The 55,774-nt window shown below is 62.5% G+C and carries 53 protein-coding genes (1 of these 53 cut by a window edge); 30 read left to right on the top strand and 23 right to left on the bottom strand.

What is annotated here, in order from left to right; all coding sequences use genetic code 11:
• Both mreC and ACNAZA_RS09900 read right to left on the bottom strand, forming a co-directional pair.
• Positions 1 to 678, bottom strand: the 5' portion of a protein-coding gene (gene mreC, locus ACNAZA_RS09905) for a rod shape-determining protein MreC (protein WP_415796451.1). It extends 333 nt beyond the left edge of the window; only the first 678 of its 1,011 coding nucleotides appear in the window; the start codon lies at positions 676 to 678; its stop codon lies beyond the left edge, outside the window.
• A gap of 201 nt (positions 679 to 879) precedes the next feature.
• Entirely contained in the window at positions 880 to 1,926 is a 1,047-nt protein-coding gene (locus tag ACNAZA_RS09900; RefSeq protein WP_099739859.1) for a rod shape-determining protein, read from the bottom strand.
• Between the two features lie 209 nt (positions 1,927 to 2,135).
• Between ACNAZA_RS09900 and gatC the strand changes: the two genes are divergently transcribed.
• From gatC to ACNAZA_RS09875, 5 genes are all read left to right on the top strand, one after another.
• Positions 2,136 to 2,435 (top strand): Asp-tRNA(Asn)/Glu-tRNA(Gln) amidotransferase subunit GatC, encoded by a 300-nt coding sequence (gene gatC / locus ACNAZA_RS09895; protein WP_120965825.1) that lies wholly within the window; start codon positions 2,136 to 2,138, stop codon positions 2,433 to 2,435.
• A 20-nt stretch (positions 2,436 to 2,455) separates the two neighbouring features.
• Positions 2,456 to 3,946 (top strand): Asp-tRNA(Asn)/Glu-tRNA(Gln) amidotransferase subunit GatA, encoded by a 1,491-nt coding sequence (gene gatA, locus ACNAZA_RS09890; RefSeq protein WP_415796450.1) that lies wholly within the window; start codon positions 2,456 to 2,458, stop codon positions 3,944 to 3,946.
• Between the two features lie 114 nt (positions 3,947 to 4,060).
• A complete protein-coding gene (gene gatB, locus ACNAZA_RS09885; RefSeq protein WP_415796449.1) occupies positions 4,061 to 5,545 on the top strand; it encodes an Asp-tRNA(Asn)/Glu-tRNA(Gln) amidotransferase subunit GatB in 1,485 nt (494 codons plus the stop codon).
• Positions 5,546 to 5,672: 127 nt separating this feature from the next.
• Positions 5,673 to 6,365 (top strand): excinuclease ABC subunit A, encoded by a 693-nt coding sequence (locus ACNAZA_RS09880; RefSeq protein ID WP_415796448.1) that lies wholly within the window; start codon positions 5,673 to 5,675, stop codon positions 6,363 to 6,365.
• Positions 6,366 to 7,287: 922 nt separating this feature from the next.
• Positions 7,288 to 8,100, top strand: a complete 813-nt coding sequence (locus ACNAZA_RS09875) for an alpha/beta hydrolase (RefSeq protein ID WP_415796447.1) — start codon at positions 7,288 to 7,290, stop codon at positions 8,098 to 8,100.
• A 44-nt stretch (positions 8,101 to 8,144) separates the two neighbouring features.
• On the opposite strand, the gene ACNAZA_RS09870 is transcribed toward ACNAZA_RS09875, so the two are convergent.
• The 3 genes from ACNAZA_RS09870 to ACNAZA_RS09860 all read right to left on the bottom strand — a co-directional run bounded on the left by ACNAZA_RS09870 (position 8,145) and on the right by ACNAZA_RS09860 (position 11,470).
• A complete protein-coding gene (locus ACNAZA_RS09870; protein ID WP_415796446.1) occupies positions 8,145 to 8,483 on the bottom strand; it encodes a YegP family protein in 339 nt (112 codons plus the stop codon).
• A 177-nt stretch (positions 8,484 to 8,660) separates the two neighbouring features.
• Positions 8,661 to 9,482: a hypothetical protein gene (locus ACNAZA_RS09865; RefSeq protein WP_415796445.1), complete on the bottom strand. Its 822-nt coding sequence runs from the start codon at positions 9,480 to 9,482 to the stop codon at positions 8,661 to 8,663.
• Positions 9,479 to 11,470: an OPT family oligopeptide transporter gene (locus ACNAZA_RS09860; protein WP_415796444.1), complete on the bottom strand. Its 1,992-nt coding sequence runs from the start codon at positions 11,468 to 11,470 to the stop codon at positions 9,479 to 9,481. Before ACNAZA_RS09860 ends, ACNAZA_RS09865 begins: the two co-directional genes overlap by 4 nt.
• 16 nt (positions 11,471 to 11,486) lie before the next feature.
• Between ACNAZA_RS09860 and ACNAZA_RS09855 the strand changes: the two genes are divergently transcribed.
• A complete protein-coding gene (locus ACNAZA_RS09855; RefSeq protein ID WP_415796443.1) occupies positions 11,487 to 11,693 on the top strand; it encodes a hypothetical protein in 207 nt (68 codons plus the stop codon).
• A gap of 16 nt (positions 11,694 to 11,709) precedes the next feature.
• Here ACNAZA_RS09855 and serA read toward each other — a convergent pair whose 3' ends face one another.
• Positions 11,710 to 12,939 carry a phosphoglycerate dehydrogenase gene (gene serA / locus ACNAZA_RS09850; protein ID WP_415796442.1) on the bottom strand — a complete coding sequence of 410 codons (1,230 nt, stop codon included), beginning with the start codon at positions 12,937 to 12,939 and terminating at the stop codon, positions 11,710 to 11,712.
• 299 nt (positions 12,940 to 13,238) lie between these two features.
• Here serA and ACNAZA_RS09845 point away from each other — a divergent pair, with 299 nt between their 5' ends.
• The 5 genes from ACNAZA_RS09845 to ACNAZA_RS09825 all read left to right on the top strand — a co-directional run bounded on the left by ACNAZA_RS09845 (position 13,239) and on the right by ACNAZA_RS09825 (position 16,940).
• Complete coding sequence (locus ACNAZA_RS09845) at positions 13,239 to 14,276, top strand: hypothetical protein (RefSeq protein WP_415796441.1); 1,038 nt, start codon at positions 13,239 to 13,241, stop codon at positions 14,274 to 14,276.
• Between the two features lie 147 nt (positions 14,277 to 14,423).
• A complete protein-coding gene (locus ACNAZA_RS09840) occupies positions 14,424 to 14,939 on the top strand; it encodes a nitroreductase family protein (RefSeq protein WP_415796552.1) in 516 nt (171 codons plus the stop codon).
• 119 nt (positions 14,940 to 15,058) lie between these two features.
• Positions 15,059 to 16,192 (top strand): HPP family protein, encoded by a 1,134-nt coding sequence (locus ACNAZA_RS09835; protein ID WP_415796440.1) that lies wholly within the window; start codon positions 15,059 to 15,061, stop codon positions 16,190 to 16,192.
• Between the two features lie 88 nt (positions 16,193 to 16,280).
• Positions 16,281 to 16,508 carry a hypothetical protein gene (locus ACNAZA_RS09830; RefSeq protein ID WP_415796439.1) on the top strand — a complete coding sequence of 76 codons (228 nt, stop codon included), beginning with the start codon at positions 16,281 to 16,283 and terminating at the stop codon, positions 16,506 to 16,508.
• Positions 16,509 to 16,592: 84 nt separating this feature from the next.
• Complete coding sequence (locus ACNAZA_RS09825; RefSeq protein WP_415796438.1) at positions 16,593 to 16,940, top strand: hypothetical protein; 348 nt, start codon at positions 16,593 to 16,595, stop codon at positions 16,938 to 16,940.
• Positions 16,941 to 16,959: 19 nt separating this feature from the next.
• Here the strand turns inward: ACNAZA_RS09825 and ACNAZA_RS09820 are convergent, their stop codons facing one another.
• Positions 16,960 to 17,604, bottom strand: coding sequence for a DUF4124 domain-containing protein (locus ACNAZA_RS09820; protein WP_415796437.1), 645 nt, complete (start codon positions 17,602 to 17,604; stop codon positions 16,960 to 16,962).
• 7 nt (positions 17,605 to 17,611) lie between these two features.
• Complete coding sequence (gene pyrE / locus ACNAZA_RS09815; protein WP_415796551.1) at positions 17,612 to 18,313, bottom strand: orotate phosphoribosyltransferase; 702 nt, start codon at positions 18,311 to 18,313, stop codon at positions 17,612 to 17,614.
• A 10-nt stretch (positions 18,314 to 18,323) separates the two neighbouring features.
• On the opposite strand from pyrE, the gene ACNAZA_RS09810 reads away from it, so the two are divergent.
• Positions 18,324 to 19,127 carry an exodeoxyribonuclease III gene (locus ACNAZA_RS09810; protein WP_415796436.1) on the top strand — a complete coding sequence of 268 codons (804 nt, stop codon included), beginning with the start codon at positions 18,324 to 18,326 and terminating at the stop codon, positions 19,125 to 19,127.
• Positions 19,128 to 19,184: 57 nt separating this feature from the next.
• On the opposite strand, the gene ACNAZA_RS09805 is transcribed toward ACNAZA_RS09810, so the two are convergent.
• The 3 genes from ACNAZA_RS09805 to ACNAZA_RS09795 all read right to left on the bottom strand — a co-directional run bounded on the left by ACNAZA_RS09805 (position 19,185) and on the right by ACNAZA_RS09795 (position 23,306).
• A complete protein-coding gene (locus tag ACNAZA_RS09805; RefSeq protein ID WP_415796435.1) occupies positions 19,185 to 21,686 on the bottom strand; it encodes a TonB-dependent siderophore receptor in 2,502 nt (833 codons plus the stop codon).
• Between the two features lie 97 nt (positions 21,687 to 21,783).
• Positions 21,784 to 22,788 (bottom strand): FecR domain-containing protein, encoded by a 1,005-nt coding sequence (locus ACNAZA_RS09800; RefSeq protein ID WP_415796434.1) that lies wholly within the window; start codon positions 22,786 to 22,788, stop codon positions 21,784 to 21,786.
• 14 nt (positions 22,789 to 22,802) lie between these two features.
• Positions 22,803 to 23,306, bottom strand: coding sequence for a sigma-70 family RNA polymerase sigma factor (locus ACNAZA_RS09795; protein WP_415796433.1), 504 nt, complete (start codon positions 23,304 to 23,306; stop codon positions 22,803 to 22,805).
• 167 nt (positions 23,307 to 23,473) lie between these two features.
• On the opposite strand from ACNAZA_RS09795, the gene ACNAZA_RS09790 reads away from it, so the two are divergent.
• On the top strand, positions 23,474 to 24,067 hold the full coding sequence (locus ACNAZA_RS09790; protein ID WP_415796432.1) for a hypothetical protein: 594 nt from the start codon (positions 23,474 to 23,476) through the stop codon (positions 24,065 to 24,067).
• Between the two features lie 151 nt (positions 24,068 to 24,218).
• Here the strand turns inward: ACNAZA_RS09790 and pntB are convergent, their stop codons facing one another.
• Both pntB and ACNAZA_RS09780 read right to left on the bottom strand, forming a co-directional pair.
• On the bottom strand, positions 24,219 to 25,634 hold the full coding sequence (gene pntB / locus ACNAZA_RS09785) for a Re/Si-specific NAD(P)(+) transhydrogenase subunit beta (protein WP_415796431.1): 1,416 nt from the start codon (positions 25,632 to 25,634) through the stop codon (positions 24,219 to 24,221).
• Positions 25,635 to 25,655: 21 nt separating this feature from the next.
• Complete coding sequence (locus tag ACNAZA_RS09780) at positions 25,656 to 27,278, bottom strand: Re/Si-specific NAD(P)(+) transhydrogenase subunit alpha (RefSeq protein WP_415796430.1); 1,623 nt, start codon at positions 27,276 to 27,278, stop codon at positions 25,656 to 25,658.
• A gap of 331 nt (positions 27,279 to 27,609) precedes the next feature.
• On the opposite strand from ACNAZA_RS09780, the gene ACNAZA_RS09775 reads away from it, so the two are divergent.
• A complete protein-coding gene (locus tag ACNAZA_RS09775) occupies positions 27,610 to 28,248 on the top strand; it encodes an MBL fold metallo-hydrolase (protein WP_415796429.1) in 639 nt (212 codons plus the stop codon).
• Between the two features lie 87 nt (positions 28,249 to 28,335).
• Here ACNAZA_RS09775 and ACNAZA_RS09770 read toward each other — a convergent pair whose 3' ends face one another.
• A complete protein-coding gene (locus ACNAZA_RS09770; protein WP_415796428.1) occupies positions 28,336 to 29,511 on the bottom strand; it encodes a sensor histidine kinase in 1,176 nt (391 codons plus the stop codon).
• Positions 29,496 to 30,218 carry a response regulator gene (locus ACNAZA_RS09765; protein WP_415796427.1) on the bottom strand — a complete coding sequence of 241 codons (723 nt, stop codon included), beginning with the start codon at positions 30,216 to 30,218 and terminating at the stop codon, positions 29,496 to 29,498. Before ACNAZA_RS09765 ends, ACNAZA_RS09770 begins: the two co-directional genes overlap by 16 nt.
• 343 nt (positions 30,219 to 30,561) lie before the next feature.
• Here ACNAZA_RS09765 and ACNAZA_RS09760 point away from each other — a divergent pair, with 343 nt between their 5' ends.
• From ACNAZA_RS09760 to ACNAZA_RS09720, 9 genes are read left to right on the top strand one after another with little or no spacing between them, the layout of a single operon-like run.
• Complete coding sequence (locus ACNAZA_RS09760) at positions 30,562 to 31,893, top strand: efflux transporter outer membrane subunit (RefSeq protein WP_415796426.1); 1,332 nt, start codon at positions 30,562 to 30,564, stop codon at positions 31,891 to 31,893.
• The gene (locus ACNAZA_RS09755) at positions 31,890 to 33,038 is read left to right on the top strand and encodes an ABC transporter permease (protein WP_415796425.1); all 1,149 of its coding nucleotides are present in this window, start codon (positions 31,890 to 31,892) and stop codon (positions 33,036 to 33,038) included. Before ACNAZA_RS09760 ends, ACNAZA_RS09755 begins: the two co-directional genes overlap by 4 nt.
• Before the next feature lie 5 nt (positions 33,039 to 33,043).
• Entirely contained in the window at positions 33,044 to 33,796 is a 753-nt protein-coding gene (locus tag ACNAZA_RS09750) for an ABC transporter ATP-binding protein (RefSeq protein WP_415796424.1), read from the top strand.
• 4 nt (positions 33,797 to 33,800) lie between these two features.
• Positions 33,801 to 34,721, top strand: coding sequence for an HlyD family secretion protein (locus tag ACNAZA_RS09745; RefSeq protein ID WP_415796423.1), 921 nt, complete (start codon positions 33,801 to 33,803; stop codon positions 34,719 to 34,721).
• A complete protein-coding gene (locus tag ACNAZA_RS09740; RefSeq protein WP_415796422.1) occupies positions 34,714 to 35,418 on the top strand; it encodes an MtnX-like HAD-IB family phosphatase in 705 nt (234 codons plus the stop codon). The genes ACNAZA_RS09745 and ACNAZA_RS09740 overlap by 8 nt, the downstream gene beginning before the upstream one ends.
• Entirely contained in the window at positions 35,415 to 36,344 is a 930-nt protein-coding gene (locus ACNAZA_RS09735) for an alpha/beta hydrolase (RefSeq protein WP_415796421.1), read from the top strand. The genes ACNAZA_RS09740 and ACNAZA_RS09735 overlap by 4 nt, the downstream gene beginning before the upstream one ends.
• Positions 36,334 to 36,702, top strand: a complete 369-nt coding sequence (locus tag ACNAZA_RS09730) for an EamA family transporter (RefSeq protein WP_415796420.1) — start codon at positions 36,334 to 36,336, stop codon at positions 36,700 to 36,702. Before ACNAZA_RS09735 ends, ACNAZA_RS09730 begins: the two co-directional genes overlap by 11 nt.
• A gap of 10 nt (positions 36,703 to 36,712) precedes the next feature.
• Complete coding sequence (locus tag ACNAZA_RS09725) at positions 36,713 to 37,126, top strand: DMT family transporter (RefSeq protein WP_415796419.1); 414 nt, start codon at positions 36,713 to 36,715, stop codon at positions 37,124 to 37,126.
• Between the two features lies 1 nt (position 37,127).
• Complete coding sequence (locus ACNAZA_RS09720) at positions 37,128 to 38,360, top strand: DegT/DnrJ/EryC1/StrS family aminotransferase (protein WP_415796418.1); 1,233 nt, start codon at positions 37,128 to 37,130, stop codon at positions 38,358 to 38,360.
• A gap of 97 nt (positions 38,361 to 38,457) precedes the next feature.
• On the opposite strand, the gene ACNAZA_RS09715 is transcribed toward ACNAZA_RS09720, so the two are convergent.
• Genes ACNAZA_RS09715 through ACNAZA_RS09700 form a run of 4 tightly spaced genes read right to left on the bottom strand, consistent with a single transcriptional unit; the run spans position 38,458 to position 42,346 of the window.
• Positions 38,458 to 38,985 (bottom strand): hypothetical protein, encoded by a 528-nt coding sequence (locus tag ACNAZA_RS09715; RefSeq protein WP_415796417.1) that lies wholly within the window; start codon positions 38,983 to 38,985, stop codon positions 38,458 to 38,460.
• Between the two features lie 12 nt (positions 38,986 to 38,997).
• Positions 38,998 to 39,894: a hypothetical protein gene (locus tag ACNAZA_RS09710; RefSeq protein WP_415796416.1), complete on the bottom strand. Its 897-nt coding sequence runs from the start codon at positions 39,892 to 39,894 to the stop codon at positions 38,998 to 39,000.
• Positions 39,891 to 40,952 (bottom strand): peptidogalycan biosysnthesis protein, encoded by a 1,062-nt coding sequence (locus tag ACNAZA_RS09705; RefSeq protein ID WP_415796415.1) that lies wholly within the window; start codon positions 40,950 to 40,952, stop codon positions 39,891 to 39,893. Before ACNAZA_RS09705 ends, ACNAZA_RS09710 begins: the two co-directional genes overlap by 4 nt.
• A gap of 20 nt (positions 40,953 to 40,972) precedes the next feature.
• Positions 40,973 to 42,346: an aspartate aminotransferase family protein gene (locus ACNAZA_RS09700; protein ID WP_415796414.1), complete on the bottom strand. Its 1,374-nt coding sequence runs from the start codon at positions 42,344 to 42,346 to the stop codon at positions 40,973 to 40,975.
• 352 nt (positions 42,347 to 42,698) lie between these two features.
• Between ACNAZA_RS09700 and ACNAZA_RS09695 the strand changes: the two genes are divergently transcribed.
• From ACNAZA_RS09695 to ACNAZA_RS09685, 3 genes are all read left to right on the top strand, one after another.
• Positions 42,699 to 45,101, top strand: coding sequence for a TonB-dependent hemoglobin/transferrin/lactoferrin family receptor (locus tag ACNAZA_RS09695; RefSeq protein WP_415796413.1), 2,403 nt, complete (start codon positions 42,699 to 42,701; stop codon positions 45,099 to 45,101).
• Positions 45,102 to 45,233: 132 nt separating this feature from the next.
• Positions 45,234 to 45,728, top strand: a complete 495-nt coding sequence (locus ACNAZA_RS09690) for an EF-hand domain-containing protein (protein ID WP_415796412.1) — start codon at positions 45,234 to 45,236, stop codon at positions 45,726 to 45,728.
• A gap of 12 nt (positions 45,729 to 45,740) precedes the next feature.
• The gene (locus tag ACNAZA_RS09685; protein WP_415796411.1) at positions 45,741 to 46,538 is read left to right on the top strand and encodes a DUF4198 domain-containing protein; all 798 of its coding nucleotides are present in this window, start codon (positions 45,741 to 45,743) and stop codon (positions 46,536 to 46,538) included.
• A 57-nt stretch (positions 46,539 to 46,595) separates the two neighbouring features.
• Here the strand turns inward: ACNAZA_RS09685 and recQ are convergent, their stop codons facing one another.
• The 4 genes from recQ to ACNAZA_RS09665 form a co-directional block, all read right to left on the bottom strand.
• On the bottom strand, positions 46,596 to 48,506 hold the full coding sequence (gene recQ, locus ACNAZA_RS09680; RefSeq protein WP_415796410.1) for a DNA helicase RecQ: 1,911 nt from the start codon (positions 48,504 to 48,506) through the stop codon (positions 46,596 to 46,598).
• 147 nt (positions 48,507 to 48,653) lie between these two features.
• Positions 48,654 to 49,388 carry a histidine utilization repressor gene (gene hutC, locus ACNAZA_RS09675; RefSeq protein ID WP_415796409.1) on the bottom strand — a complete coding sequence of 245 codons (735 nt, stop codon included), beginning with the start codon at positions 49,386 to 49,388 and terminating at the stop codon, positions 48,654 to 48,656.
• A gap of 57 nt (positions 49,389 to 49,445) precedes the next feature.
• Complete coding sequence (locus tag ACNAZA_RS09670) at positions 49,446 to 50,594, bottom strand: acyl-CoA dehydrogenase family protein (RefSeq protein WP_415796408.1); 1,149 nt, start codon at positions 50,592 to 50,594, stop codon at positions 49,446 to 49,448.
• Positions 50,595 to 50,638: 44 nt separating this feature from the next.
• Positions 50,639 to 51,871, bottom strand: coding sequence for a CaiB/BaiF CoA transferase family protein (locus ACNAZA_RS09665; protein WP_415796407.1), 1,233 nt, complete (start codon positions 51,869 to 51,871; stop codon positions 50,639 to 50,641).
• 95 nt (positions 51,872 to 51,966) lie between these two features.
• On the opposite strand from ACNAZA_RS09665, the gene ACNAZA_RS09660 reads away from it, so the two are divergent.
• From ACNAZA_RS09660 to ACNAZA_RS09645, 4 genes are all read left to right on the top strand, one after another.
• Positions 51,967 to 52,860, top strand: a complete 894-nt coding sequence (locus ACNAZA_RS09660; RefSeq protein ID WP_415796406.1) for a LysR substrate-binding domain-containing protein — start codon at positions 51,967 to 51,969, stop codon at positions 52,858 to 52,860.
• Positions 52,861 to 53,064: 204 nt separating this feature from the next.
• The gene (locus ACNAZA_RS09655; RefSeq protein ID WP_120965753.1) at positions 53,065 to 54,042 is read left to right on the top strand and encodes an ABC transporter substrate-binding protein; all 978 of its coding nucleotides are present in this window, start codon (positions 53,065 to 53,067) and stop codon (positions 54,040 to 54,042) included.
• Between the two features lie 18 nt (positions 54,043 to 54,060).
• The gene (locus tag ACNAZA_RS09650) at positions 54,061 to 54,945 is read left to right on the top strand and encodes an ABC transporter permease (protein ID WP_415796405.1); all 885 of its coding nucleotides are present in this window, start codon (positions 54,061 to 54,063) and stop codon (positions 54,943 to 54,945) included.
• Positions 54,942 to 55,724, top strand: coding sequence for an ABC transporter ATP-binding protein (locus tag ACNAZA_RS09645; RefSeq protein WP_415796404.1), 783 nt, complete (start codon positions 54,942 to 54,944; stop codon positions 55,722 to 55,724). The genes ACNAZA_RS09650 and ACNAZA_RS09645 overlap by 4 nt, the downstream gene beginning before the upstream one ends.
• Positions 55,725 to 55,774 lie beyond the last annotated feature (50 nt).

Here is a 55,774-nt window from a genome sequence, read left to right as displayed (position 1 = left end):
CACATCGGCGTTGCTGGGCATGAAACGCAGCTCCATGCCGCCATTGCGGGCCGGCGACGGATCGCCATAGGCCACGCTGCGTGCGCCGGTACGAGGATTGAAGACGGGAATCGCCTGGTCGCGGTCTATCAGCAAGGTGACTTCGGAACGCGTGGCGTACAGGCGCGTGACCTGACCGATGACACCGTTTTCATCCAGCACGGGCGAGCCGGCGGCAATGCCGTCCACCTGGCCTTTGTCTATCACCACCCGGCGGGTATAGGGATCGGGGCTGTCGTACACCACCTCGGCGGCCTGGCCTTGCGTGGTCTGGCGCTCGCGCAGATCCAGCAGGGCCCGCAGATGCGCGTTTTCCTGCAACAACTCCTCGGCCAGCTCGGCTCTCAGGGCCATGGCCACCAGTTCCTTGCGAGCCGCGTCTTCCTTGGCTACGGCGTGCTGCTGCACTTCCGCATAGCGGCTGGCATTTTGGTAGGCCAGCACCGGCTGAGACACCAGCCATTGCACCGGCGACAAAGCCATGGCGACGGCCGTTCGCACCGGGGCGGTGATCTTGAAGCGCGCATCGGCCACCATTAAAAACAGCGCCAAGGCGCTGTAGAGGGCGAGCCGGGAGGTACGTGAAGCCTGCTGCTTGAACAGCGAAGGGGCTCGGCGATCCAGTGTTTCCAGCGTCATGCGCAGCCTCGAATCGGCCGTGCGGCAGAGCGCTCACAGGCAGCAGCCGTGCGCAAGCCTCTCTGCACCTGCAGAGGACTGAAAAAAGAGAGCGCGGTATGCAGTCGTATCACGGACTCAAGCCCTGTTTGTTCACATGGTGGCATCTTGCAGCAGTCGCCGGATGGCCGCTGGCTGCAAAACACCGCAGTCAGCCAGCAATCAATCGCTGGTGAAGATGCTGCCCTGGCGACGATCCATGGTCTCCAGCGCCATGCCGCAACCGCGCACCACACAGGTCAGCGGCTCTTCGGCCACCAGCACCGGCAGACCGGTTTCTTCGGCCAGCAGACGGTCCAGATCGCGCAGCAACGCGCCACCGCCGGTCAGCATCATGCCGCGCTCGGCAATGTCGGCGCCCAGCTCGGGAGGGGTTTGCTCCAGCGCGTTCTTCACGGCCGAGACAATCTGGTTCAGCGGATCGGTCAGCGCTTCCAGCACTTCGTTGGAAGAGATGGTGAAACTGCGGGGCACGCCTTCGGACAGATTGCGGCCCTTGACTTCGATTTCCTTGACCTCGGAGCCGGGGAAAGCGGAGCCGATCTGCTTTTTGATCATTTCAGCCGTGGGCTCGCCGATCAGCATGCCGTAGTTGCGGCGGATGTAGCTGATGATGGACTCGTCGAACTTGTCGCCGCCCACGCGGACGCTGCCCTTGTAGACCATGCCGCCCAGCGAGATCACACCCACTTCGGTCGTGCCGCCGCCGATGTCCACCACCATGGAGCCCGAAGCTTCAGACACGGGCAGGCCCGCTCCGATACCAGCAGCCATGGGTTCTTCGATCAGGTATACCGCCGTGGCGCCCGCTGCTTCGGCCGCATCCTTGATGGCGCGGCGTTCGACCTGGGTGGAACCGCAGGGCACGCAGATGATGATGCGTGGGCTGGGTGTCAGCACCGAGCGTGGATGCACCATCTTGATGAACTGCTTGATCATCTGCTCGGTGATCACGAAGTCGGCAATCACGCCATCCTTCATGGGGCGGATGGCTTCAATATTGCCGGGCACCTTGCCCAACATGGCCTTGGCTTCGCGGCCAACGGCCTGGATCACCTTCTTGCCGTGCGGGCCGCCTTCGTGGCGAATGGCAACGACGGAGGGTTCGTCCAGAACAATGCCCTTGTCTCGGGCGAAAATCAGGGTGTTTGCAGTGCCAAGGTCAATGGCAAGGTCGGTGGAGAAGTACCGACGAAAAGCTCCGAACATTCAAGGTCCTCTCAGGCACGGCAAGCGCATCGGCGGGCCGTCGCCGGAATGTAAGTAGGGGAGTCTGGGTGGGTGGGCTTTTTTGCACAATGACCAGTTCGATAGGGTATTGTGGCAAAGCCGAGATAATACCGTATCCCCTGTGAATAACTTCTACTGTCAGGGTCAGAAACACTGCTTTACATACGGCTGCTCTGTAAATAATTCCTATGGCATTGAACGATCAAGATATTGCGCGCATCGCCAACCTGGCACGTCTCGAACTGTCACCAGGCGAAAGTGAGCGCATGCTAGCGCAACTAAACAACTTTTTCGGCATCGTCGAAAAAATGCAGGCTGTGGATACCTCGGGCGTCAGCCCGCTGTCACATCCGGTGGCCGCCATTCAGGACATCGCCTTACGGCTACGTGACGATTTGGTAAGTGAGCCAAATAACCGCGAAGCCAACATGCAAAACGCCCCGGCTGCCGACAAGGGCATGTTCCTGGTGCCCAAGGTCATCGAATAAACGCGCAAAGCCCAAGAACCATGAGCAACACCGAATTGCACAACCTCGGCGTGGCCGAGCTGGCCGCACAGCTGCGCGCCAAGCAAGTCTCCGCCACCGAAGCGGCCCAGCACTTTCTGGCCCGCGCCAAGCAGCACCAGAACCTGGGCGCTTTTGTCTCCATCAACGAAGACGCCACCCTGGCCCAGGCCAAGGCGGCCGATGCGCTGATCGCCTCCGGCCAAGGCGGCAAGCTGGCCGGCGTGCCGATTGCGCACAAGGACATCTTCGTCACCAAGGACTTCCCCACCACCGCTGCCAGCAAGATGCTGGAAGGCTACCAATCGCCGTTTGACGCCACCGTGGTGCGCAAGCTGGCCGATGCCGGCGTGGTCACGCTGGGCAAGCTCAACTGCGACGAATTCGCCATGGGCGGCGCCAACGAGAACTCGGCCATCGCCCCCGTGGGCTTTGACTCGGCCCAGCCCGTGCGCAACCCCTGGAACCATGACCGCGTGCCCGGCGGCTCCTCGGGTGGCTCGGCCGCTGCCGTGGCCGCCCGTCTGGCCCCGGCCGTGACCGGCACCGACACCGGCGGCTCGATTCGCCAGCCCGCCAGCTTCTGCGGCATCACCGGCATCAAGCCCACTTACGGCCGCGCCAGCCGCTACGGCATGATCGCCTTCGCCTCGTCGCTGGACCAGGCCGGCCCCATGGGCCGCAGCGCCGAAGACTGCGCCTTGCTGCTCTCCGAGATGTGCGGCCCCGACCTGGACCGCGACTCCACCAGCCTGGACTACCCTGCCGAAGACTTCAGCGCGAAGCTGAACGACTCCATCGAAGGCCTGCGCATCGGCATTCCCGCCGAATTCTTTGGCGAAGGCCTGAGCAGCGACGTGCGCACTGCCGTCGATGCCGCCCTCAAGGAATACGAAAAGCTGGGCGCCAAGCTGGTGCCCATCAGCCTGCCGCGCACCGAGCTGTCCGTGCCCGTGTACTACATCCTGGCTCCGGCCGAGGCCTCGTCCAACCTCTCGCGCTTTGACGGCGTGAAGTTCGGTCACCGCGCCAAGGACTATGTCGACCTCAACGATATGTACAAAAAGACCCGCGCCGAAGGCTTTGGCGACGAGGTCAAGCGCCGCATCATGATCGGCGCCTATGTCCTGTCCGAAGGCTATTACGACGCCTACTATCTGCAGGCACAGAAGATTCGCCGCATGATTGCCGACGACTTCCAGGCCGCCTTCAAGGACTGCGACGTCATCGCCGGCGCCGCAGCTCCGACGACGGCCTGGGCCATCGGCGGCAAGGCCGACCCCGTGACCAACTACCTGGCCGACATCTTCACCCTGCCCGCATCGCTGGCCGGCCTGCCCGGCCTCTCCCTGCCCGCAGGCTTTGGCGACGGCGGCATGCCCGTAGGCCTGCAGCTGATCGGCAACTACTTTGCGGAAAGCAAGCTGCTCAACGCCGCCCACCGCTTCCAGCAAGCGACAGACTTCCACCTGAAGAGCCCTGTTGGCATTTAAAAATTAATAGCTTCTTGCGCTTGTACTGACTGATTTTCAGAACAAAAACAGCCTGAAACCCAATCAAACCATGCGCAAGCCGCTTCTCTTTTAGCAGTTAGGACACACAGAGCAATGACTGTGAAACTGATCAATGGCTACGAAGTCGTCATCGGCTTCGAGACCCACACCCAGCTGGCCACCAACAGCAAAATCTTCAGCCGCGCCAGCACCGCCTTCGGTGCCGAGCCCAACACCCAGGCCTGCCCCGTCGATCTGGCCCTGCCCGGCACCCTGCCGGTCATGAACAAGAAAGCGGTGGAATGCGCTATCAAATTGGGACTGTCTCTGGGCTCCACAATTGCGCCGCGCAGCATTTTTGCGCGCAAGAACTACTTCTACCCCGACCTGCCCAAGGGCTACCAGATCTCCCAGTTCGAGATTCCCGTGGTGCAAGGCGGTGAAGTCAGCTTCTATCTGGAAGAAGGCAAGAACAACGTCTTGAAGACCGTGCGCCTGGTGCGCGCCCACCTGGAAGAAGACGCCGGCAAGTCCGTGCACGACGAGTTCATCGGCCAATCCGGCATCGATTTGAACCGCGCCGGTACGCCGCTGCTGGAAATCGTGACCGAACCCGATATCCGCAGTACCGCCGAAGCCGTGGCCTATGCCAAGGAACTGCACAAGATCGTCACCTGGATCGGCATCTGCGACGGCAACATGCAGGAAGGCAGCTTCCGCTGCGATGCCAACGTCTCGGTGCGCAAGCCCGGCCAGCCCCTGGGCACGCGCCGCGAGATCAAGAACCTGAACTCGTTCAGGAATATGCAGATCGCCATCGATTACGAAATCCTCTGGCAGATCGAGCAGATCGAAGACGGCCACAAGATTCAGCAGGCCACCGTGCTGTTCAACCCCGACACGGGCGAGACCCGCGCCATGCGCACCAAGGAAGACGCGGCCGACTACCGCTACTTCCCCGATCCCGACCTGCCCCCGCTGGTCGTTGCCCCCGAATGGGTGGAGCGCGTCAAGGCCGAAATGCCCGAACTGCCCCGCGCCATGGCCGCCCGCTTTGTGGAAAGCTACGGCCTGCCCGAGTACGACGCCACCACCCTGACCCAGAGCCAGGCCATGGCCGCCTACTTTGAAGACGCCGCCAAGGCCTGCAACCAGCCCAAGCTGGCCAGCAACTGGATCATGGGCGAAATCTCGCGCCGTCTGAACACCGAAGAAATCGGCATGGACGCGGTCAAGGTCACCAGCGCCCAGTTGGGCGCCATGATTGCCCGCATCTCCGACGGCACCATCAGCAACAACGCGGCCCGTACTGTGTTCGAAGCTCTATGGAACGGCGAAGGCCAGAACACGGAAGTCGCAGCGGCAGCCGCGTCGGTGGATGCCGTCATCGAAGCCAAGGGCCTCAAGCAGATGAACGACAGCGGCGCGCTGGAAGCCATCATCGACGAGGTGATCGCCGCCAACCCCGGCAATGTGGAGCAATACCGCGCCGGCAAGGACAAGGCCTTCAACGCCCTGGTCGGCCAGGTGATGAAGGCTTCCAAGGGCAAGGCCAACCCGGGGCAGGTGAACGAGTTGCTCAAGGCCAAGCTGGCCTAAGGCGCCAACGCACCCACTCGCCACACAGGCGAGTCCCCACAAAGCCGCAGGCAGCACCGCCTGCGGCTTTGTTGCTCCGGCCAGCCGCACGGACGAGCCCCTGCACCTCCTGCTCAGGAAAATTTCAGTGATCTTCGCGAACGCCTCACTCATCGAATCCGAAAAAGAGCGCAATCTCTGCACCAAGTTCTTTGCCGGCTACTTTTTCAATGAATTCACGGCCGGCTATGCCAAGCGCATCGTCCAGTTCAACCGCTACATCCAGGAAGTCTCTGGCCGCGAAGACCTGGGCCTGCAAAGCCCCAACGTCTCGTTCGACACCCACGCCTATCTGTGTCACGAGCGCCTGCGCAGCAAGCTGTCCGACGTACTCATCTCCGATCCCGCCCGTCAGGTCTTTCTGTTCATCGAAACCAAGTACCTGACCAACTGGACCTACGCCGCCGATGTGGCCAAGGGCATGGAGCGACTGGACAAGGTCTTCGACACCGAGAAAAAGCCGCATCTGGCTCAAGCGACGCAGCATTACTTTCTGCTGACCTCCAGACGCAAGGAAGAAGCGGCGGGCCGACCGGTGCAGCAATACGCCCCGGTGAATGGGCCCATCTTTGTCCCCACCCCTGCGCGCGCCACAGAAGTGAGCGAGGGTGATACGGCAGAGCCTGCGAAGTCCTCATTCACCAGCTTGCTGTACTGGGAAGACCTGGCGCAGATGTGTGACCGTTCGGAAGTGCGGCAGTACATGGAAGCGCGGCTGAAGCTGTGCGTTAGCAGTTCTCGGAATCAGCATAAGTCGGGGTATTTTTTGCCGGGGACGTGAAACTTGAGAAGCGTCTGCTCGGCTACAGGTTCACCTTCTAAAAACTATTAGAAATAGCTCACCTCAAAAAATATTTTTACTCTTTTGCTACATAGGCCGGGTCTCGCCCCGGCAGGCGAGTTACCTTTCTTGCTCGCACAAGAAACGTAACCCAAAGAATGCGCCCCCTGCTGTCTGCGTCCCTGCGCTTCGCTACGGGCAAACCTACGTCACGCAATCCAGCCTGCGGTGCCGCCCAACTCGCTACGCGGCATGGCCGCTCCGCTCAAACAGATGGCGGCAAGTCAGAGCACGATGCAACGCTGTCCTTCGGCAGCGTTGCCCACAGCCGGAACCGCGTGCCGCAGGCGCAGCCAAAAGGGCTGGAAGCGGACGGCCTGCGAGATTTATGACGAAATTGGCCTCTGGTGCTTATTCCAATTACGGTAGCAGCTATCAAATTCACAAAGAAGCTATCCCGCCCCCGGTTTTCGCCCCTTGTGCCCACGCCTGCGACGGCGGCCTCTTGGGGCTGGCAGTTGCACCGCAGAGTGCAACTGCATCGTCTTCAAATTTGCGGCCGTTTGTCTGAGCGAAGCGTGCAAAGCACGCGCAGCGAGTTGGGCCGCACAGCCACAAGAGGTTGACGGCGCAGGTTGCCCCGCAGCGCAGCGAAGGGGTCGTGGGCAGTAGGGGCACGGCTCTTTGCCTACTTTCTGGCAGCAGAAAGTAGGTCGGCATGGCGGGCCGGGACCCGCCCTCTGCACGCAAAGCAGACAGATGTCATCAATACAGACCAAACAAGCCCCAAGCGCACGCACCACCTACACCACCCGCAATCAATTCCCCAAACCGCCGCTTACATAAAGCCGAGGTAAAGCGCACACCAAACTCACACAAATCTGCGCACAATCCGGCGCAAACCCCACATTTTTGCGCTCCCATGTTCTCCAAGCTGCTCAAGCCCCTGCTCTGGCTGCTCGCCCTGTGCGTGGCGGTTTATATCTGTATCTGCAGCTATATGTTTGCGCAGCAGCGCAGCATGATTTTTCTGGGCGGCGGCACACGGGTGGCGGCGGAGAGCACCAACTTCTCGCTGCAGCGTGGCGATGTGTTGCTACGCGGCTGGCAGTTGCATCCGGCCGATGGCAAGGCCCGCAACGCGGTGATTTACTTTGGCGGCAATGCCGAGAATATTGCGCACCGGCGGGAGCAGCTGGCAAAAAGCCTGCCGCACAGCGATATCTATATGCTGGCCTACCGGGGCTATGGGGCCAGCGAGGGCCAGCCCACGCAGGAGCTGATGGAACTGGATGCCGCGGCCCTATTTGACGAGGTCAGGCGGCTGCACCCGCAGCAGCCCATCACCGTCATAGGTCGCAGCCTGGGCACGGGCGTGGCAGCGGCCGTGGCCGATCTGCGCCAGCCCGACCAACTGATACTGGTTACGCCGTTCGACAGCATGTTGAACACGGTGCGCAGCATGTATGACTGGCTGCCGGTGGAGCTGCTGCTGCGCGATCCGTTTGACTCCGCTGCGCATCTTCGCAATTACCAAGGCCCGATTCTGGTGCTGCGCGCCGGGCGCGATCAGGTGGTGGAACCCGCGCGTACCGACGCCTTGCTGCAACAGCTGAAGGGCAAGGCAGTGCAGGTGCAAGCCTTTGCGCAGGCCAATCACTCCACCATCTTCCGCGCGGCAGGCTTCTGGACGGCTATAGAGCAGTTTGTGGCCGGTCATAAAAAAGAGGCCTGACAGGCCTCTAATGCTTATGCAGCAATCGCTTATCGCTATGAAATTCAAGCGTCTATCAAATCCTTGACGGTCTTCGTCGCGCCGTTTTTCTGCACCGATTCGATGCCCACATCGCGCGAGGCGGCCGAGGCATAGAGCTGGCTTGTGCCGATGACCTGATGGTTGGCAGCCTTGAGGTTGAAATGCTCCTTGCCGTTGCTGGCGGTCTTTTTCTCGTAGCGCTCGGCCAGCGGGCTGTTGGTCTGCACCGAAGCGATACCGTTTTCCGCCGCCGCGCGGGTCTTGTACAGCTCGCTGGAGAGAATAGTCTCGCCATTGCCGGCTTTCAGCACAAACCGGAACTGCCCGTCACTGCTCTTGCTCAACTCGAAATGACCTGCCATTGGTTTCTCCTTCAGTTGCAAAAAACGGCATACCTGCCGCAAGGGGAAGCCAGCACACTATAAAACCATCAGCGCTAAAACCGGCCATGTCCTGGCCGACCCGGCAGGCGATCTTTGCGCATGTTTTCCGGCTTGAACGCTGATGAATCAAGCGCTTTCAGCTATCGATAGCGGAGTTCACTCGGCGTCCTGCTCCAGCTCCAGGCTCTCGGCCAGGTTCTCCGCATAGCCCAGCACCAACGTGCGCCGCGATGACAGCAAAGACGCCAGCTGCGCCCAGGCCGCATGGCCCTGCACCTCGTTGCGCCCCTTGCCGTAGAGTTCGCGCAAATCCTGTACCAGCCGCTCGGCCAGAGCGACATCCGGCGGCGTGCCGCGCTCAAAGCCCATCCAGGCTGCCCCCATGGCAAAGAAGCGATAGCCGTAGTGCGCGGCCAGATGGCAAATGATGGCGTGGTTCTGGAACGTGTCCCAGTCCGCGCTGAAGTAGCCGTTGGGGGCGGCGGCAATCAGCGCATCATCGCCGGGCAGCAGAGCGGCAGGTACGCGCTGCACATAGATCACCTCGTCCAGCAGCCTGTCGGGCTCGCAGTTGGCGGCCAGCAAGGCATCCACGTCATCGCAGGCCACGGCCAGGCTGCCGCAGACCTGGCCCCAGGATTGCACCAGCCCGGGCTGGGCCAGCTGGCGCACGCGGTGCTGCAGCATGGCCAGCGCTCCGGCTTGCATCTGCGCCGCGTCATCCCAGTCCTCATCCTCGGGGGTGTCAAGGTACAGGCGGTCATCTTGCCCGGCGTGGCCGCAGGTGTAGCTGCACTGGCCGATATCGTCCAGCGTGCACAGATAGCGGTGAGCGTCGTCTGCGCCGCGCAAGGCATCCAAGCGCGCCAGCAGCGCGTCCAGCGTGCCTACCTGCTCCAGCCATTCATGGGCAAAGCTGAAATTGCCCTGGCGAAACGGCGGCACCTCAGGCCCGCCCTGGAACAGACCGCTCTTCATTTGCGCAACACCCGACGATAGAAGAAGCTGCACAAGCCCGCAAAAAACGCCAGGCCCAGCCACATGGCCGGAGCGAAATGCTCACCCACCAGCGCCAGCGGTGCGTCCTTGCCGCTGAAGCCGATCAGCGCGGCAATCACGATGCCCATCAGGCTTTCGCCCACGATCAGCCCGGAGGCCAGCAGCAGGCCGCGTTCTTCGGCGGCGGCCGCCCAGGCCTTACCGGCACGCTGACCATGGGCCTTGATGGCCCGCTGAATGAAAAAGCCCAGCAGCGCGCCAATGGTCAGCGTCAGCCCTATGGTGGGCGGCAGGTAAATGCCCAGGCCCACGGCCAGGGGCGGCAGCGCGCCCTTGCCGCTTTTGCGCAGGCTCACATCGGCCACGATGACGACCAGCCCCACCAGCACGCCCAGGCCCAGCATGGCCCAGTCCAGCGAGCCTTCGAAAATGCCGGAGGCAATCTTGAGCATCAGCGTGGCCTGGGGTGCTGCCAGGGCCTGATTGGGATCCATGCCGGCGCGCGGCAAGCTGCCGGCAAAACCGTAGGCGTTGTAGAGCAGATCCAGCACCGGCGGAATCACCAGCGCTCCGACCAGGCAGCCGATGATGAGCACGACCTGCTGGCGCCAGGGTGTGGCACCGACCAGATAGCCGGTCTTGAGGTCTTGCAGGTTGTCATTGGAGATAGAGGCCATGGCCAGCACCACCGAGACCATGAACAGCACCAGGGCCACGCCCAGCTGACCCGAGACAAAGCTGGCGAACGCGGGCACCAGCACATGCAGGCCCAGCAAGGTACTGGCCATCAAGATGGTGGCAATGATGCCGATGCCGGAGATGGGGCTGGCCGAAGAGCCCACCAGGCCCGCCATATAGCCGCAGGCCGCAGCGACCAGAAAGCCGAACACGGCGGCAAACAGCACGCAAAGCAGGCTGAGCCAGAAACGCGGCTGGCCGCCCAGCTCGGGCATATGTTCCTGCAGAAAGTGGCTGACCACAAAGTACAGCACGGCCAGCGCCGCCAGGCCTATGACCAGCATCCAGCTGCGCGGCATGTCCCGGTCGGTCTCACCGCCCTCGGGCTGCGCGCCCTTGGCGCCGCGCGCGGGCTGCTTGCGAATGGCCTGGATGATGGGACCGGCCAGCGTGCCCACCGTCCACAGCGCCGAGATACCGATCACGCCTGCGCCCAGAAAGCGGGCCTTGGCACTCCAGAGCTGGCTGGCCAGTTCGCTGACCGCCTGGCCTGCGCCAGGCGTTGCCTGCGCCGTCAGCCAGGGCACGACCAGGCCCCAGCACAGCACCAGCCCCACCAGCACGGCAATCCCGGCCGCAGCCCCCATCAGATAGCCGGCGGCCAGCAGTGCGGGCGAGAAGCCCGCCGCCACGCGAAAAGCCACGCTGCCGGCGGGAATCCAGAAATTGAAGGCATCGCCCAGCAGGCGCAGACCGCCGCTCAGAAAACCGAACAGGGCCGCCAGGCCCGTGCCCCAGCCCAGCTCGCGCAGACCCGAGGAGCGCGGAGCATCGCCTGCCGCCGCGTCTTCACCCTTGTGGCGCTGCGCATCGCCCACGCGCAGCACCTCGGCAGCGGCCACCCCTTCGGGATAGGGCAGATCGGACTGCACCACCATCACCCGGCGCAGCGGTATGGTGTAGAGCACGCCCAGCGTGCCGCCGGCAGCACAGATCAAGGCCGTCTGCCAGAAGGGAAAGCCCGTCCACAGGCCCAGCATGAGCAGTGAGGGCAGAACAAAGATCACCGACGACAAAGTGCCGGCTGCCGAGGCCTGGGTCTGCACCAGGTTGTTCTCCAGAATATTGGAGTCCTTGAAACGGTAGAGCAGCGCCATGGAGATCACCGCCGCAGGAATGGCGGAGGCAAAGGTCAGCCCCACCTTGAGACCCAGGTACACATTGGCAGCAGTAAACGCCAGGGTGATCAACGCGCCCAGAATGACGCCGCGCAGGGTAAATTCACGCATAGAGATCGAATTTTTCATGAAAACAAAGGCCGCAGCAGACAGCGAGGTCTGCTGCGGCACAACCCATCTTCGCTCAGGCACAGCTCCGTCTGATGCTTCTAACGCCCAATGGCTTGTTTTTCAAGCCAACTCGACGCCAAAACAGACATCTTTTGAGCGTCAAGCCTTTGATGGGAAAGCGCAAGCCGCTATGAAAAAAGGAAGCCCAAGCTTCCTTTTTTGAGAGCAGCGCAAGCCGTTCAGAACAGCACGCGGCAGCGGATGGTGCCGGCGATCTGCGACAGCTTTTGCACCGCCAGCGCCGAGGAATCCACATCGATGTCGATCACCACATAGCCCACCTTCTCGTCGGTGCGCAGGTACTGGCCGGCGATGTTGATGCCGTTGTCGGCAAACACCTGGTTGATGGCCGAGAGAATGCCGGGGCGGTTCTCATGCACGTGCAGGATACGGTTCTGGCCGGGGTGCTCGGGCAGGGCCACTTCGGGGAAGTTCACAGCCGAGGTGGTCGTGCCGTTGTCGCTGTACTTGACCAGCTTTTCCGCCACTTCCAGGCCGATATTGGCCTGTGCCTCCATGGTGGAGCCGCCGATATGGGGGGTGAGGATGACGTTGTCCATGCCGCGCAACGGCGACAGGAACTCGTCCTTGTTGCTCTTGGGCTCGACCGGGAACACGTCGATGGCCGCGCCCAGCAGCTTGCCGCTTTTCAGGGACTCGGCCAGGGCCTCGATATCGACCACGGTGCCGCGCGAGGCATTGATCAGAATGCTGCCCGGCTTCATGGCGGCAATCTCGGCCGCGCCCAACATGCCGTTGGTCGAAGCCAGCTCGGGCACGTGCAGGGTGACGATGTCGCTGCGCGAGAGCAGATCCTTGAGCGAAGCGGCCTGGCTGCTATTGCCCAACGGCAGCTTGGTCACCACGTCGTGGAAGATGACGCGCATGCCCAGGCCTTCGGCCAGCACCGAGAGCTGGGTGCCGATGGAGCCGTAGCCCACGATGCCCAGGGTCTTGCCACGGATCTCGAAGGAGTTGTCAGCGCTTTTCTTCCAACCGCCACGGTGGGCCACGGCGTTCTTTTCGGGAATGCCGCGCAGCAGCAGTATGGCTTCGGCCAGCACCAGCTCGGCCACCGAGCGCGTGTTGGAGTAAGGCGCATTGAACACCACCACGCCGCGCTCGCGCGCCGCATTCAGGTTGACCTGGTTGGTGCCTATGCAAAAGCAGCCCACAGCCACCAGCTTGTGCGCGGAGGCAAACACCTCTTCGGTCAGCTGGGTGCGCGAGCGTATGCCCACAAAATGGGCATCGGCAATCTTGGCCTTCAGCTCCTCGCCCTCCAGCGCACCGGTCAAGGCTTCCACATTGGTGTAGCCCGCGTCGTGCAGCACTTTCAAGGCGGAAGGATGAATGCCTTCCAACAGCAAAAACTTGATCTTCGATTTGTCGAGCGATGTTTTGGTCATGGTTTGCGCCGATCCGTGAAAACCCTATTAAAACGAATACGCTATATCGCCACGAATCGTGGGTGCAAAGCATGGCGGCGGCAATACCGCAGCGCGATACAGGGGCAAATTCTGCCTCAAATAGCAGCGCCCCATGCGGCACAGCGCCCGCTGGCAAAGCAAGCGCCCACCCAGCCGGGAGGCAGGTGTAAAAGACTGCGACATTCACTTTCATTTTCTAGAATTTCGCCCCATGGAACGCTTTCAAATCAATAGCAGAAAGCGCTTTAACGACAAGACGTTCTGAGGAATTTTTGCCTATGTTGAATCTATTTAGCCGTATCGAGGACGTGCTCGTGCAAATCGTGCGCGTAGTCCTGCTGGTGTTCTCGGTGTTTGTGCTGCTGGGCATGGGCCTGTGGCTCTGGGATCACTACCAGCCCAAGAAGCCGCAGGCGGTAGCGGCCTCTGCCTCCACGGCGCTGGACTGGAAGGACGCCCCCTATGACCTCAAGTACATGGTGGACGAGACCGAGCGCGACCTGAGCAGCTTGGGCAATACGCTACCCGTGGAAAAGCGCCTGGCCGACCCCGCGCTGCGCCCCAGCTTTCAGAAGGCCGACGGCCTGCTGCGCGGCTTTGTCTACAAGAACCCCACCGAACGCAAGCGCGTGGAACAGGAAAACAGCAGCCAGGGCCTGACTCCGCTGCACCCGCTGCTGCAAGGTGATGTCCTGCCCTCGCCTGCCGAAGTGAACCGCCAGATCAAGCTGCGCGAGGCCCGCGAGAACGCCTGCTGCGACTCCGACGCCGCCGACGCTGCGGCCGCCGCCGTCGATGCCGAAATCTCGGCCCACCGCATTGCGCTGACGCGCGAAGACCTGACGATAGCCAGAGCTGCTGCCGCCGCTGCCGATGCAGCAGTTGCAGCGGCCGCCGAAGCCGATTCGGAGCTGATGCTCAGCGAGCCCGTGAATCTGATGACCGAGATCAATGACCGCGCCTCGGCGGCCGAGATGGAGCACGGCAGCGGAGCCTACGAGGCCTATGTCAAAGGCCTGCCCGCCGCACTGCAGCAGGTGCTGGGCAACGAGAGCCTGGCGGCCAAGCTGCAGCAGCAACCGACACAGCAGATCGTGAACACGCTGCTGATCAACTACACGCTGGCCTTCGACCGCACGGCCCAGGTGCTCAAGGGCGAGAACCCCGACCAGGAAAAATGGCAGTTCAGCAGCGTGGAGACCGCCTTCACCACCATGCTGATTGCCTGCCTGGTCATGGTGATCATGGTGCTGGTGCTGATCCGTATGGAGCGCCATATGCGCGTGATGAGCCAGCAAGACAAGACAAAACCCTGACAGCGGTGGCCCCGGGCAAGAAACCGGGGCTTGCGCTAAGGTATCGGCCCGGCTTCCATATGAAGCCGGGCTGTTTTGTTTTTGGACCTGTCGATGACCCTCTCCCGCCAAACCACCACACCGATCCAGCCCCAGTTTCTGGAGCGCATGTCGCCCCGCGCCTTTGTGCCCGAAGCCCTGACCACCGCCCAGCTCGAACAATTGGTGGATGCCGCCCGCTGGGCGCCCTCGGCCAGCAACAAGCAGCCCTGGCACTTTGCCTATGCGCTGCGCGGTGATGCGCACTGGGAGGCTTTCTCCAACATCCCCAACGAATTCAACCGTCGCTGGTGCCTGAATGCCGGCGCCCTGATCGTGCTGCTGTCGGACAAGCAGGCCTCGGCCGCCAAGCACAGCTTTGACGCGGGCTGCGCCTGGGGCTATCTGGCACTGGAAGCCCATGCCATGGGCCTGGCCACGCACGCCATGGGCGGTTTCTCGGCCGATGAAGCCGGCGCCGTGCTGGGCCTGCCCGAACATCTGGTGCCCGAAGTGGTGATCGCCGTGGGCCGCCGTGCCGATGCCTCCACCCTGCCCGAGGATTTGCGCGAGCGCGAAATCGCTTCGCCCCGCAAGCCGCTGGAGCAAGTGCTGAGCGCAGGCGCCGTGGCCGCGCAGGTCTGAAGCCGGCCTGCACTCAAGCCCGGCCGCGCCGTCACCCGCGCGGCCGGGTAAAAACATCAAAAACTGGCTGTACCCCTTACAGGAACTACGCCAGACGCTATCAAATCCATTAACTCATCATGACTGCTGAACGCACACTGTGGCAACGCCTGGGCCCCGTGACCACCCGTCCTTCCTGGCGGGATCTGCTGCGGGCCGGCATTGGCGCAGGTCTGGGCCTGGCGCTGGCCGGTCTGCTGGTGGGGCTGGTGGATCACTTTTTCCCGCACACGCTGTTTCTGTTCGCCCCGCTGGGTGCCACGGCGGTGCTGGTGTTTGCCGTGCCCAGCAGCCCGCTGGCCCAGCCCTGGAACTGCGTGATGGGCAACACGGTGTCGGCGCTGTACACGCTGCTGCTGCTGTGGGCCTTTCCCCAGCTGTCGCAAACCGCGCTGGCGGCACTGGCCGTGTCCGGCGCTATTGCCCTGATGCTGGCCTGCCGCGCCCTGCACCCGCCCGGCGGCGCCGTGGCCTTGCTGACGGTGCTGGCCTCGGCCCAGATGCTGCCTCTGGGCTGGCATCTGCTGATTCCCATGGCCGTGCTCTCGGGCGCCTTGGTGGCCGTGGGCGTGCTCTACCACCGGGCCTGCGGCCGCGCCTATCTGCACCCCGCCCATGTCCCGGCACCGGCTCCCGAGCGGCAGACCCGCTCTTCGCTGGCGCTAAGCAGCGAAGACCTGCAGCAGTTGCTGGAACGTTTTGACCAGACCTACAACCTGGGGCCCGACGATCTGGGCGAGCTGCTGGCCGCCGCCGAAGAGCAGGCCATCAAGCGCCGCTTTGCCTCCATCAGCTGCGGCCAGGTCATGTCGACCCAGTTGCTGAGCGTGCAGCGCGAGACCGCGCTGGAAGAGGTGGCCGATCTGTTTCACACCCATCTGATCAAAAGCCTGCCCGTGGTCAACGCCCAGGGCGAACTCATAGGCAGAGTGCTGCGCGCCGACCTGTTCGACTGGCTCTGGGAAGGCCACCGCAGCCAGCAAAAGCAATCGCTGTGGCGGCGCATACGCCCTCAACGCCCCCACCTGGAGCCGGTGGCCGAAAGCCTGATGCGCGAGCCCGAGATGTGTGTGCAGGAATCCACGCCCATGGGCGATCTGCTGCAGGAACTGGCCTCGCACAGCGTGCAGTTCATCGCCGTGCTGCGCGGTGCGGTGCTGGTGGGCGTGATCACCCGCAGCGATGTGATCCGTACCTTGCTGGCACTCAAATAGCAGTTGAGGCCAGGGCTTCCCTCTTGCTGCGCTGGAGCTGCGGACTACACTGCTCACATGCTGTTTTGAATGCTGTGAAGGAGTCGCCATGCACACCGAGTTCACGCCCAACCTCGACAAGCTGCGCAACATCGTGCAGCGCTTCGGCCCCCATTCCTTCACCACCGAGCAGGTGGTCGCCGAGTACCAGGAAAGCCCCGCCAACAGCGAGAGCCTGCAGTTGTTTGACGAGCTGCTGACCCGCCATGCCGTCGTGCTGGGCATACAGGCCGTACCCGGTGCGGCGCAAGGCCAGGCCATCTGGAAACCTGCGTAGCAGAGCCTAGGGGGCCTGCATAATCAAACCCACTTCGGTGGGTTATTTTTTTCCCGCGCCCCGTTTGCTCTAAAGTGCAGCGCCATGCCCTTGCTTCCCCTGTCCCTTTGGCTGCCGCTGTCGCTTGCCGCCTGCGTGCTCCTGGTTTTGATAGCTGCAGGCCTGGTGCTGCGCCAGGCGCGGCGCATTCCTGCCGCCAGCAAGGACGGGCGCAATGTACGCACGATTGCCGGCCTCAGCTGCACGGGGCTGCTGCTGTGGCTGGCGTACGGGGTGTTCAAGGGCTATGCCAGCCTGTGGCAGGCCGATGCGCTCATGATCCTGGCTCAGGGCAGCTTGCTGCTACAGCTGCCGCTGTTGATCGGCGGTATGGCCTGGGTGGCCGCCCTGCTGATTGCGCGGCTGATCAAGATGCACGGCAAGCTCGATTAGGAACGAAGGTGTTTACGCTCTAGGACCCGGCCCAGAGCTTGCGCAGCTGAACCAGCTCCACATCAAAACGCTGATGTATGCGTTGTTGCTCCTGCTCCTGCTGCTGCTGAAAGCGCTGCTGTTCGAGCTGCAGCTCGTTGTTTTCGCTCAGCTGGCGGCGCAGGCTGGCCGGAGCTTTCTTGGGGTTCTGCTGATAGAACTCCATCTCGGTATCGATTTTCTTGCGCCGCTCCTTGAGCTCGGCTTGCCGCTGCTGCCCCAATTCCATCTGACTGGTGACCTGGGCAATCGCCTGGGCCCGTGCTGCGTCGTGCGCGGCCTGGTTGGGATAGCGCAGCAGCATGGCGCGCTCGCGTGAGCGCTCTTCCCGCAGGCGCTGCTGCTCAGCCTCCTGCTGGCGATTCTTCGCTTCCTGCGCAGCACGCTCCTGGTCGGTCAGCGTAGGGCCCACGCGGCGCAATTCCACGCCGGTGGCGCCCAGCACGCGCTGATCGCGGTCCACACAGTCAGCAATCGGGCGGTCGGCGGTGATGCGCCGGCCCTTGGCGTCCGTGCAGGCGTAGATGGTGCCGTTGCCGGCAGGCGCCGTTTGGGCCAGCGCATTCCCGGCCCACACCATGCCTGCCAAACACCAACCCAGCTTCGCACGCAACGCCTGCTTCATGAAGAGCTTATCCCTTGTCGTTCACACCGTAACGCTGGCGGTAGGCCAGCACGCGTTCATGGTGGGCGCTGCCTGCGTCACCACCCTGGTTTTCAAGATAAAGCAACAAATCGGCCAGTTTGGCAATAGTGCTGACCTTCATGCCCAGTTGATTGCGCACATATTGCACGGCGCTATGCGGCACATCCTGACCGTTTTCGGTCGCCATTTCCTGGCGGTCCAGTGCAATCGCCACCGCATAGGGCTCGGCACCTGCGGCCTTGATGATGGCAATCGACTCGCGTGCCGCCGTGCCGGCCGACATCACATCGTCGATGATGAGCACGCGGCCCTTGAGCGGTGCGCCCACCAGGGTACCGCCTTCGCCATGGTCCTTGGCTTCCTTGCGGTTGTAGGCAAAAGGCACGTTTTTGCCGTTGCGGGCCAGCTCCACGGCCACGGTGGCGGCCAGCGGAATGCCCTTGTAGGCCGGGCCGAACACCATGTCAAACTCCATGCCGCTGGCCAAAATGGCTTTTGCATAGAATTCGGCTAGGCGAGCCATTTTGGCGCCATCGTCAAACAGGCCAGCGTTGAAGAAGTACGGGCTCAGGCGCCCGGCCTTGGTCTTGAATTCGCCAAAACGCAGCACGCCAGAATCAACGGCAAACTGCACAAATTCCTGCGCCAGACGGTCAGCACCGTCCATTGACTTCTCACTCACCACCATGGATTCATCCTTGTTCAAATTAACCAGCCTCAACCTCAATGGCATCCGCTCTGCCACAACCAAAGGCGTGGAAGCCTGGATTGCAGCCACTGCGCCGGATTGTATTTGCGTGCAGGAAATCAAGGCCCAGGCACCCGATATGGCCGGCCGCTTTGAGGTGTTAGCCGAGATGCAAGGGCATTTTCACTTTGCCGAGAAAAAAGGGTATTCCGGCGTCGGCGTCTACTCGCGCCACGAGCCTTCGGACGTGGTCATCGGCTTTGGCTCCCACGAGTTCGACGCCGAGGGCCGCTATGTGGAAACGCGCTTTGACACGCCATCGCGCAAGCTGTCCATCATCAGCTCCTACTTTCCCAGCGGCAGCTCGGGCGAGCTGCGCCAAGCCGCCAAATTCCGCTTTCTGGCCGAAATGCACCAGCATTTGATGCAGATGAAGGGCGAGCGCGAGTTCATTTTATGCGGCGACATCAACATCGCCCATCAGCAAATCGATCTGAAGAACTGGCGCGGCAACCAGAAAAACAGCGGCTTCACGCCCGAAGAACGCGCCTGGATGACAAATTTGTTGCACAAGACTGAAACAACGGGCGGCCTGATGGACGTTTATCGTCTGCTGCAGCCCGACACCACGGATGCCTGCTACACATGGTGGAGCAACCGGGGCCAGGCCTATGCAAACAACGTGGGCTGGCGTCTGGATTACCACCTGGCCACGCCAGCCACCGCCGCCCTGGCCCGCACCGAGCACATCTACAAGGATGTGAAGTTCTCCGACCATGCGCCCATCACCGTGGGTTACGACTTCACGCTTTGAGCCTGCACCTGGCCCGTGGCATGCATGCCGTGCCACGGGAGCCGGCACAACAGGGCCTCAGAACTGGTAGCGCATGGTCAGCGTCGCATTGCGCGGTGCGCCGTAAAAGCCGGTCTCGAACAAGCCCAGACCCGAGTAGTACTTCTGGTCAAACAGGTTGTGCACATTGAGCGTGGCCGACAGCGACTTGTTGATTTGGTAGCGTGCCATCAGGCCGACCAGCGCATAGCCTTTCTGCTTGATCTGCGCATAGTCCTGGGCCACCGGATGCCAGACCTTGCCGTAAAACGCGCTCTGCCAGCTCACGCCGCCGCCTATGGTCAGGGCCTGCCAGGCACCGGGCAGGCGGTAGCTGGTGGACAGGCGCAGCACATGCTCGGGCTGGCTGGCCATCAGCGTTGCGCCGAAGACGCGCTCGCCCTTGGCATCGCGTACATGGTTGTAGGCATAGCCGGCCTGCAGATTCCAGCCAGAGGCAATCTCGCCGTTGAGCTCGGCTTCTATGCCCTTGCTGCTCACGCCTTTGACAGCGCGATAGACGGAGGCGCCGTCAACGAAGTCCACATACTCCGCCACATTGTCCTGCTGGATCTGGAAAGCAGCCAGGCTGGCGTTGAGCCGCCCGTCCAGGTACTCGCCCTTGACGCCCAGTTCCAGGCTGCGGCCTTCGACGGCGGGCAGAAACTGTCGGTTCACATCCTTGGCCGACTGCGGCGAGAAGATGCTGGTGTAGCTGCCGTATACCGAGTAGGTCTCGTTGAGGTCGTAGACCACGCCGGCATAGGGCGTGACCACGCCGGTCTCGCGCATATCGCTGGTCAGCGCGGGCGTGATGCCATCGTTGTAGACCCGCTGGTCGTTAGCCACCACGCGGCTCACGCGTGCGCCCAGAATCACCGATAGCGTATCGGTAGGGCGCAGCCGCGTCGCAGCGTAGAAGCCGCTTTGACGACGCTTATCTTCGTAAGAGGCAATCGGGGGATAAGCCGGCTGCGCGAACTCGCCATTCCAGTTGAAGATGCTGCCGCTGAGCATGGGGTAAAGCGACTCGGACCAGGGGCCGTCGGTGCGGGTATCCGACCACATCGTGCCCAGCATCAGCTCGTGCTTGCGCCCGCCCAGCATATAGCTGCCGTTGAGGCTGGCGTTGACGGTGTTCTGCGTACGGTCGCCACGGAAATCGCCGGAGAACAGGTACATGCCTTCGCCCGTCACCGGATCGGGATTGCCGCCGCTGGCCGAGCCCAGCAGCGAGCGGTGCCGGCTCTTTTGATGGTTCACATCAAGCTTGAAGCGCCAGTCGCCTGCCAGGCGCTGCTCCAGCGTGGCAAACAGATTGCGCGTCTGGGTCTCGCGCCGGCTCCAGCTGGTCGCCGGATTGAAGGAACGGCTGAAGTCGGTACGGCTGCCGTCGCTGTTGAAAATCGGAAAGCCGGTCCAGGTCGCGCCGCGCGGGTCGGTTTTCTGTGCATCCAGACCCAGGGTCAGCAAGGTATCGCGCGTGAGGTCGGCTTCGATCACGCCATAGGCCACGCTTTTCTTCTGACGATAGCGGTCCTGGAACGACTCCTGATCCTGGTAGGCGCCCACGAAGCGGCCGCGCACGCTGCCACTTTGGTTGAGCGGGCCGGAGACATCGATTTCGCCACGGCCTTTGTTCCACGAGCCCACGGTGCCCGAGAGCGATCCGGCAAAGGTCTCGGTGGGGCGCTTGCGCACAAAGTTCACGGTTGCCGAGGGGTCACCCGTACCGCTCATCAGGCCGGTCGCGCCCTTGAGTATCTCGACGCGGTCGTAAATAGTCAGGTCGCCGTTGGTCGCGCCCCAGTCATAGACGCCGTCATAGTCCTTGGAAACCCCGTCGTACTGGAAGTTGGTGATGGAGAAGCCACGCGCGCTGAAGCTCCAGCGGTCGCTGTCGTAGTTCTGCACGGTGATGCCCGCGCTCTGACTCATCACATCGGCCACGCTGGTGCTGCCCTGGTCGTCCATTTGCTGGCGCGTGACCACGGTCACGCTCTGCGGCGTGTCGCGCTGCGATAGAGAAAACCCGGCGGACATCGTTGATGGCCCCGCCGTGTAGCGGCCCGTGCCGTCCGTGCGCGGGCTGCGCATGGCATCTGCCGTGACCGTCACATCGGGCAACGAAGGTGTCGCCCCGCCGCCCGATACCGATACCGGCAGCACGCGCAGCGCATAGCCGTCGCCGGCCGAGCGAACGGCGCCCAGGCCCGTGCCCTCCAAGGCCTGGGCCAGTGCCCCCTCTATGCTCAGCTTGCCGCTGACGCCACGGCTGGCAATGCCTTGGGCGATCCTGGATTCAAAGCTGATCAGCACGCCAGCATCGCGCCCGAGCCGGTTGAGCACGGCCTCCAGCGGGCCGGCAGGGATCTCGAAGCGCTGTAGCTGCGGCGACGCGGATGCAGATGCAGACACGGCCTCGGTCTGGGCCAGCGAGAGCTGGGGCATGACCGCGCCAGTCACGATCATTGTGGCCAGCGCCAGCGGACGCAGGCGAGCGGCGGACGGAACCATGGAGTAGCAAGAATGTGCAAGCATGAAGTTGTCTTCGAAGAGATAAGCCGTCAAAAAGTGAGGAAACGCGGCGCGGCATGCGCGCCCTTCTCTTGCTTGACAGTAATCCCCGCAAATCAGCTCATATTTTTTTGCCGTGCGCCCAAACACCAGTGCGGCGCGGCTTCACGCTGACCCACAAGCGCGTGTAGGTGTGGACTTCAACCGGCAAGGCCGAGCTCAGTGCGGCCAGCACGCGGTCGGTATCCGCCAGCGGATAGGCGCCCGAGACCTGCAGGCCGGCAATGGCGGGATCGCAGCCCAGCCGGCCCCGGCGGTGCCGCGCCAGCTCGGCCAGAAAGTCGTCCAGCCGCATCTGCGCAACCACCAGCATGCCGTCGGCCCAGGCACCGGCATTGACGTCCAGTGGCGCTGCCGCCTCGACCTGCGTGCGCGTGAAGCGCGCAGCCTCGCCGGCCTGAAGCACGCGCAGCTGCGCCGGCGCATCGATGGCACGCAACTCGACCGCTCCCTGCAGCACGCCGACCTCGACCGATGCATCGCTGTGCTCGCGCACCGTGAAGCGCGTGCCCAATGCGCGCACCGTACCGGCACTGGTCTCCACCAGAAAAGGGCGCTGCAGCGCATCCTTGGCGGTCTGCACCAGGATTTCGCCGCGCACCAGCTGCAGCACGCGGCGTTCGGCATCGAAACGCAGATTGATGGCGCTGCCGGAGTTGAGGGTCACCCGCCCGCCATCGGGCAACACCCACGAGGGCCGCTCGCCTATGGCTGCCACATGGTCGGCATTCCAGGCCTGCCACGAGGCAGACCGGCTTGCCAGCAGCACGCTGGCGTTGCCGACGACCAGCAGCGTCAGCAGCTGCAGGCTGCGGCGACGCTGCCTGGATTGGGGTGCAGCACTCAAGGCCGCCTTGGCCAGAGGCGAAGGAATCGCCGCCAGCTGGCCGGCGACGGACTCGATGCGCTGCCAGGCCGCTTCATGCGCGGGTTCGGCAGCACGCCAGCGCTCCCAGGCGCTGTGCTGCGCGGCACTGACTTGGCCGGAGCGCAGCTCCATCCACCACTGCACCGCTTGCCGGGCAATGGCGGGTTCGACCTTGTCGGCACTGCCGGGGAAATGCATGTCTGTCACCGCTGCTATTGCGCAAAAAAGCAGCACATTGCCGCCTTGGTCAGATGGCGCTTGACCGTCGATACCGAAATGCCCAGCTCCGCCGCAATGGCGGCCTGGCCCAGCCCTTCAAGCTGCGCCAGCAGAAAGGCCTGCTTGGCCTGCACCGGCAGGCCGCTGAGCCGCCTATCGATCTCGACCAAGGTCTCCAGCAGCATCAGCCTGACCTCGGGTGGCGGCGCCACAGGCTCGGGCATCAGGGCCAGCGCATCGAGATAGGCTTGCTCGATGGCGCGGCGGCGCACATGGTTGATCAGCAGATTGCGCGCCACGGTTGTCAGGTAGGCGCGCGGCTCTTGCACCCGCTCGAGTTCAGTCGAGCCCAGCAAGCGCACAAACGTGTCCTGCGCCAGATCCGCAGCGTCGAAGGCATTGCCCAGTTTTTTGCGCAGCCAGCCCTGCAGCCAACCGTGGTGATCGGCATACAAGGCCTGGACTAGCGGGTGGCTGGCGGATGGATGGTCGGGCATGGAAGGCGCTGAGGAAATGTCTGCCCTGCACACGATGCAAATGCAAACTATTCTCATTATAAAGAATTGTCTGCTTTTCCATCCGCGGCCATGGTGAGTGCTTGAACCGATGACGCGTTCTTGGGCGCTGGCTACGATATGCAGCTTGATTCTTCAGGAGTGCGCCCATGCCCGGTTTTCGACGCTTGCTGGCTTCAGCCCTGTTGTGTGCCGCCGCCTGGCTGCCCGCAGCCCATGCCCGCGACGCCTCGGACTACAGCACGCAGGAGCTGGTGGAAGCGCTGACCCAGCGCCTGGCCAAGGTCTTGCGCGCCGGCCCCACGCGCGATGCGCCAGGCGGCGATGCTGCCATCGTGCTGCTCGAAGGCAAGGCCTTGCCCCTGAAATCCAGGCTGCAATCCGTGGCCGGCATGCGCTTGCTGAGCCAGGAACAGCTGGTGGCCGAGCAGCGCGCCAACTTCCTCATCATCTCCCAGCTGGGCATGCAGGGGCCGGACATACTCATCGATTACGAGACGCCCAACAACGCCTCGTTCGGCACGCTGCGGGTGCAGGAACGGGACGGCAAACTGGTCTTCAAGGCCGAGGAAAGCTTTCGCTCCAGCAGCGGTGCGCGCGCCACCTATGCGCGGCTGTACGGTGGCCTGCCCTGCCGCGATGGAACGGAAATGGCCTACCGCTTTCAGTACACGGGCTCGCCCCACAGCGGCAAATGCCCGGTTCCCACTTTTCCCAGCAGCGATTCGCCCCTGGATTGGTAATTAAATACAGAAGCAGGTAGCGCTTTACCCATCTCAACTTCAAGGCATAAACAGCCTGAATTGAAGTCAATTAAAGCGCTACCCGCTCTTTTTAAAAGAGCATGAAAAAAGCGCCTGTGACGCAAATCACAGGCGCTTTCAAGCCGGCAGATCAGCTCTTCAGAGCCACCAGCACCTCATCAAGCATCTTCTTGGCATCGCCAAACAGCATGCGGTTGTTTTCCTTGTAGAACAGCGGATTGTCCACACCGGCATAGCCCGAGGCCATGGAGCGCTTCATCACGATGGAGGTCTTGCCCTTCCACACTTCCAGCACCGGCATGCCGGCGATGGGGCTGGTCGGGTCGTCCTGGGCCGCAGGGTTCACGATGTCGTTGGCACCGATGACCATGGCCACATCGGCCTCAGGGAAGTCCTCGTTGACCTCGTCCATCTCCATCACGATGTCGTAAGGCACTTTGGCTTCGGCCAGCAACACGTTCATGTGGCCGGGCATGCGACCCGCCACCGGGTGGATGGCAAAACGCACGTTCACGCCCTTGTCGCGCAAGGTCTTGGTGATTTCATTGACCGTGTGCTGGGCCTGGGCCACCGCCATGCCGTAGCCGGGCACGATGATGACGCTCTTGGCGTCGCGCAGCATCTCGGCCGTCTCGGCGGCGCTCACGGGCGTCACTTCGCCCTGAGGCTCGGCGGCAGCGCCGTCCGCAGCCTTCTTGGCCGGAGCCCCCGAACCGAAACCACCGGCAATCACGCTGATGAAGTTGCGGTTCATGGCCTGGCACATGATGTAGCTCAGGATGGCACCGGAGGAGCCCACCAGGGCGCCGGTCACGATCAGCAAATCGTTGCCCAGCATGAAGCCCGTGGCCGCAGCGGCCCAGCCCGAGTAGCTGTTGAGCATGGACACCACCACCGGCATGTCGGCACCGCCGATGGCCATCACCATGTGCACGCCAAACAGCAGAGCGATGGCGGTCATCACGATCAGCGGCAGCATGCCGTCGGCCACGGTTTCGGCGCGCAGGAACTCGCGGCCGAACCAGATCACCACCAGCAAGGCCACCAGATTGAGCCAATGGCGTGCCGGTAGCAGCAGCGGCTTGCCGCCGATCTTGCCGTTGAGCTTGCCGAAGGCAATCAGCGAGCCCGAGAAGGTGACGGCGCCGATCAGGATGCCTACATAGATTTCCACCTCGTGAATGGCTTTTTCTGCGCCGGCCAGTTCGATGGAGCTATCGACATAGCTGGCAAAGCCCACCAGACAGGCCGCCAGACCCACCAGGCTGTGCATCAGTGCCACCAGCTCGGGCATCTGGGTCATCTTGACGACCTTGGCCGCATACAGGCCGATGCCGCCGCCGACGACCAATGCGCCCACGATCCAGGCCATGCCTTCAGGGCTGACACGCGGACCGAACACCGTGGCCAGCACGGCCAGCGCCATGCCTATCATGCCGAACAGATTGCCGCGGCGCGAGGTTTCGGGATTGGACAAGCCACCCAGACTGAGAATGAACAAAATGGCGGCACCCAGATAGGCCACCGTTGCGAGACTTTGGGACATGGTTTTTTTCTCTCGTTGTTCTTATTTCTGGAACATGGCCAGCATGCGGCGCGTGACGGCAAAGCCGCCAAACATGTTGACGGCCGTCAGCACCACGGCGGCAAACGCCAGCCAGCGGATCAGCTCGTCGGGTCGGCCTGTGCCAGCCGTTTCAGGCGGTGCAATCTGCACCAGCGCGCCAATGGCGATGATGCTGGAGATGGCATTGGTCACGCTCATCAGCGGCGTGTGCAGGGCAGGCGTCACGTTCCACACCACCATATAGCCTATGAAGCAGGCCAGCACGAAAACCGTGAAGTGGCCCAGGAAGGCCGCAGGCGCATAAGCGCCAATGAACCAGAAGGCCAGGGCCGCCACGGCAAAGATGATGGCCAGCGTCTTGGCCGGCAGCGGGCCGCTGGCACCATGGCCGTGACCGCTCTTTTTCTGCACCACGGGCGCTTCGGCAGGCTTGGCTGCCGGCTTGGCCACCTGCGCCAGCGGCGGGGCCGGCCAGGTGATCTCGCCGTTCTTGACCACGGTCAGACCGCGGATCGCATCGTCTTCCATGTTCACCAGGGCCACGCCGTCCTTGGCCTTGCACAGCTCTTCAGTCAGACGCAGCAAGTTGGTGGCGTACAGGGTGGAGGACTGCTTGGCCAGGCGCGAAGCGAGGTCGGTGTAGCCCACAATGGTCACGTCATGGCGCACCACGGCCTCGCCGGGCACGGTCAGCTCGCAGTTGCCGCCTTGTTCGGCCGCCATGTCCACGATCACGCTGCCGGGCTTCATGCTCTGCACCATCTCGGCCGTGATCAGCTTGGGTGCAGGCTTGCCGGGGATCAGGGCCGTGGTGATGATGATGTCCACCTCCTTGGCCTGTTGCGCATACATCTGGCGCTGCGCGGCCTGGAAGCCCTCGCTCATCACCTTGGCGTAGCCGCCGCCGCCCGAGCCTTCTTCCTCGTAATCGACCTTGACGAACTCGCCGCCCAGCGAAGTGACCTGATCGGCCACCTCGGCGCGCGTATCGTTGGCGCGCACGATGGCACCCAGGCTGGCTGCCGTGCCAATGGCCGACAGGCCGGCCACACCGGCACCGGCAATGAAGACCTTGGCCGGCTGCACCTTGCCTGCGGCCGTGATCTGGCCGTTGAAATAGCGGCCAAAAGCATTGGCCGCCTCGATCACGGCACGGTAGCCGCTGACGCCAGCCATGGAGGTCAGCGCATCCATCTTCTGGGCGCGCGAGAGCGTGCGCGGCAGCGAATCAATGGCCAGCACCGTCACCTTCTTGGCGGCCAGTTGCTGCATCAGCTCGGGGTTCTGGGCTGGCCAGATGAAATCGATCAGCACCTGGCCTTCGCGCATCTGCGCCACTTCTTCGGCCGTGGGCGGACGCACCTTGAAGATGATGTCGCAGCTGGCCCAGATGGCCGCAGCATCGGGCAGCACTTGGGCACCCGCTGCACGATAGGCCTCGTCGCTGCAGTTGGCGGCATCGCCGGCCCCGGCTTGCACAGACACGCTAAAGCCCAGCTTGATGAGCTTTTCCACCACATCGGGCACGGTGGCCACGCGCTTTTCCAGCGGGAAGGTTTCCCTTGGCACGCCGATGCGCTGGGTGCCAGCGCCGGACGACGTTTGGCTTGGGTTGGTAGACATGAGAGAGGTCTCCTGGAGGTTTGAAATCTTTTACTCCAGGCCAACGCCAGCGCTCCAGGTGGGTTGCGAATCTGCAGAGCTGCTTCGTACGGCCTGAAATCTTAAAACCGGGGGTGGGCCGCTTCGATAGAGCGTCTGCCCACTGCCTTGCAGCACAGGTATTTTGTAGCAGCGCGCACCGAATTGGGGCACACATATCTGTACTAGCGCAAATGGAGGATGTCGTTAAAGTCCGGGCGGGCATTTTTGATGCCCATGGTCTGTCATGGCATGCTTGCGGGGTTCGCTTGGCGCGAAGCCTACTCACTTACAGAAAAATTACAAGCCACCCATGTTGCAATATCACACCGTACCCGTCACCGCCTTCCAGCAAAACTGCTCCCTAGTTTGGTGCGACCAGACCATGGACGCCGCCGTCATCGACCCCGGCGGCGATATCGAGCAGATCGAATGGGAGGCCGAGCGCCTGGGCCTGCAGCTCAAGGCCCTCTGGCTCACCCACGCCCACATAGACCACGCCGGCGGCACCAGCGAAATGGCAGCCAAGCACCAGTTACCCATCATTGGCCCGCATGAAGGCGATCAGTTCTGGATTGACGGCCTGCCCCAGCAAAGTGCGATGTTTGGCTTTCCACATGCCGATCCCTTCCAGCCCACGCGCTGGCTGCAGGACGGCGATACGGTGACGATCGGCCAGGAAACGCTGAACGTGCGCCATTGCCCGGGCCACACCCCCGGCCATGTGGTGTTCCACGCCCCGCAGATCGACCGCTGCTTTGTAGGCGATGTGTTGTTTGCCGGCAGCATAGGCCGCACGGATTTCCCCCAAGGCAACCATCAGCAGCTGATCGACTCCATCGTGCAGCGCCTGTGGCCCATGGGCGACCAGACGGTGTTCATTCCCGGCCACGGCCCAGAAAGCAGCTACGGCCGCGAGCGCAAGGTGAACCCCTATGTCAGTGGCACCTGAATAGCAAACAAATACGGCTCAACCCCAGATTCATCAAGCGCCTTAAGCTATCAAATCGGGACTTCCACCGGAAGCCGCCGGCGCAGACTAGCGAATACGGGGAAAGCGCAGGATGAAACGGGTGCCGCCACGTTCCGAAGCGTCGGCTTCCACCGTGCCGCCTTGCGAAGTGGTCAGCGCTTTGACGATGGACAAGCCCAGGCCCGAGCCCTCTTTGCGCCGCTTTCCAGGTGCTTGCGCAAAGCGCTGAAAAGGATGGGAGCGCAGCTCGGCTGGCAAGCCAGGCCCCGCATCGCTGATGCGCAGCACCACCTGCGCCTCGCCCCGGGCATTGCTCTCGGCCGCCACGCTCACTCCCAGCCAACGGCCGTCGCGGGCATGGCGCAGCACATTGCCAATCAGGTTGTTGACGATCTGGCGCATGCGATCGGCATCGGCATTGATATCGGCGACACCGTCACCCAGCTCCACCGGCAGATTCAGGCTCAGCGCCATGTCATGCATCTGCAACTGGGGATGTATGTGCTCGACCACTTCGCCGACCAGATCCGCAAGATCCAGTCTTTGCCGGTTCAGGGAAAGCTGGCCGGCATCGGCCATGGACAAGGTATGCAGATCGTCGACCAGGCGCGCCAGATGCGCGCTCTGCGCCAGCAGCACCTGCAGCTCTGCCGGACTGACTTCGATCACGCCATCGCACAGCGCGTGCAATCGCACCTGGAGCACGGTCAAGGGCGTGCGCAGCTCGTGCGATATGGAGGCTGCCGTGGCTTTGCGCTCGCTCTCCAGCGTCTCCAGCGCCTCCACCATGCCGTTGAAGGTGTCTATCATCGCGGCCATTTCACCGTGGGCATCGCTTTTGACCGCACGGGCACCCAGATCACCGGCTTCAATGCGCTTGGCAACCTCCACCATGGAGGCCAACGGTCGCGTGATGCGCCTGGACACCCAGAAACCGACGCCCAGCCCGAAAGGTAGGCTCACGGCCAGGCCAACCAGCAGCGACCACTTCTCGCCAAAGTAAAGATCGCCGCCCCAGTACTCGCTGTAGATCTGCAAGGCGCGCGGGCTGTCGTCCAGATCCTGGGCAGTCAGCGTGTCCATCTCGGTGCGAACGGCATCCGGCAGATGCTTGTAAAACGCACGGTACTGCAGCTCGGAAATCAGCAGCACGCCAGCCGTCAGCGCGCCAATCGTCACCAGCACCGTGGCGGTGATCCACAGTCCGAAACGTACCCAGATCCGGTTCAGTCCCAGGGCCATAGACGGTAACCAATGCCGCGCACCGTCTCTATCAGTCCGTCCTGACCAGCCAGCTGCAGCTTTCTGCGCAGCTTGGAGAGGTGAGAGTCGATCACACGCTCCAGCGCATCGCTCTCCGGCAGGCAGTTCTCGATCAGGTAGGCCCGGGAGAAGCAGCGCCGAGGCTGTGCTGCCAGGCAGGCCAGCAGGCGAAATTCGGTCAGCGTCAGCGACAGCGGTATGGCAAGTCCGTCATCCCCGTAGATCAGAGCGCTGTGCGCCTCCTTATCAATCTCGATCGGCCCCACGCGCAGGGGTGCGGCCACGGCGACGGCGGGAGTCTTGGTGCGGCGCAGCACAGCCCTCACCCTGGCCACGACCTCCGGCGGATTAAAGGGCTTGACCACATAGTCATCGGCCCCCATGCGCAAGGCCAGCAGCTTGTCCACATCATCGGCCAGGGCCGTCACCATGATGACCGGCGCCTGCCCTTCGTTGCGAATCTCGCGCAGCACATCCACGCCATCCACCTTGGGCAGATGAATGTCGAGCAAGACCAGGTCAGGCCGCAGCTGTCTGAATAGCTGCAAGGCTTGCTCGCCATCTTGCGCCACTCTGGCGCGCAAGCCGTCGCGCTCCAGATAGGCGTTCAAAATGCTGGCAATGCTGGGCTCGTCCTCAACCACCAGTACCAGAGGCGTTGCCGCAGGCTGTGCAAAAGAGTTCATAGCTAAAGACCGGAAGATGCCCGGAAGCGGGCACTATCTTCGCGTCCATGCAGATGCATTGCCGCGTCCCGGATGTCGTGTTTTGTCACATTATGGGGTGACAAGCCACCCGGGCTGGCAGCAGCAACCATCTCCATACTTCCTCCATAAAACTTGCAATGAGGCGCAAGCTTTGAGGGCTTCAATGATGGCCTGGGGTCTCTGCATCCCTGTTCCAGATGGACGCACACCATTGAATCCAGCCCCAATCCACACGCTTAGCCGCTTGAGCGCCTGCTGCCTTGGCACCCTCGTGCTGCTGGCAGGGTGCTCTGCTCCCGTGCCGGTCAGGTTGAACACCAACATGCCCGCACACTGGCAGCAAGCACTGCCGGTCAGCCCCAGGCCGGGCGACGACTTGGCTCACTGGTGGAAGTCATGGAACGACAGCGAGCTCAACGCCCTGGTTGACGAGGCCTTGGCCCAGAACCTGGATGTGGCCCAGGCCGTGTTGCGCCTGCAGCAGCAAAAGCGTCTGTCCGAGGTGTCTGGCTCAGCCTTTTTGCCCAATGTTTCCGCAGGCGTGCGCACGCTGCAGGATGTGGCAGCACAGGACTCCTACTTTCACGCCAGCATCGATGTGAGTTGGGATCTGGGCCTGTTCGGCGCCTCAGAGGCCACGACACGCTCGGCCTCGGCCGACGTGCTGGACGCCCAAGCACAGCTGCATGCCGCCCGTGTGGCCCTGGTCGCCCAGGTGGTACACCGCTACCTGGATATTCGCCAGGCCCAGCGCCAGCAAGCGCTGCTGCAGCAGCGGCAAGCTCTGGATCAGCGCCAGCTGCATTTGCTGCAGATACGTCAGACACAGCGCCTGGGCAGCATGCAGGCCGTAGAGCAACAGCAGCTGCAAATCGCCGCCTCAGCCGGGCAGACCGCCATGCTGACAGAGGCGCAGGCACGCTCTGCCCACGGACTGGCTGCGCTGCTGGGCCGTTCAGCCCCCGATCCGCGCTGGCTGCAGGCTGCAGATGCCACTACGGCTATGCCTGTCGCGCCGGCCATATCGGACATGCCTCTTGCGGCCATCCCCGCAGATCTGCTGCGCACCCGCCCCGACATACAGAGCGCAGAGGCGGCGGTAGAACATGCGGCGGCAGAGCTGGGCATCACACGCGCGGCGCTGTATCCACGTTTCACGCTGACAGGATCCATCCTGTACTCGTACAACATCACGCAAAATCGCCGCAATGCGGCCTCGGACAAGCTTCCCGTCTTCGGCCCGCAGATTGATGTTCCGCTGTTTGACTGGAGCCGACGCCGCGCCCAGGCCGACGCCAGCGAACTGGCACTGCAGGCCAGTGTGAAAGCCTATCGCCAAAGCGTGCTCAACGGCATCGCCGACGTGGAATCCTCGCTGGCCGCCATAGGTGCACAAGAGCAGCGCCGGCAAAGCCTGCAAGCCACGCAGTCCGTCTTGCAGCAGCGCCAGCAGGCACAGACCGTGCGCCAGAATCTGGGCCTGGAAAGCGAGCTTTCCACTCTCGAGACTCGACGCTCCCTGCTTCAGCTGCAAAGCGAGACCGACACGGCTGGCTTTACGCAAGCGCTGGCCTATGTGACGCTTTACAAGGCCCTGGGCGGAGCGCCGTTGGATACCGTGGCTCAAGGCCCTGCCAAGGGGCTGCAGCCATGATTGCCCTGGCCCGCAAAACACTGGTTTACGAATGGCGCCGCTTTGTTCCTTCGGTGTTTGCCGTCGGCTTCTCCGGCGTGCTGCTGGCCATGCAGGCCGCGCTGGTGCTGGGCATCTTCGGTTCGGCTGCCGTGTACGTCACCGCCTCGTCTGCGGATATCTGGGTGGGCTACCCCGGCACGCAAAGCGTGAACTTTGGTCGCAATATCGACGCCGATGTGGAAATGCGCCTGCGCATGGAGCCGGACATACAGGCCGTCGAGCCCTATCTCTGGATTGACGGCGACTGGCGTGCACGCGACAGCGCAGCCAGCGCGAACAAAGGCGGCGTCTCCATCTATCTTTCTGGCGTCAGCACGGCGGATGACGCCCTGATGTTCACCAAAATTCTGGCACCCTGGCACAGGCAGCGCTTGCGCGAGCCCGGCACGGTCATCGTGGACCGCGCCGACCTGGGCACGCTGGGTACCCAGGAAGGCGGCACGGCCTGGATCAACAACCATCCGGTGCGCATAGTCGCCGCCGTGGATGGGCTGCGCGGCCTGGGTGGAGTGAATGTGATCACCTCGCTGACCTCGGCCCGTGAAATCGCAGATGGCGAGGCCAGCCAAGGCAGCACTTATTTTGTGGCCAGCGTGCGCAACGGCGTCTCGCCTGCCGCCGTACAAAAGACATTGAGCGACAAGCGCAGCAGCTTTGGCGCCCATGAGGCCTGGACTGCCGAGAGCTTTGCCCGGCGCTCGCAGCGCTACTGGATGTTCGATACCGGCGCCGGCGCCGGCGTGCTGTTCATGGCCATCATCGTCTGCCTGGTCGGCTCCATCGTCACCAGCCAGTCGCTCAAGGCCGTGGTCGCAGGCTCGGCCCGGGAATACGCGGTGCTCAACGCCCTGGGCGTCAGCCGTGGAGCTTTGGGGCGCGTGGTGATAGAGCAGGCCTGCTGGATAGGCGGCCTGGGCTTTGTGCTGGCCGCGTTCGCCAGCGCCGTGCTTTTGAGCATTGCCTCGGCTTACCGAGTCCCGGTGGCCCTGTCCGTCTCGGCGGTGCTGGGCTGCGCTTTTCTGGTTGCCGTCCTGTCCCTGCTTTCCGGCCTCGGAGCCATGCGCAGCCTGCTGCGCGCCGATCCCGCCACCTTGCTGCGTTGAAAGCCATGCCATCCATGACTGCAGAACGCAGCCCTTCACCGACAGCGCCCGCCGCCCCACCCAGCCTCGAGGCGGTTCAGCTGTGCAAGTCATTCATGTCTGGCGTGGTGCAGGTGCGCGTGCTGCAAGGCCTGTCGGTCAGCCTCTACCCGGGAGAGCTGAGCCTGATTTCCGGCCCCTCGGGCTGCGGCAAGAGCACTCTGCTGTCGCTGATGTCAGGCCTGCAGCAGCCCGACAGCGGCCAGGCCACGGCCCTGGGGCAAGACCTGTCCAAGCTCAAGCAACGAGCCCTGGAGCGGTTTCGTCTGCGCCACACCGGCTTTGTATTTCAGGGCTTCAATCTCTTTCCCGCGCTCACGGCGCTGGAGCAGATACAGCTGCCGCTGGGCTATATGGGGCTCAAGGACAAGCAGAGCCTGCAGCGTGCCAAGCAGGCGCTGGATGAGGTCGGACTCTCGCACCGCAGCCATATGCGGCCGGCCGAACTCTCTGGCGGCGAGAAGCAGCGCGTTGCCATCGCCCGTGCCATGGCCAAGGAGCCCCAGCTTTTGTTTGCCGACGAACCGACCAGCGCGCTGGATGCGGAGAGCGGCCAGCGCGTCATCGACATACTGCACCGCGCGGCCCGCAGTCACGGCACCACCGTGCTGTGCGTCAGCCACGACCCGCGTCTGGTGCGCCATGCAGACCGCGTGCTCGGCATGGAGGACGGCGCCATACGCAGCGACTGGCGCCAGTCCAGCCCCATCAAGGAATAAGCCCATGAATTTTTTGCCAACCCGCGGTTCTGCTTTGCTGGCAATAGCACTGACAGCGGTTGTCATCGCAGGCTGCGGCCCTTCGCAGAAAGCGGCATCCGTCCCCCCTTCAGCCACGGGCCAGGCCAAGAGCAATGCCGCCGTGGCCATCGCCCGCGGCAAGATCGAGGTCGAAGGCGGCTTGCTGGACATTTCGCCCGAGACTGGCGGCGTGGTTGGGCAGCTGCTGATCAAGGAAGGCCAGACGGTTGAAAAAGGCCAGGTGCTGCTGCGTCTGAAAGACGATGCCGCGCGCGCCGATCTGGCGGTCGCCGAGTCCGAATGGCAGCTGGCCCAGACCCGTCAAAAAAGCCGCGCCGCCCGTCTGCCTTCCCTCAAGCAAGCTCTGAACCGCTGGCAGGCCGCCGCCAAGCAAGGCGCAGCGGATCTGCAAAGCGTGGATGAAGCCGCCCGGACTCTGCAGGAGGCGCAGGCCGAGCTGGATATTGCCACCGCCGAGGTCGCCGTCTCGCAGCGCAAGGTAGAGCAGCTGCGCGCACTGCAAAAACGCCATGAGTTGCGCACTCCCGAAGCGGCCACCGTGGTGCGCGTCACGACCCACGTGGGCAGCACGCTGCAGCCCGGCGTCAGCGTGATGAATCTGCTGCCCAACCGCCCCTTCATCGTGCGTGCCGAAGTCAATGAAAGCTTTGTCAGCGCCATCAAAGAAGGCATGCACGCCAGCGTGGTGGCCGACGGCGACGGCAGCAATCTGCAGTTCCCCAAAGCCACCGTACAGCGCATCAGCCCCATCTATGGCGCTGCGCGGTTGCAGGACGACACGCAAAAAGGACCTGTGCGCATCATCGAATGCGTGCTGGTATTTGATCAGCCCCCAGCCAATGCCAAAGTCGGCCAGAACGTGAGGGTCAGCTTCCATGAATAAGCGCATTCACCTATACCCCGCCAACCAGCCTTCCGGCTGGATGGTACAAAGCGATTTTGACGGCACCATCAGCGTGCTCGACGTGACCGACACCTTGCTCAATCGCTTCGGCCAGCCCGGCTGGCAGGAGCTGGAAGATACCTGGGAACGCGGTGAAATCGGTTCGCGCGAATGCATGAAGGGCCAGGTCGCTCTGCTGGACATGAGCGAAGCCCAATTGCAGACCCACCTGGACACGATTGAAATCGATCCGCACTTTGTCGGTTTTGTGGCCGAGGCCACCCAGCTGGGCATCAAGGTGCAGGTGGTCAGCGACGGTATCGACTACGCCATTCGCCATGTGCTGACCAGACACGGACTGGCCCATCTGGAAGTCATTGCCAACCGGCTGGTACAGACGGATGCGCGCAGCTGGCGGCTAGAGTCGCCATTTGCCAGCGCGCATTGCGCACGTGCCAGCGGCAACTGCAAGTGCGAGCGCCTGGCCGAGCAACAGGCGGTGCACGGCCGCGTGCTCTACATCGGAGACAGCACCTCCGATTTCTGCGTTTCGGGCAAAGCCGATTTGGTGCTGGCCAAGTACAAGCTGATTGCCCATTGCCAGAGCCACGGCATTGCTTACGCCCCCTTTGAAAATTTTGGCCAGGCCACGGTGCTTCTGGGGCAGACGGTGCTGGGCATGGAGTTGCCAGCATGAATGCCGCCGACGGTTTCGCTCTGCTGCAAGACAAGGCGCCCGAGGTGCAGGATTTTCAGAAGCTGTGCGTGACGCCCCATGAATTTGTCATGCCCGGCCACGGCACCAATGCGCGCACCGGCGTGCTGCTGATTCATGGCTTGACGGGCACGCCCGCCGAAATGCGCGTGCTGGGCAAGGGCTTGAACAAACAAGGCTTTACCGTGTACGCGGTACAGCTGGCCGGTCACTGCGCCGGCATGCAGGACCTGGTCGACACACGCTGGACGGATTGGCTTGCCAGCGTGGAATCGGGCCTGCAGCGGTTTGCCGCGCAGGTGGACCATGTGGTCGTGGGCGGCCTGTCCATGGGCGCGCTGCTCTCGCTGGCCGTGGCGGAAAAACACCCCGACCAGGTGGCTGGCGTCTGCGCCTTGTCCACCACCTTCCGCTATGACGGCTGGAGCATTCCCGGCTACACCCGGTTGGCCTTTTTGCTGCCGCTGTTTCGCGCGCTGGGCATAGGACGGCACAGCGTTTTCATGGAAGCTCCGCCCTATGGCATCAAGGACGAAGCTTTGCGTGCCCGCATCGTCGAGCAAATGCATGGCGGCGACAGCGCGGCCGCCGGCCTGCCCGGCAACCCCTGGTGGTCCATCATCGAGCTGAGAGCGCTTTCCGCCCATGTACTCAAGCGTCTCGATCAGTTGCGCTCGCCCTGCCTGGTGGTGCATGCCAGGGAAGACGACATCTCCTCCATCAGCAATGCCTACGATATTGAGCGCGGCGCCCGCAACGCCCATGTGGAGCTGGTGCTGCTGGACAACTGCTATCACATGATCACCATCGATCGCGAACGCCGCACCGTGATCGCCAAGACCAACGAATTTGTGACGCGCATCGCCAGCGCCGCAGCCCCAGGCAAGGCACCAACGCATGGGCAGTGATCTATCGCCTCTGGTAATTACGCTGTGGGTACTCAATGTGCTGGTGGACAGCGGCGGGCAGCTGGCCTTCAAGGCCGCGGCCAGCGAGCCCGGCACGCGCGATGGCATGGAACGCTGGCGCTTCATGCTGGCCCGCCCCTGGCTGTGGGTAGGCATCGCCTGTTATGTGGCGGAATTTCTGGTGTGGCTGGCGTTCCTGTCCCTGGTTCCGCTGTCGGAAGGCGTGCTGCTGGGCAGCATCAACATCGTGGCCATCATGATGCTGGGGCGTGTGCTGTTCAAGGAAAAGCTGGCCCCCATGCGCGTGGCCGGCATCGTGCTGGTGTCCATCGGCGTCGCCATTGTCGGTCTGCATTGAAAGCGCAAGCATGAAGCGTTTCTACATCGTCGGCTTTCTGGTGCTCGTGCTGTTTGACACGCTGGCACAGATCAGCTTCAAACAAGCGGGCGACGCCGCCCTGCCACTGGAATTTTCTACCGCCTGGCTGCTGCGGGTCTTCGGTCAGCCCTGGATTTACGGCGCCTTCGTCGGCTATATCGGTGCATTTTTCACCTGGATGAGCCTGCTCAAGCACGCGCCCATAGGCCCGGCATTTGCCGCCTCCCATCTGGAGATCATCTCGGTGCTGGCCTTGTCGTACTGGCTGTTCAACGAGCCCATTGGCTGGCCGCAGATTCTGGGCTGCCTGTGCATTGTGGCCGGCATCATGTGTCTGGCCGTCAGCGAGAGCGGCGAGACGGATGCTGTTACAGAGCCCCAGGATCTGAAAAAAGCCGCCTGAGATGCGCCTGCCCACGGTTCCGCCCACTGCCGGTCTGCCTTTGCAGGCCGCCGATCTCCGGCCCTGGGGCAGCGAGAACTTTGCCCAGGCGCTGGCGCACTGGTTGGGCGTGGCCGAGGTACAGCTGGAATGCTCGGGCACCTCGGCTCTCATGGTGGCGCTGCGCACGCTCAAAGCCCGGCAACCCCAGCGCAGCGAAGTGATTGCGCCCGCCTATACCTGCCCTCTGGTGGCTTTAGCCGTGGCCCAATGCGGCCTGCATTTGCGGCTATGCGATCTGCGGGCGGATACGCTGGACATGGACAGCGCGTGCCTGCAGGCGCTTTGCTCGGAGCAAACCCTGGCCGTGCTGCCCACGCATCTGTGCGGGCGCGTGGCCGACGTGGCCGCCGCAGTTCTATGCGCCCGGGCGATGGGAGCTTATGTCATCGAGGACGCCGCTCAGGCCCTTGGCGCGCGCATCAACCACCAGTCCGTAGGCCTGCAAGGCGACATCGGCTTTTTCAGCCTGGCCGTGGGCAAGGGCTTGAGCACATTTGAAGGCGGCGTGCTGATCAGCCGCGACGCAGAACTGGCCCGCGCCCTGCAAGACCACAGCCGGCGCCACACCAGGCCCGAGCGCTGGTGGGAGCTGCGCCGCAGTGTGGAGCTGCTGGGCTATGCCGCTCTGTATCGCCCCCAAGGCCTGCACCTGGCCTATGGCAAGCCCTTGCAAAAGTCCCTGGCCCGCGGCGACTGGGTAGAAGCGGCCGGCGATGACTTTGACGACTTCATTCCACAGCACACGCTGGGCCGCTGGCGTCAGCGCGTGGGCGCACGCGCCTTGCAGCGACTCAGGGATTTTCAGCAACAGACCCAGGCACAAGCCATGGCCCGTATGACTAAGCTCGAGTCTCTGGGCCTTGAGGTGCTGGGCGATGCGGCTTCAGATGCACAAGGCATTTGGCCGGTGATCCTGATCCGCATGCCCGACATGCCATCGCGCAACGCCTTGCTCAAGGCGCAGTGGGCGAGCGGTTGCGGCCTGTCGCTGCCGTTTGTGCATGTGCTGCCGGACTATGGACGCTACCAGCATGTGCTGGCCTTTGCCCAGCAGGACACGGTGACGCAAGCGCGCGACTGGGCTCAGCGGCTGGTGGCCGTCAGCAACAGCCCATGGCTGGATTCCTCGCGCTTTGGGGGCTTGCTGCAGGATTTGCAACAGGCCATCGGCTCTCAAAACAAGAGCGCATAGCGTTCAAAAGATAATGGGTTCAGATGCATAAAGCATTGAGCCCAAGATTCAAGCTGCGACAACCGCTCTGATTTTTGCAGTACCCGCCATAGCCGGCTCATCCGCAAGCAGGCCGGACTCCTTGGTACGCGACTGTGTTTCGCGCTGGGCAATATAGTCGCGCGTGAGGGGAACGGCCTCCTGCTTGCGCGCCAGCTGCACCTGAAAGATGGCGATGTCCTGGTAGCGAAACGCGGTAGTGATACGCCACGTTGGCGCGCGATTGGCGGCGCAGATTGTTTTGCAGCAAAGGCCTGAGCCGCATGCGCCATGCATCCAGCATGCGCACCGTGGCACTCACCGGCACCTGTTTGGCGCCGCGCAGCACCAGCTCCAGCACCTCGTACACGCTGCCCTGCTCCACCCGCAGCCGCTCCTGCATGAACATTTCGCCAAAGTTCAGGTCGAGGTCGCGCAACAGGGCCAGCACGGCCCGTCGGTCGGCAAAGCGGATACGTGCCTGCGGTTGTCCCTCATCCCCAAAGACCAGAACCCGCCCCGAGGGCGCAACAATTTCCAGCTTGCCGGTTCTGACCAAGGGCGCAAATACACGTTGCAGCAATGTTTCAGTCAACCGGTCCAGCATATGGTCTTCCTCCTAGCTTTTCTGATGAGCGGCGATGTGATTCACAAGCCGCTGATTCAGTCCGTGTTGTCCTGCCTGCCAGGCAGCCAGCGTGATGGCATCAATCTCTATGTCTTGGCCATCGCCTGCGCTCATCCAGCGCTTCCACCAGGTGGCATAGCGCCATGAGGACACATCGCCCGTGATGTCACTATCGACCAGATGGCCGCCGAGCGCATCCACGATATCCATGGCATCGTCTTCCAGCATGCGGCCCTGATCCCAGTTGGTGCGCACCAGTTCCGGCGCGAAAACATCCTTGTCTATGCTCAGATAGGTGGCCTGCGGCTGCTCATGCAACATGCGCGCCAGGGTCACGGCCAGTTCGGCAACGCTTTCAAAGCTGCGAAACGCGGCGCCCAGACCCACGGGCCTGGCCCAGTCCGTCTTCACGCCGCTGCTCCAGTAGGTGAGCTTGCCCGCACGCAGCGGCGCCAGATAGTTTTCCCAGGCATGGTTGCGGCCTATGTCTTGCGAGGTAATGCCCGCCACATGCACCTGAGAGACCGCCGGGTGCATGGCAACGCGCCGCACCCAAGAGCCGCAGTGCACGCCCCAGGGGAAACGCATATTGTCGGGATGGTTGTCCAGCACCACCACCCGCAACGGATGGGCCTTGGAAAAGCCATGCCTGGCAATGCTGCGCTCTATCAAGGGCCAGCTCAGGTGATGAAAGTCACCGCTGCCCATCAGCACCGTGCCATGTTTCTCTGGCAGCTGCGCCTGCAGCGTGGCCGCAAAACGCTTGAATTTCGACAGCCCACAACCAAAGCGTATGGTCTCCTGCCAGTGCTGCAAAGGCAGCCGCAACTCATCGCCGAGCACTCCGACGGAGGCATCCACATCCAGCACCACCGGTCTGGTCATCATGGCTTCGCGCCCCATTGGCTATCGCTTTCAAAGTGTCCGGCAAAGCGCCGCCCCAGGGCGCGCAGAACGGGGTTGCGAACATAGACCATGTGCTGCGTCATGGTGAAGCTGGCGCCCAGCTGTGCCTTGACCCCAGGGTCGGTCCAGCCGGCCACATAGTGGGTCAGGCCGCGCTCCAGCGCGTATTCCAGATTCACCATCCAGCTTACAAAATAAAGATTGGCCTCGCGCGCGGCCGGGTAGGACAGGCCTATGTATTTGTCTATGAGCTTGCCCTGGTGCTCAAAGCACAGATTCCAGCCCAGCAAGGTATTGCTCGCCAGATCACGGTACTCGAAGACCAGACCGCCATTGCCCGCATCACGCAGCAGATCGGCAAAAAAAGCGCGTCCGAGTTTGTCGAAGTGAATCTCGCTTTGCGCATACACGGCCTCGAACAAGGCGTAGTAGGCATCGACGCGCTCATCGCTGGCAAAGTCCGGCCCCGTGGGAATGCGCCGAATCTGCAGCTGGGCACGGCTTTTGAGCTTGCGCCTGAGATTGCTTCTGCGGCTTTTGGAAAGACCAGCCAGATAGTCGTCCAGACTCGCAAAATCAAGCGGTACATAGGCCAGGGCCTGGCCCTCTACCGCAATAAAGCCCTGGGCAGCCAATGCCTCGATCAGCTCTTGGGCAAACGCATTGTCCGCATCGTCCAGCAAGGGCGATGCCTGCGGCAGGTCTTTGACGATGCTGAGCAGGGTACGACCGGCACGGGCCCGCAGCTGCCCGGCCAGCGCAGCGGCATCGACGGCTTGCGGCAGCAAGGCATATTCGCTGACCGTGGTGCCCACAAAATCCGTTCTCAAGCGCAGTCTGGAGCCCAGCCATTTTCCGCCCGGAAAAGACAAAAGACGCGCCTTGAGCGCGTCGTCTGCCGTGGTGAGCAAATCAAACGGAGCCGTGAACGCCGGCGCCGGCCCATCCTGCAGCAGTGCAAAACCCTCGGGAGGGTGTTTGGCAAACTGCTGCAGCAGGCCTGCGGGCTCCAACTGGTTTCTGTAGGACTGCTGCCTCATCTCACCTTTCGGGCCAGGTATCAAGCCGCCTTGGCGCGGGTCAGCAGCTGATCCAGCAGCACCATGGCTTCGTCGATCTCGCTGCGCGAAATCATCAGCGAAGGAGCGAAGGTGATCACGTTCTTGTAGTAGCCGCCCACGTCCAGCACCAGGCCGCGCTGCTGACCACGGTACTCCAGGCCGCCTTCGAGGCCGATGTCCACCATCTTGTCCAGCAGCGCCTTGTTGGGCGTGAAGCCGTCCTCGGTGCAGATCTCGGCGCGCAGCGCCAGGCCCATGCCGTCCACATCGCCGATTTCCTTGTGGCGCTTTTGCAGATCCTTGAGGCCTTCGAGGAAGTAAGCACCCGATTCGCACACCTGGCGGCCGAAGTCCATCTCGTGCGTCATCTTCATGACTTCCAGGCCCAGGGCCGTACCCAGCGGGTTGGAAGCAAAGGTGGAGTGGGTAGAGCCTGGCGGGAAGATGGTGGGATTGATCAGCTCTTCGCGAGCCCACAGGCCGCTCAAAGCGTTCAAGCCATTGGTCAAAGCCTTGGCAAACACCAGCACGTCGGGCTTGATGCCGAAGTTTTCCACCGACCACAGCTTGCCGGTGCGCCAGAAACCCATCTGGATTTCGTCGACCACCAGCAGCACGCCGTGATCATCGAGCACCTTCTTCAAGCCGGTATAAAAGTTGGCTGGAGGAATGACGTAACCGCCCGTGCCTTGAATCGGCTCAATGTAGAAAGCCGCATATTCGCACTGCTGGGTCTTGGGGTCCCAGACGGCGTGGTATTCGTTCTCGAACTTGCGCGCAAACTCGCGCACGATGGAGTCTGCGTACTCTTCCGCAGTCATGCCCTTGGGGCGGCGGAAGGGGTAGGGAAAGGGAATGAACTGCGCACGGTCGCTGAAGTGGCCGAAGCGGCGACGGTAGCGGTAGCTGGAAGTGATGGACGAAGCACCCAGCGTACGGCCGTGATAGCCGCCTTCAAAGGCGAACATCAGGCTCTTGCCGCCGCTGGCATTGCGCACCACCTTGAGCGAGTCTTCAATCGCCTGCGCGCCGCCCACATTGAAGTGAACGCGGCCGTCGCTGCCCCACTTCTGCTTGGCATCTTCGGCAATGAACTTGGCCAGCTCGATCTTGGTGGGATGCAGGTACTGGCTGGCCACCTGGGGCAGCGCTTGCAGCTGCTCGATCATCTTTTGCTCAAGACGCTTGTTCTTGTAGCCGAAGTTCACGGCCGAATACCACATCTGCAGATCGAGGTAGGGCGTGCCTGCATCGTCGTACATATAGCTGCCTTCGCAGCCCGTGAAAATCTTGGGAGGATTGACGTAGTGGACGGTGTCCCCGAACGAGCAGTACTTGGCCTCGTCGGCCAACAATTGGGCAGTATTGATCACAGCTAAATGGCTCCAGATGCAGTATTCGCGGAGCAGTTTGTGGCGGCAATCTTGCTGCGTCGTTGAGCCTTTGTGTGCGAATTGTGGAGACCGATTTCCAGGGCATGGACTCGCCGAGCCGCGTGTTGTCAGCGGGCGAGCTGCATAGGTTCAGGGTGCTGAGAGCAGCTTGCGAGATTCCCCCTGCTCTCGATATGGCTCGCACCATTAAATGATAATGATTATCAATTCATGCAAATGATTCAAACAAGCCAGCGGTAACGATCTCCGGACAGGGAGCGATGGTGCAGGAGCCAATCTTGCGCGCATCGGTGAATAGCTAGCCAGCATTCAACCTCTGATCCGCAACACCATGGCTTTGTCATTGCAACGGCGCGCTCGCGCCGTTTCCACTTTCCCCTGCTCTTGTTCCTCTGCTGACTATGCGTCTGCAGGCTTCTCGCACACGCTGGTCAGCACGGCCGTGCGTGCGAGCTTGATCGCTCTGATTTCGGCTTCGGCCTGGGCGCAGACAGAGCCTGCGTTGCAGCTGGCCGCCGGCCCCGTCAAGATGCTGCCGCAGGTCGAGGTATATGAGGACGCCGAAACCACGGCGCGCAAGCCGGGCGCCGAAGCCATCATTACCGGGCCGGAGTTGGAGCAGGCCAACAATATGGCCGACATCGTGCGCTACCAGCCGCTGGTATCTGCCCCGGGCACGGTCTCTGGCACCAGCCGCAACCGCAGCAGCTTTGATCGCTCGGGTACGACGGGCTACAACATTCGCGGCATCGAAGGCAATCGCGTCGGCATGGATGTCGATGGCGTGGAGTTGCCGGACGCCACGGGTCGTCCTTATGTCAGCCGTGTCGGTGCCAATACCTTTGGCGTGGGACGTGACTTTATTGATCCCGAGATGTTCTCGGCGGTCGACATCAACTCGGGCACGACGACGGCCAAGCGGGCCGCGGGCGGTATTGGCGGCTCGGTAGGTTTCAAGACCAAGTCTGCAGAAGACTATTTGCGTGCCGACAAAAACTCCTACCTGGGTGCCAAGATCGGTTATGACTCGGCCGACCGCTCCTGGAACGAGAGCCTGACCGCCACGGGCCGCTCCGGTCATCTGGACGGCCTGATTGCCTATTCGCACCGCGACGGCAAGGCCACACGCAACAACAGCGATGTGGTGAACAGCTATCCCAACGACTGGAATTCGGATGCCTTGCTGCTCAAGGGCGGCATCAACATCAACAGCGCCAACCGGCTGGTGCTGTCGGCCGATATGTATCGGCGCAAGAACGACACCTTGTTCAACGGCTGGGATGCCACCAATACCGCCATCAGCGACCGTTCAAAACAGAGCAGCGATACCAGCCGCAATACCTTGCAGCTGCAGCACCTGTGGTCGCCCATGGGCGGTTTGGTGGACCAGCTCGACACCCGCGTTTTCTACCAGACCACGGACACCAAGGATGTGACCGACACCACGCTGCTGGCCACGGGGACGACATCGCACAATATTTCTCAGAACGAAACCAAGACCCTGGGCTTTTCCAGCACAGGGGAAAAGCGCATGGATCGCCACCGCCTGAGCGTCGGCATCAATGCCTCGACCCAGGATGTTGACCGGCCCTGGAGCGTGGCCGGCTACATGAAGCCGCAGCCAGACACCACGACCCGACGTTGGGGTGCTTTTGTTCAGGATGAGATCAGCTTCGACGCCGGCGGCAAGCGGCTGGCCCTGATCCCTGCGTTGCGCGTGGACCGTGTGGATATCAATACCCGCGATCTCGATAACTTTGCCTCCGGCCCGCTGACGCCGACCGATGTGCAGCGTCTTTACGGCAATGCCCCGGCCAGCACCATCTGGAGCCCCAGCCTGGGCCTGGTGTATGACTTGGCGCCCAAGCTCAGCGCCTATGCCCAGGTCAAGCGCAGCGGCCGCGCACCATCGGCCGGCGAGATGTATGGCTCCTGGAACATGGCCAGCAACTACAGCACCAATCAGTACGCGCTGGTCGGCAACCGCGATATCAAACCCGAGACCAGCACGGCCTTTGACATAGGCATCAAAGGCTCGCCTACGCCTGGCGTGACCCTGAACAGCTCGCTCTTCTACAGCAAGTACAAGGACTTCATTGCCTACACCCGCTACACGCGTGCGCTCAATCCCGGCATGTTCACCAATGTGCCCAGCCACATAGGCACGATCTACCAGGCAGAAAACCGCGACACGGCCACCATCTACGGCATGGAGCTCAGCGCCCGCCTGGATCACGGCCAGTGGGCGCCGGCCATGAAGGGCGTGTACAGCCACTGGGCCCTGGGCATCAGCAAGGGCACATCCAAGTCCTACTACGCGGGTGACAAGAATGTGCCGCTGGACAGCGTGCTGCCACGCAAGGCCGTGGTCGGCGTGGGCTATGACGCACCACAAAAACAATGGGGGCTGAACCTGACCGGCACCTTCGTGGCCGGCAAGCAAGCCGTGGCGACCAACCGCGAGGCCTATGCCAACGGCGGCGCAGCCTTGATGGATGCGAGCGTGACGCTGTTCCGCGTACCCGGCTATGCCATTTTTGATTTGGCCGGCTACTGGCAGATCAGCAGGAACGTGCGCCTGAATGCCGGCATCTACAACCTGGGCAACAAGCGCTATTGGGATTACTCCAGCGCGCGTGGTCTCCAGCCATCGGTGCCGCGTGACCAGCGGGACATCGAGTTGCTGAGCAACCCAGGCCGCACTGCCGCCGTCTCTCTGGCCGTTGCGTTCTAAAGAGGCCGCTTAAAGGCCGATGCGCTCGGCATCTGACGCGTCGCTTTTTCTACAGGGCCAGCCGGCAAGGCTGGCCAAGGTATTTCATGGTTCACAGCAGCTGCTGTGCATTTTTACTTCGGAGTTGTTTGCATGATCTCTTCCTTGTCCTCTTCCCGTTTGCTGATCGCCGCCGCTGTGGCAGCCTTGCTGTCGGCCTGCGCGGCGCCTGCCGCCAACACGGCAGCGGCACCGGCTCAGCCTGCCGGCGGCCACGGCCACGCGGCCTTCATGGGCAGCTATGACGTCAACCGCGATGGCGTGGTGAGCCGCGACGAATACGACACCCTGCGCAAGCAGCGCTTTGCGGCCGGCGATGCCAACGGCGACGGCTGGTTGAGCGAAGCGGAATATGTGGCCGAATACGAAGGCCGTCTCAAGCAGCAATACCAGAGCGAAGGTCGTGAGCCTGACGCACGCTATATGGGCTCCATCCGGCAGGCGCATGTGCGCTTTGGCATCATCGACAAGAACAAGGATGGCCGCTACACCGTGGATGAAGACATGGCCATCGCCGAGCGCACCTTCAAGGAAGCCGACAGCAATGGCGACGGCCAGGTGACTGCGGACGACAGCAAGAAAAAGTAAGCAGCCATGGCAATGATCAAGTCCCTCGCCTGCTGGCTGCCCTTGCTGTCGGCCATCTCCTTTTCGGCACAGGCGCATACGCCGTATCTGCTGCCCACGAGCTTTGAAGTCCAGCCCAAGTCCGTCATCAGCGTGGATGCGGGCTTTACCGAAAAGTTCTTCATCTCGGACGTTGCCTTTGGCGACACGGCATTTTCCGTGACCTCACCCGATGGCAAGCTCACGCCCATGGCGCAGGTGGTACAGCTCAAGACCCGTACGGTGGCAGAGCAAAAGCTCGGTGGTGAAAAAGGCACTTACCGCGTGAGTACCGGCCCCCGCCTGGGCGCCATCTTTCGCAGTTGGGAGCGCAATGGCAAGGTCGAGACCGCACGCGATCCTGCCACCGTCATGCCTGCGGATGCCAAGCTGATCGCCCATTACCAGTCGCGCTCTGTCTCTGAGACTTATGTCACCGCAGGGGCTCCGAGCAAGGGCGCTTTGGCGCCATCCGGCCAGGGGCTGGAGCTGGTTCCCATCACCCATCCCAGCGACTTGTTTGCTGGCGAGAAATTTGATTTCAGCGTGCAGTACGACGGCAAGCCTTTGGCCGCGCAGAAGGTCGATATTTACCGCTCCAGCATGGATCTGGCCAGCCAGCACAGCGCTTTCACGGTGACGACCGATGCGCAGGGCCGCGTCTCGTTTGCCTTGCCCAAGGCTGGCATCTATCTGGCGCTGGTGCGTTATCGCGCCGCAGCGCCCGCTGGAGCGGCCGCGCCCACGTATGGCAACAACTACACGCTGACTTTCCGGGTGCTGGAACAGTAAGCAGCAGTCTTTCAGCGGCGGCGGCTGCCCGCTGATGCCCAGCGGCTGTGCTTTGGCTCAGCCGCTGGTGACCACGCGCAGGACTTCCGCGCCATAGGCTTCGAATTTCTTGGAGCCCATGCCGCTGACCCCTTGCAGCTCCTGCAGGGATTTAGGGTTGAGCTCGGCAATGGCGGCCAGCGTGGCATCGTGAAATATCACGTAGGCCGGCAGATTGTGCGACTTGGCGACCTCGGCCCGCCAGGCCTTGAGGTTGATGAAGCGCACCTGTGCATCGGGCCCCAGATTGGCGGCCGCTGCATTGGGCTGGTTGACGCGGCTTGGCTTCTTGCTGCGCGAGGCGGCCACCGCCTCGCGCAGCTGCACCGTCACCTCGCCCTTGAGCACGGCACGCGAGCCCGGTACCAGGCACAGAGTGTCGAACACATGGCCGCTGTTCTCGCTCACCACCTTGTGCAGCCCCAGAGCGCCTGTGGCCAGCAACTGACGCATCACGGCGCGCAGCTGCGGTTCGGCATAATCCTTGCCAATGCCGAAGGTGGAGACCTTGTCATGGCCGTACTGCGTGACCTTGTCGGTGACCTTGCCGCGCAGCACATCCATGATGTGGCCTGCGCCATAGGTCAGCTTGCTGGCTTCATGCACCCGGAAAATGGTGGACAGCAGCTTGCGCGCCGCATCGGTGCCATCCCATAGCGCGGGCGGCTCCAGGCAGTTGTCGCAGTTACCGCACTGCAGCTTGGCCACGGCCTGCAAGGGTTTGCCGTCGGTAGCCGGCCCCTGGCCGTACTGCTCGCCAAAGTAGGCAAGCAAGCGCACGCGCCGGCAGTCCGTGGCTTCGGCCAGGCCCAGCAGGGCATCAAGCTTGCCGCGCATGGCCTGCTTGAACTCTTCCCCGGCCGGACTTTCATCGATCATGCGCCGCTGGTTGACCACATCAGAGAGTCCGTAAGCCATCCAGGCATCGGCGGGCAGGCCGTCACGGCCGGCACGGCCCGTCTCCTGGTAGTAGCCTTCGATGTTCTTGGGCATGTCCACATGCGCCACAAAGCGCACATCGGGCTTATCTATGCCCATGCCAAAGGCGATGGTGGCCACCATCACCACACCGTCTTCACGCAGAAAGCGATCCTGATGCTGCTGGCGCATCTCGGAAGGCAGGCCGGCGTGATAGGGCAAGGCGCGAATGCCGCTTTGCGCCAGGGTCTGGGCCAGCTCTTCCACCCGCTTGCGCGACTGGCAATAGACGACGCCGGCCTCGCCTTCGTGCTCGCGCTCGATGAAGCGCAACAACTGGTTGGTGACGTCCTTCTTCTCGGCAATCTTGTAGCGGATATTGGGCCGGTCAAAACTGCTGAGGAACAGGCGGGCGGTTTCCAGTTGCAGCCGCTCGATGATGTCGGCCCGCGTCAGCGCATCAGCCGTGGCGGTGAGTGCGATGCGCGGCACGCCGGCAAAGCGCTGATGCAGCACCGTCAACGCGCGGTATTCGGGGCGGAAGTCGTGGCCCCACTGGCTTACGCAATGGGCTTCGTCAATGGCAAACAGCGACAGCTTGCCCTGGGCATGCAAGTCATCGAGCAGGCCCAGAAAACGCGGCGTGTTCAGGCGCTCCGGCGCCACATACAGCAAGGTGATATCGCCGCTTTGCAGCCGCAGCTCCACATCCTGGGTTTCCTCGTAACTCAGGGTAGAGTTCAGATAGGCCACGCTGACACCTGCTTCATGCAGAGCGCCGACCTGATCGTGCATGAGCGCAATCAGCGGCGAGACCACCACGCTCACGCCATGCATCTGCTGCTGGCGCACGATGGCGGGAATCTGATAGCACAGCGATTTGCCACCGCCCGTAGGCATGAGCACCAGCGCATCGCCACCCTCGATCACATGCGAGACGATGGCCTGCTGCGGGCCACGAAACTGCTCGTAGCCAAAGACAGCCTGAAGAACGGATTGCGCGGTGGACAACGGAAGTAACTCTTGAAAAGATAGCTATAAGCGCTCGATTCCATTGGGCTACATGCCAATTTCATCGCAAACACAGCGCTCAAAAAGAAGCCCTATTGTGCGCTGCGCTGCCGCGCCCTGCCTGCGCCGGGGAATGGCTTGCGCCGCTCAAGCCGCACCTGCAACCGACGAGGGCGAGAAATGCGCCTCCAGCTCGTACAGATCGGCCGGATAGGTCAGGCGCACAAAGGTGATGGGCAGCGTCCCCGTCCAGGTGCGGCGATCAATCACCAGACAGGGCGAGGCTGGCGCCACCTGCAGTCGTGCGGCCGTCTCTTCGCTGGCCGCCTCGGCACGGATGCGGTGCTCGGCAGAACTCCAGGGCACATGGTTGACCATCCAGGAGCTGGGGCTGTGCTCGGTGAACATTTCATGTTCGGCGTCCGGCACGGACTCCAGATTGATCAGGCGGTCCTCGATGCAGAAGGGGCGCGATCCTGCCATATGCAGACACAGGGCATGAACCACAGGCCCGGCCTTGTCCATGCGCATGGCCTGCATATCGTCGCGCGTGCTGCGCCGTTGCTTGCGGCTGAGCAACTGGCTGCTGTATTCCATGCCCATGCCCAGCACCACCTGGCGCAGGTCCGGGATCTCCAGCACGGCCGAGCTGGTATGTGGCAGGGTCACAAAGCTGCCGGCCTTGCGCTTGCGCTGCAAGAGCCCGGCGTGTGCCAGCTGCGTAAGCACCTTGTTGACCGTCATGCGCGAGCACTGGTAGTGCGCGGTCAGCTCCATCTCGGAGGGAATCCTGAAGCCTGGCGGCCAGCGACCACTGAGAATGTTCTGTTCAATCTCGGTGAGAATTTTTCCGTGCAGCGAAATGGAGGCAGTTTTTTCCATGATGGCGGATTACACCAGCAAATCCGCCGTCTCCACCAGCATTTCCCCGGCAGGAACTCAACGCCCCAGTACCGAGCGGGCAATGATGGTGCGCTGGATCTCGGAGGAACCCTCGTAAATGCGCAGAATGCGGGCATCGCGCACATAGCGCTCCAGCGGCATCTCGCGGGTATAGCCGTAGCCGCCGTGGATCTGCAGCGCTTCATCGGTCACGAAGCCCACCATCTCGGATGCATACAGCTTGGCCATGGCCGACTGCTGGCTGAACGGCTGCCTGGCCTGGCGCAGGGCCAGGGCCTGCATGGTCAGGCCCCAGGCCGCTTCCAGGCGCAACTTCATATCGGCCAGCTTGAACTGGATGGCCTGCTTGGTCGCCAGGGGCTCACCGCCGACCAGGCGCTGATTGGCCCATTCCGCAGCCGCCTTCAATGCCGCCTCGGCAATGCCCAGCGAGGTTGCAGCCACATCCAGGCGGCTGTTATCCAGCACTTGCATGGCGATCTTGAAGCCGCTGCCTTCGGCGCCCAGCCGGTTGACAGCGGGTACGCGCACGCCCTCCAGAGAGACCTCGAACGCATGACCGCCGCGTATGCCCATCAGCTTTTCGGGCGAGGAGATCTGTATGCCAGCCAGATTGCGCGGCACGATGAAAGCGCTGACGCCGCGCGCCCCGGCATTCATATCGGTCTTGGCAAACACGATCATGAAACTGGCCTCTGCCGCGTTGGAGATGAAATGCTTGACGCCCGTGAGAACGTAATCGTCGCCGTCCAGCACGGCCCGGGTGCGCATGTCGGCAGGGTGGGAGCCGCCACGCGGTTCGGTCAAGGCAAACGCGGCCAGCCATTCGCCGCTGGCGCAACGCGGCAGCCATTGCTGGTGCTGCTCGGCACTGCCGCCAATCAGCAAGGCATCGGTGCCCAGGTAGTGGGCGCCAATCATCGAAGACGTTGCGGCACAGGCACGGGAAATGGCGACCAGCGACATCAGCATGGCCGTGGGCGTGACGCCGGGGCCGCCCAGATACTCGGGCAAGTTCATGCCCATCACGCCCAGTTGCGCCAGGCCGGGCACATGGCGGGTGGCAGAGAATGCCTCCTCGTCCATGGCCTGGGCCACGGGCGCCAGGGTTTCTTGCGCAAAACGCTCCACAGCATCGGCAATGGCCTGGTCTTCTTCGGTGCTGCCCAGTCGTAAAAAGCTCATGTTTTTCTCGCTGTCCAAGGTAAGGGATTGAGGTTGCAGATAACTCAGTGAGGGGCGGCGTCTGTCGCACCCAGCGCACCAGCCTGGCGCAAGGCGTCAATAGCCTCGCGGCTGCGGCCCAGCCAGCTGCCGAGCAGCAGCTCCGTGTGCTCGCCCAGGGCCGGCGCCCTCTCGCTTCGATTGGGCGCGCTGCCGTTGAAGTGCACGGGCTGGGTCGGCAAGCGCAGGCCGGGCAAGCGCTCGTCGTCCACCTCGTGCAACAGACCACGGGAACGTATTTGCGGGGACTCCAGCGCCTGCTCGATATTCCATATCGGCGCCACGGGCACGCCGGCTGCATCCAGCGTGGCGACCACATCGGCCACATCGTGCTGGCAGCTCCAGCCCTCGATGGCACGGCGCAGCTCGGGCTCGTTAGCCGAGCGGGTCTCGTCGCTGGCAAAGCGCGGGTCATCGACCAGCTGCGGCAAGCCCATGGCCAGCACCGTGGCATCGAACAGTTTTTTATTGAGCACCGCCAGGGCAAAGTGGCCGTCGCGCGCCTTGTAGACGCCAAACGGCGCCGACAGCGGGTGGCGATTGCCCACCCGCCTGGCAGGCTGGCCCGTGAACAGATAGCGGGACACCGAAGTGGCCAGAAAAGTCAGCGTGGTATCGAACATGGCCACATCAACATGCTGGCCCTGACCTGTGCGCTGTGCCTGCAGCAAGGCCGCCAGCGTGGCCCAGGAGGCAAACAGTCCCGCGACCACATCGCTGACCGCCTCTCCCACCAGGGTGGGGGCGCCATCGGCTTCGCCCGTCGCCTCCATCAGTCCGCTCATGGCCTGGACAATGATGTCGTAGGCGGGCCGGTGGGCTAGCGGCCCGGTCTGCCCAAAGCCGGAAACGCTGACGTACACCAGCTTGGGGTTGAGGCTGCGCAGCTTTTCCGGGCCTATGCCCAGACGCTCGGCCACCCCGGGTCTGAAGTTCTCCACCACCACATCCGCTTTTTGCGCTAGCTGCTGCACGATTTCGGCAGCCTGCGGATTCTTGAGATCCAGCACCAGACTTTGCTTGTTGCGGTTCATGACGGTGAACAGCGCGCTCTGGCCATTCCTCATGGGCCCGATGGCGCGGTAGTCGTCACCCTGGGGCGGCTCAACCTTCACCACCTCGGCCCCCAGATCGGCCAGCAGCGCCGTGGACATGGGCCCCGCCAGCACCCGGGTGAAATCCAGAATGCGTATGCCGTCGAGAGGGCGGGATGCGGGGTTTTCAGCAGAGATAGACATGAGATTTGCGTTGCTCGCCTGAGAAGATGCAGGGATGCTGCGTGAAGTTTGAATTAATGGAAAATATTCATTTCACATCTTCTGAATTCAAAAAATTGATTCACATCAACCTGCGCCAACTGGAGTATTTCGTCGCCGCCGCGCGCCATGGCAGCACGGCCAAGGCGGCACAGGCCATCAACGTCTCGCAGCCCTCGGTGTCCAAGGCGGTGACCGACCTCGAAGCCCATTGGGGCGAGGTGCTCTTTGTCAGAAGGCATGGCAAAGGTCTGGACCTGACGGCAGCCGGTCTGAGCAGAAGCCGCGAAGCTCTGGCCTTGCTGGAAGCCGCAGAAAAACTGCAGGAACGCCGCAGCCAGAGCCTGTCCGGCGTGTTGCGTCTGGGCTTTCTCAGCACCCTCGGTGCGCTTTGGATTCCGCAGATCCTGTCGCAGATGCAAAAGCGCTACCCCGAGATCACGCTGGAGCTCATGGAAGGCGATATCGAATCGCTGACCCGGCAAGTGGAGCGCGGGGAAATACATGCCGCACTGCAGTACGAGCTGGGCCTGTCCAGACCCCGAATCAGCACGCACCCGGTGGCGGCCCTGGCGCCCTATGTGCTCCTGCCGGCTAGGCACGCGCTGGCAGCGGCTGCCAGTGTGAGTCTGGCCCAGCTGGCCCAATCCCCGGTGCTGCTGATCAAGCTGCCGCAAAGCCGGGAGTATTTTCTGTCCCTGTTTCGCGAGGCCGGCGTCATGCCCACCGTGGCCCATGAGTTCTCGTCCATCGAGCTGCTGCGCTCCATGGTGGCCAACGGCCATGGCGTCAGCATCTTGACCACGCGCCCCACGGTGGACAGAGCACATGACGGCAAGCGCCTGGTGTGCAAGCGCATCAAAGACAAGGTCGCCAAACAGGCAATTGTGCTATCGGTGCCCAGCAGCAATGCCTCTTGTCTGATTGCACCGTTCTTGAGCGTTGCCAAAAGCGTGATCGCACCACCGTAGCGCTGCGCTGCTCGATTTTCCCGTCCCGACTCACGCATGCAATCTGGCATGCGGTTTGCAAGAGTTTGCTGGTCAGGCCTTTTCGGGTAAGCCTGTATATACAAGCCTGATCAACAAAAACACACTTTGCCGTCCGCGCTGGCTTCCGGCTGGCAAAGCCGTAACCAAAACCTTGCTGCACTCGCATTGACCGAGGAGGGTCATATGACATCGACACACACCACCCGTCGCTTCCCCATTTGGCAATGGGCTCTGGCCGCCGCCTGTCTGGCCACAGGGGCTCAGCAAGCCACGGCGCAGGAAACCAAGATCGTGCTTGGCATGTCGGGCTGGACCGGCTTTGCGCCCTTGACGCTGGCCGACAAGGCCGGCATCTTCAAGAAGAACGGGCTCAATGTCGAGCTGAAGATGATTCCGCAAAAGGATAGACACCTGGCGCTGGCCTCCGGTGCAGTGCAATGTGCAGCCACCACCATCGAGACGCATGTGGCATGGAACACCAATGGCGTGCCCATTGTGCAGATCTTCCAGATGGACAAGTCCTATGGTGCCGACGGCATTGCCGTGCGCAACGACGTCAAGAGCTTTGCCGACCTCAAGGGCAAGACAGTGGCCGTCAGCGCACCGGGCACCGCCCCCTACTTCGGCCTGGCCTGGATGCTGAACAAGAACGGCATGTCCATGAAGGACGTGAAAACCGTGTCGCTGGAGCCTCAGCCCGCCGCCCAGTCGTTTGTCTCCGGCCAGAACGATGCAGCCATGACGTATGAGCCCTATCTGTCCACGGTGCGCGCCAACCCTGCGGCTGGCAAGATTCTGGCAACCACCATCGACTATCCCATGGTGATGGATACCGTGGGCTGCGATCCCAAATGGCTCAAGGCCAACACCGCAGCCGCCAAGGCGCTGACCCAGTCCTACTTTGATGCCGTGGCCATGATCAGAGCCGAGAAGGACAAGAGCTACGAAATCATGGGCACCGCCGTCAAGCAAAGCGGCGAACAGTTCGGCAAGTCTGCGGCCTTCCTCAAATGGTCGGACAAGGAAGCCAACCAGAAGTTCTTCGCCAATGATCTGCTGCCCTTCATGAAGGAAGCGGCCGTCATCCTCAAGGAAGCCGGCGTGATTCGCAGCATCCCCGAGAACTACAACGTCATGTACGACAACAGCTTCATCAAGTAAGCGAGCCAGAGGTTGCACATGAACGCGGTATCTTCTTCTGTCCCCTCTGCACCCGCCACGCCCCAGGGCGTGTCGACCGCTGTGCAGCCTCCTGTTCAGCCTTCCCCCAAGCCGATGCGCAGACGTTATATGGCTCCGCTGGAGCCGGTCAGCCACAGAGCCAAATGGCTGCTGGGCATCGGCTTTTTTGTCCTCTTCCTCATCGTCTGGTCTGCCGTCACCTTTGGCGGCATGGTGTCGCCCACCTTTCTTGCCAGTCCGCTGACCATGGTGCGCGAAGGCATTCTGCTGTTCACCGAGTTCAACTTTCTGCATGACATAGGCATGACGGTGTGGCGTGTCATGGCCGGCTTCGTGCTGGCTTCTGCCGTCGCCGTGCCTCTGGGCATTGCCATGGGCGCCTGGAAGCCGGTGGAAGCGTTCTTTGAGCCCTTTGTCTCTTTTTGCCGCTATCTGCCAGCCTCGGCCTTCATTCCCCTGCTCATCCTCTGGGCCGGTGTGGGCGAGACGCAAAAGCTGCTGGTGATCTTCATAGGCTCGGTATTCCAGATCACGCTGATGGTTGCCGTCACCGTGGGTGGCGCACGCAAGGACCTGGTGGAGGCCGCCTACACCCTGGGCGCCAGCAACACCGGCATTGTTCGCCGCGTGCTGATTCCCGGCGCAGCGCCCGGCATCGCTGAAACCCTGAGACTGGTGCTGGGCTGGGCCTGGACCTACGTCATCGTGGCCGAGCTGATCGGTTCCTCATCCGGTATCGGTCACATGATCACCGACAGCCAGGCGCTGCTCAATACCGGCCAGATCATCTTCGGCATCATCGTGATCGGCCTGATCGGCCTGGTCTCCGATTTCATCTTCAAGACCATCAACCGTCGCATGTTCGAGTGGAGCACGCTGTGAAGAATTTACTTTCCATTCGCGGTGTTTCGCGCACGTTCACCAGCCACAAAGGCACGAGCACCCAGGCCTTGCTGCCGGTGGATTTCGAAGTCAAGGAAAACGACTTCGTCACCATCCTCGGCCCCTCGGGCTGCGGCAAATCCACCATGCTGCGCATCGTGGCTGGACTGGACTTTCCGACCACCGGTCAGGTGCTGCTGGACGGCCATGTGGTGGACGGCCCGGGCGCCGACCGCGGCATGGTGTTCCAGAGCTACACGCTTTTTCCCTGGCTCACCGTGGCCCAGAACATTCGCTTCGGTCTGCGCGAAAAAGGCGTCAGCGAAGCCCTGCAAAAAGAGCGCAGCGACTACTTCATTGCCAAGGTGGGCCTCAGAGGTTTTGAGGGCCACTTTCCCAAGCAGCTGTCGGGCGGCATGCAGCAGCGCACGGCCATTGCGCGGGCGCTGGCCAATGATCCCAAAATCTTGCTGATGGACGAGCCTTTTGGCGCGCTGGACAACCAGACCCGCGTGCTGATGCAGGAATTGCTGCTGGGCATCTGGGAGGCCGAGCGCAAAACCGTGATGTTCGTGACCCACGATATCGACGAAGCCATTTTCATGGCCAACCGGGTGGCGGTTTTCAGCGCCCGCCCCGGTCGCATCAAGGCAGACATTCCCGTCAACCTGCCCCACCCCCGGCACTACACCGTCAAGACCTCGCCGGAGTTCATGGAACTCAAGGCCAGACTGACCGAAGAAATTCGGGCCGAGTCCCTGGCCGCTGCTGCACACTGAGGGCTGTTGCAGAACCCGCTATCGTCATGAACTCCCAAGCCGCCCTCCCC

The sequence above is a fragment of the Comamonas aquatilis genome (assembly GCF_965139575.1).
In the GTDB taxonomy this organism is placed as follows: domain Bacteria; phylum Pseudomonadota; class Gammaproteobacteria; order Burkholderiales; family Burkholderiaceae_C; genus Comamonas; species Comamonas aquatilis.
This window is presented reverse-complemented; position numbering and strand designations above follow the sequence as displayed.

Coding starts and splice junctions, on each gene's coding strand:
- ACNAZA_RS09690 (WP_415796412.1), top strand. CDS start 45,234: ATGATCTCTTCCTTGTCCTCTTCCCGTTTGCTGATCGCCGCCGCTGTG.
- ACNAZA_RS09720 (WP_415796418.1), top strand. CDS start 37,128: ATGCGCCTGCCCACGGTTCCGCCCACTGCCGGTCTGCCTTTGCAGGCC.
- ACNAZA_RS09670 (WP_415796408.1), bottom strand. CDS start 50,594: ATGAGCTTTTTACGACTGGGCAGCACCGAAGAAGACCAGGCCATTGCC.
- ACNAZA_RS09805 (WP_415796435.1), bottom strand. CDS start 21,686: ATGCTTGCACATTCTTGCTACTCCATGGTTCCGTCCGCCGCTCGCCTG.
- ACNAZA_RS09870 (WP_415796446.1), bottom strand. CDS start 8,483: ATGGCAGGTCATTTCGAGTTGAGCAAGAGCAGTGACGGGCAGTTCCGG.
- serA (WP_415796442.1), bottom strand. CDS start 12,939: ATGACCAAAACATCGCTCGACAAATCGAAGATCAAGTTTTTGCTGTTG.
- ACNAZA_RS09855 (WP_415796443.1), top strand. CDS start 11,487: ATGAAAACAAAGGCCGCAGCAGACAGCGAGGTCTGCTGCGGCACAACC.
- ACNAZA_RS09735 (WP_415796421.1), top strand. CDS start 35,415: ATGAATGCCGCCGACGGTTTCGCTCTGCTGCAAGACAAGGCGCCCGAG.
- ACNAZA_RS09730 (WP_415796420.1), top strand. CDS start 36,334: ATGGGCAGTGATCTATCGCCTCTGGTAATTACGCTGTGGGTACTCAAT.
- ACNAZA_RS09840 (WP_415796552.1), top strand. CDS start 14,424: ATGTCGCCCCGCGCCTTTGTGCCCGAAGCCCTGACCACCGCCCAGCTC.
- ACNAZA_RS09830 (WP_415796439.1), top strand. CDS start 16,281: ATGCACACCGAGTTCACGCCCAACCTCGACAAGCTGCGCAACATCGTG.
- ACNAZA_RS09725 (WP_415796419.1), top strand. CDS start 36,713: ATGAAGCGTTTCTACATCGTCGGCTTTCTGGTGCTCGTGCTGTTTGAC.
- ACNAZA_RS09780 (WP_415796430.1), bottom strand. CDS start 27,278: ATGTCTACCAACCCAAGCCAAACGTCGTCCGGCGCTGGCACCCAGCGC.
- ACNAZA_RS09765 (WP_415796427.1), bottom strand. CDS start 30,218: ATGAACTCTTTTGCACAGCCTGCGGCAACGCCTCTGGTACTGGTGGTT.
- ACNAZA_RS09790 (WP_415796432.1), top strand. CDS start 23,474: ATGCCCGGTTTTCGACGCTTGCTGGCTTCAGCCCTGTTGTGTGCCGCC.
- ACNAZA_RS09745 (WP_415796423.1), top strand. CDS start 33,801: ATGAATTTTTTGCCAACCCGCGGTTCTGCTTTGCTGGCAATAGCACTG.
- ACNAZA_RS09685 (WP_415796411.1), top strand. CDS start 45,741: ATGATCAAGTCCCTCGCCTGCTGGCTGCCCTTGCTGTCGGCCATCTCC.
- ACNAZA_RS09775 (WP_415796429.1), top strand. CDS start 27,610: ATGTTGCAATATCACACCGTACCCGTCACCGCCTTCCAGCAAAACTGC.
- ACNAZA_RS09875 (WP_415796447.1), top strand. CDS start 7,288: ATGTTCTCCAAGCTGCTCAAGCCCCTGCTCTGGCTGCTCGCCCTGTGC.
- ACNAZA_RS09650 (WP_415796405.1), top strand. CDS start 54,061: ATGAACGCGGTATCTTCTTCTGTCCCCTCTGCACCCGCCACGCCCCAG.
- ACNAZA_RS09715 (WP_415796417.1), bottom strand. CDS start 38,985: ATGCTGGACCGGTTGACTGAAACATTGCTGCAACGTGTATTTGCGCCC.
- ACNAZA_RS09835 (WP_415796440.1), top strand. CDS start 15,059: ATGACTGCTGAACGCACACTGTGGCAACGCCTGGGCCCCGTGACCACC.
- hutC (WP_415796409.1), bottom strand. CDS start 49,388: ATGGAAAAAACTGCCTCCATTTCGCTGCACGGAAAAATTCTCACCGAG.
- ACNAZA_RS09795 (WP_415796433.1), bottom strand. CDS start 23,306: ATGCCCGACCATCCATCCGCCAGCCACCCGCTAGTCCAGGCCTTGTAT.
- ACNAZA_RS09860 (WP_415796444.1), bottom strand. CDS start 11,470: ATGCGTGAATTTACCCTGCGCGGCGTCATTCTGGGCGCGTTGATCACC.
- ACNAZA_RS09755 (WP_415796425.1), top strand. CDS start 31,890: ATGATTGCCCTGGCCCGCAAAACACTGGTTTACGAATGGCGCCGCTTT.
- ACNAZA_RS09695 (WP_415796413.1), top strand. CDS start 42,699: ATGGCTTTGTCATTGCAACGGCGCGCTCGCGCCGTTTCCACTTTCCCC.
- ACNAZA_RS09865 (WP_415796445.1), bottom strand. CDS start 9,482: ATGAAGAGCGGTCTGTTCCAGGGCGGGCCTGAGGTGCCGCCGTTTCGC.
- pyrE (WP_415796551.1), bottom strand. CDS start 18,313: ATGGTGGTGAGTGAGAAGTCAATGGACGGTGCTGACCGTCTGGCGCAG.
- ACNAZA_RS09705 (WP_415796415.1), bottom strand. CDS start 40,952: ATGAGGCAGCAGTCCTACAGAAACCAGTTGGAGCCCGCAGGCCTGCTG.
- ACNAZA_RS09710 (WP_415796416.1), bottom strand. CDS start 39,894: ATGATGACCAGACCGGTGGTGCTGGATGTGGATGCCTCCGTCGGAGTG.
- ACNAZA_RS09825 (WP_415796438.1), top strand. CDS start 16,593: ATGCCCTTGCTTCCCCTGTCCCTTTGGCTGCCGCTGTCGCTTGCCGCC.
- ACNAZA_RS09655 (WP_120965753.1), top strand. CDS start 53,065: ATGACATCGACACACACCACCCGTCGCTTCCCCATTTGGCAATGGGCT.
- ACNAZA_RS09740 (WP_415796422.1), top strand. CDS start 34,714: ATGAATAAGCGCATTCACCTATACCCCGCCAACCAGCCTTCCGGCTGG.
- gatA (WP_415796450.1), top strand. CDS start 2,456: ATGAGCAACACCGAATTGCACAACCTCGGCGTGGCCGAGCTGGCCGCA.
- gatC (WP_120965825.1), top strand. CDS start 2,136: ATGGCATTGAACGATCAAGATATTGCGCGCATCGCCAACCTGGCACGT.
- ACNAZA_RS09760 (WP_415796426.1), top strand. CDS start 30,562: ATGCCCGCACACTGGCAGCAAGCACTGCCGGTCAGCCCCAGGCCGGGC.
- ACNAZA_RS09770 (WP_415796428.1), bottom strand. CDS start 29,511: ATGGCCCTGGGACTGAACCGGATCTGGGTACGTTTCGGACTGTGGATC.
- ACNAZA_RS09845 (WP_415796441.1), top strand. CDS start 13,239: ATGTTGAATCTATTTAGCCGTATCGAGGACGTGCTCGTGCAAATCGTG.
- ACNAZA_RS09665 (WP_415796407.1), bottom strand. CDS start 51,871: ATGTCTATCTCTGCTGAAAACCCCGCATCCCGCCCTCTCGACGGCATA.
- ACNAZA_RS09900 (WP_099739859.1), bottom strand. CDS start 1,926: ATGTTCGGAGCTTTTCGTCGGTACTTCTCCACCGACCTTGCCATTGAC.
- ACNAZA_RS09800 (WP_415796434.1), bottom strand. CDS start 22,788: ATGCATTTCCCCGGCAGTGCCGACAAGGTCGAACCCGCCATTGCCCGG.
- ACNAZA_RS09750 (WP_415796424.1), top strand. CDS start 33,044: ATGCCATCCATGACTGCAGAACGCAGCCCTTCACCGACAGCGCCCGCC.
- ACNAZA_RS09820 (WP_415796437.1), bottom strand. CDS start 17,604: ATGAAGCAGGCGTTGCGTGCGAAGCTGGGTTGGTGTTTGGCAGGCATG.
- pntB (WP_415796431.1), bottom strand. CDS start 25,634: ATGTCCCAAAGTCTCGCAACGGTGGCCTATCTGGGTGCCGCCATTTTG.
- gatB (WP_415796449.1), top strand. CDS start 4,061: ATGACTGTGAAACTGATCAATGGCTACGAAGTCGTCATCGGCTTCGAG.